Source organism: Psychroserpens luteolus, assembly GCF_021032705.1.
Taxonomy (GTDB): Bacteria; Bacteroidota; Bacteroidia; order Flavobacteriales; family Flavobacteriaceae; genus Psychroserpens; species Psychroserpens luteolus.
Genome location: NZ_JAHVXI010000001.1, coordinates 57672 through 115342 on the forward strand (window position 1 = coordinate 57672; position 57671 = coordinate 115342).

General features: G+C 32.9%; 53 protein-coding genes and 1 tRNA gene (2 of these 54 cut by a window edge). 17 read left to right on the forward strand and 37 right to left on the reverse strand.

Annotation, left to right across the window (positions count from 1 at the left end; all coding sequences use genetic code 11):
• Positions 1 to 1645, forward strand: the 3' portion of a protein-coding gene (locus KWG70_RS00230; protein ID WP_230933976.1) for a polyribonucleotide nucleotidyltransferase. Its footprint begins 617 nt before the window's first position; the window shows 1645 of its 2262 coding nt (coding positions 618-2262); its start codon lies off the left edge, out of view; the stop codon is at positions 1643 to 1645.
• Between the two features lie 70 nt (positions 1646 to 1715).
• Here KWG70_RS00230 and KWG70_RS00235 read toward each other — a convergent pair whose 3' ends face one another.
• Positions 1716 to 2507, reverse strand: a complete 792-nt coding sequence (locus KWG70_RS00235) for a hypothetical protein (RefSeq protein ID WP_230933977.1) — start codon at positions 2505 to 2507, stop codon at positions 1716 to 1718.
• Between the two features lie 141 nt (positions 2508 to 2648).
• Here KWG70_RS00235 and KWG70_RS00240 point away from each other — a divergent pair, with 141 nt between their 5' ends.
• Positions 2649 to 3647, forward strand: coding sequence for a hypothetical protein (locus KWG70_RS00240; RefSeq protein ID WP_230933978.1), 999 nt, complete (start codon positions 2649 to 2651; stop codon positions 3645 to 3647).
• 8 nt (positions 3648 to 3655) lie between these two features.
• Here the strand turns inward: KWG70_RS00240 and KWG70_RS00245 are convergent, their stop codons facing one another.
• Genes KWG70_RS00245 through KWG70_RS00255 form a run of 3 tightly spaced genes read right to left on the reverse strand, consistent with a single transcriptional unit; the run spans position 3656 to position 6513 of the window.
• Entirely contained in the window at positions 3656 to 4711 is a 1056-nt protein-coding gene (locus KWG70_RS00245) for a fatty acid desaturase family protein (RefSeq protein ID WP_230933979.1), read from the reverse strand.
• Positions 4701 to 5798: a fatty acid desaturase family protein gene (locus KWG70_RS00250; RefSeq protein WP_230933980.1), complete on the reverse strand. Its 1098-nt coding sequence runs from the start codon at positions 5796 to 5798 to the stop codon at positions 4701 to 4703. Before KWG70_RS00250 ends, KWG70_RS00245 begins: the two co-directional genes overlap by 11 nt.
• Before the next feature lie 10 nt (positions 5799 to 5808).
• Complete coding sequence (locus KWG70_RS00255) at positions 5809 to 6513, reverse strand: LA_2272 family surface repeat-containing protein (RefSeq protein WP_230933981.1); 705 nt, start codon at positions 6511 to 6513, stop codon at positions 5809 to 5811.
• A gap of 119 nt (positions 6514 to 6632) precedes the next feature.
• Here KWG70_RS00255 and KWG70_RS00260 point away from each other — a divergent pair, with 119 nt between their 5' ends.
• The 8 genes from KWG70_RS00260 (at position 6633) to rpe (ending at position 14023) form a co-directional block, all read left to right on the forward strand.
• Positions 6633 to 7601: a hypothetical protein gene (locus tag KWG70_RS00260; RefSeq protein WP_230933982.1), complete on the forward strand. Its 969-nt coding sequence runs from the start codon at positions 6633 to 6635 to the stop codon at positions 7599 to 7601.
• Between the two features lie 59 nt (positions 7602 to 7660).
• The gene (locus tag KWG70_RS00265) at positions 7661 to 8722 is read left to right on the forward strand and encodes a hypothetical protein (RefSeq protein WP_230933983.1); all 1062 of its coding nucleotides are present in this window, start codon (positions 7661 to 7663) and stop codon (positions 8720 to 8722) included.
• 31 nt (positions 8723 to 8753) lie between these two features.
• Positions 8754 to 9716, forward strand: coding sequence for a hypothetical protein (locus tag KWG70_RS00270; protein ID WP_230933984.1), 963 nt, complete (start codon positions 8754 to 8756; stop codon positions 9714 to 9716).
• Between the two features lie 50 nt (positions 9717 to 9766).
• Positions 9767 to 10333 (forward strand): RNA polymerase sigma factor, encoded by a 567-nt coding sequence (locus KWG70_RS00275; RefSeq protein ID WP_230933985.1) that lies wholly within the window; start codon positions 9767 to 9769, stop codon positions 10331 to 10333.
• The gene (locus tag KWG70_RS00280) at positions 10323 to 11552 is read left to right on the forward strand and encodes a porin family protein (protein ID WP_230933986.1); all 1230 of its coding nucleotides are present in this window, start codon (positions 10323 to 10325) and stop codon (positions 11550 to 11552) included. Before KWG70_RS00275 ends, KWG70_RS00280 begins: the two co-directional genes overlap by 11 nt.
• 177 nt (positions 11553 to 11729) lie before the next feature.
• Positions 11730 to 12593, forward strand: a complete 864-nt coding sequence (locus KWG70_RS00285; protein WP_091423042.1) for a sigma-70 family RNA polymerase sigma factor — start codon at positions 11730 to 11732, stop codon at positions 12591 to 12593.
• Between the two features lie 149 nt (positions 12594 to 12742).
• Positions 12743 to 13156, forward strand: a complete 414-nt coding sequence (locus tag KWG70_RS00290; RefSeq protein WP_230933987.1) for a BLUF domain-containing protein — start codon at positions 12743 to 12745, stop codon at positions 13154 to 13156.
• A 204-nt stretch (positions 13157 to 13360) separates the two neighbouring features.
• Positions 13361 to 14023 (forward strand): ribulose-phosphate 3-epimerase, encoded by a 663-nt coding sequence (gene rpe / locus KWG70_RS00295; protein WP_230933988.1) that lies wholly within the window; start codon positions 13361 to 13363, stop codon positions 14021 to 14023.
• Here the strand turns inward: rpe and KWG70_RS00300 are convergent.
• The 21 genes from KWG70_RS00300 to KWG70_RS00400 form a co-directional block, all read right to left on the reverse strand.
• The gene (locus KWG70_RS00300) at positions 14020 to 16359 is read right to left on the reverse strand and encodes a GumC family protein (RefSeq protein WP_230933989.1); all 2340 of its coding nucleotides are present in this window, start codon (positions 16357 to 16359) and stop codon (positions 14020 to 14022) included. The genes rpe and KWG70_RS00300 overlap by 4 nt on opposite strands.
• A 2-nt stretch (positions 16360 to 16361) precedes the next feature.
• Positions 16362 to 17123 (reverse strand): polysaccharide biosynthesis/export family protein, encoded by a 762-nt coding sequence (locus KWG70_RS00305; RefSeq protein WP_230933990.1) that lies wholly within the window; start codon positions 17121 to 17123, stop codon positions 16362 to 16364.
• 88 nt (positions 17124 to 17211) lie between these two features.
• Positions 17212 to 18324, reverse strand: a complete 1113-nt coding sequence (locus KWG70_RS00310) for an MraY family glycosyltransferase (RefSeq protein WP_230933991.1) — start codon at positions 18322 to 18324, stop codon at positions 17212 to 17214.
• A 105-nt stretch (positions 18325 to 18429) separates the two neighbouring features.
• On the reverse strand, positions 18430 to 19530 hold the full coding sequence (gene wecB, locus KWG70_RS00315; protein ID WP_230933992.1) for a non-hydrolyzing UDP-N-acetylglucosamine 2-epimerase: 1101 nt from the start codon (positions 19528 to 19530) through the stop codon (positions 18430 to 18432).
• 23 nt (positions 19531 to 19553) lie between these two features.
• On the reverse strand, positions 19554 to 20252 hold the full coding sequence (locus KWG70_RS00320) for a WecB/TagA/CpsF family glycosyltransferase (RefSeq protein WP_230933993.1): 699 nt from the start codon (positions 20250 to 20252) through the stop codon (positions 19554 to 19556).
• Entirely contained in the window at positions 20242 to 21462 is a 1221-nt protein-coding gene (locus KWG70_RS00325) for a delta-aminolevulinic acid dehydratase (RefSeq protein ID WP_230933994.1), read from the reverse strand. The genes KWG70_RS00320 and KWG70_RS00325 overlap by 11 nt, the downstream gene beginning before the upstream one ends.
• Positions 21437 to 23575 (reverse strand): bi-domain-containing oxidoreductase, encoded by a 2139-nt coding sequence (locus tag KWG70_RS00330; protein ID WP_230933995.1) that lies wholly within the window; start codon positions 23573 to 23575, stop codon positions 21437 to 21439. Before KWG70_RS00330 ends, KWG70_RS00325 begins: the two co-directional genes overlap by 26 nt.
• Complete coding sequence (locus KWG70_RS00335; RefSeq protein WP_230933996.1) at positions 23576 to 24034, reverse strand: acyltransferase; 459 nt, start codon at positions 24032 to 24034, stop codon at positions 23576 to 23578.
• On the reverse strand, positions 24031 to 25197 hold the full coding sequence (locus tag KWG70_RS00340; RefSeq protein WP_230933997.1) for a glycosyltransferase family 4 protein: 1167 nt from the start codon (positions 25195 to 25197) through the stop codon (positions 24031 to 24033). Before KWG70_RS00340 ends, KWG70_RS00335 begins: the two co-directional genes overlap by 4 nt.
• Entirely contained in the window at positions 25190 to 26284 is a 1095-nt protein-coding gene (locus KWG70_RS00345) for a glycosyltransferase family 4 protein (RefSeq protein WP_230933998.1), read from the reverse strand. Before KWG70_RS00345 ends, KWG70_RS00340 begins: the two co-directional genes overlap by 8 nt.
• Entirely contained in the window at positions 26278 to 27555 is a 1278-nt protein-coding gene (locus KWG70_RS00350) for an O-antigen ligase family protein (RefSeq protein ID WP_230933999.1), read from the reverse strand. Before KWG70_RS00350 ends, KWG70_RS00345 begins: the two co-directional genes overlap by 7 nt.
• A 90-nt stretch (positions 27556 to 27645) precedes the next feature.
• Entirely contained in the window at positions 27646 to 28416 is a 771-nt protein-coding gene (locus KWG70_RS00355; protein WP_230934000.1) for a class I SAM-dependent methyltransferase, read from the reverse strand.
• 141 nt (positions 28417 to 28557) lie between these two features.
• Positions 28558 to 29295 carry a class I SAM-dependent methyltransferase gene (locus KWG70_RS00360; RefSeq protein WP_230934001.1) on the reverse strand — a complete coding sequence of 246 codons (738 nt, stop codon included), beginning with the start codon at positions 29293 to 29295 and terminating at the stop codon, positions 28558 to 28560.
• 9 nt (positions 29296 to 29304) lie between these two features.
• Positions 29305 to 30396: a glycosyltransferase gene (locus tag KWG70_RS00365; RefSeq protein WP_230934002.1), complete on the reverse strand. Its 1092-nt coding sequence runs from the start codon at positions 30394 to 30396 to the stop codon at positions 29305 to 29307.
• A 58-nt stretch (positions 30397 to 30454) separates the two neighbouring features.
• Positions 30455 to 31411: a hypothetical protein gene (locus tag KWG70_RS00370; protein WP_230934003.1), complete on the reverse strand. Its 957-nt coding sequence runs from the start codon at positions 31409 to 31411 to the stop codon at positions 30455 to 30457.
• Between the two features lie 4 nt (positions 31412 to 31415).
• Complete coding sequence (locus KWG70_RS00375; RefSeq protein WP_230934004.1) at positions 31416 to 32159, reverse strand: hypothetical protein; 744 nt, start codon at positions 32157 to 32159, stop codon at positions 31416 to 31418.
• The gene (locus KWG70_RS00380; RefSeq protein ID WP_230934005.1) at positions 32156 to 32998 is read right to left on the reverse strand and encodes a nucleotidyltransferase domain-containing protein; all 843 of its coding nucleotides are present in this window, start codon (positions 32996 to 32998) and stop codon (positions 32156 to 32158) included. Before KWG70_RS00380 ends, KWG70_RS00375 begins: the two co-directional genes overlap by 4 nt.
• A complete protein-coding gene (locus tag KWG70_RS00385) occupies positions 32998 to 34422 on the reverse strand; it encodes a lipopolysaccharide biosynthesis protein (RefSeq protein WP_230934006.1) in 1425 nt (474 codons plus the stop codon). The genes KWG70_RS00380 and KWG70_RS00385 overlap by 1 nt, the downstream gene beginning before the upstream one ends.
• Positions 34419 to 35582: a glycosyltransferase family protein gene (locus KWG70_RS00390; RefSeq protein WP_230934007.1), complete on the reverse strand. Its 1164-nt coding sequence runs from the start codon at positions 35580 to 35582 to the stop codon at positions 34419 to 34421. Before KWG70_RS00390 ends, KWG70_RS00385 begins: the two co-directional genes overlap by 4 nt.
• Before the next feature lie 41 nt (positions 35583 to 35623).
• Entirely contained in the window at positions 35624 to 36490 is an 867-nt protein-coding gene (locus tag KWG70_RS00395) for a sulfotransferase family protein (protein ID WP_230934008.1), read from the reverse strand.
• 16 nt (positions 36491 to 36506) lie between these two features.
• Positions 36507 to 37592: a DegT/DnrJ/EryC1/StrS family aminotransferase gene (locus KWG70_RS00400; RefSeq protein ID WP_230934009.1), complete on the reverse strand. Its 1086-nt coding sequence runs from the start codon at positions 37590 to 37592 to the stop codon at positions 36507 to 36509.
• Between the two features lie 828 nt (positions 37593 to 38420).
• Here KWG70_RS00400 and KWG70_RS00405 point away from each other — a divergent pair.
• The 6 genes from KWG70_RS00405 to KWG70_RS00430 all read left to right on the forward strand — a co-directional run bounded on the left by KWG70_RS00405 (position 38421) and on the right by KWG70_RS00430 (position 47502).
• A complete protein-coding gene (locus tag KWG70_RS00405; RefSeq protein WP_230934010.1) occupies positions 38421 to 40550 on the forward strand; it encodes a T9SS type A sorting domain-containing protein in 2130 nt (709 codons plus the stop codon).
• Between the two features lie 215 nt (positions 40551 to 40765).
• Positions 40766 to 44320, forward strand: coding sequence for a T9SS type A sorting domain-containing protein (locus KWG70_RS00410; protein WP_230934011.1), 3555 nt, complete (start codon positions 40766 to 40768; stop codon positions 44318 to 44320).
• An 87-nt stretch (positions 44321 to 44407) separates the two neighbouring features.
• A complete protein-coding gene (locus tag KWG70_RS00415) occupies positions 44408 to 44569 on the forward strand; it encodes a hypothetical protein (protein ID WP_230934012.1) in 162 nt (53 codons plus the stop codon).
• 14 nt (positions 44570 to 44583) lie between these two features.
• The gene (locus tag KWG70_RS00420) at positions 44584 to 45717 is read left to right on the forward strand and encodes a phosphoenolpyruvate carboxykinase (ATP) (protein ID WP_230934013.1); all 1134 of its coding nucleotides are present in this window, start codon (positions 44584 to 44586) and stop codon (positions 45715 to 45717) included.
• Positions 45718 to 45768: 51 nt separating this feature from the next.
• Entirely contained in the window at positions 45769 to 46839 is a 1071-nt protein-coding gene (locus tag KWG70_RS00425) for a nucleotidyltransferase family protein (protein ID WP_230934014.1), read from the forward strand.
• 81 nt (positions 46840 to 46920) lie between these two features.
• Positions 46921 to 47502, forward strand: coding sequence for a hypothetical protein (locus tag KWG70_RS00430; protein ID WP_230934015.1), 582 nt, complete (start codon positions 46921 to 46923; stop codon positions 47500 to 47502).
• Here KWG70_RS00430 and KWG70_RS00435 read toward each other — a convergent pair whose 3' ends face one another.
• From KWG70_RS00435 to KWG70_RS00450, 4 genes are all read right to left on the reverse strand, one after another.
• Positions 47503 to 48204: a zinc-dependent peptidase gene (locus tag KWG70_RS00435; RefSeq protein WP_230934016.1), complete on the reverse strand. Its 702-nt coding sequence runs from the start codon at positions 48202 to 48204 to the stop codon at positions 47503 to 47505.
• A gap of 260 nt (positions 48205 to 48464) precedes the next feature.
• Positions 48465 to 48764 (reverse strand): hypothetical protein, encoded by a 300-nt coding sequence (locus tag KWG70_RS00440; RefSeq protein ID WP_230934017.1) that lies wholly within the window; start codon positions 48762 to 48764, stop codon positions 48465 to 48467.
• Between the two features lie 88 nt (positions 48765 to 48852).
• Positions 48853 to 49821, reverse strand: coding sequence for a sodium-dependent bicarbonate transport family permease (locus tag KWG70_RS00445; protein ID WP_230934018.1), 969 nt, complete (start codon positions 49819 to 49821; stop codon positions 48853 to 48855).
• Between the two features lie 24 nt (positions 49822 to 49845).
• Positions 49846 to 50082, reverse strand: coding sequence for a hypothetical protein (locus KWG70_RS00450; RefSeq protein WP_230934019.1), 237 nt, complete (start codon positions 50080 to 50082; stop codon positions 49846 to 49848).
• A gap of 84 nt (positions 50083 to 50166) precedes the next feature.
• Here KWG70_RS00450 and KWG70_RS00455 point away from each other — a divergent pair, with 84 nt between their 5' ends.
• Positions 50167 to 51090 (forward strand): LysR family transcriptional regulator, encoded by a 924-nt coding sequence (locus KWG70_RS00455; RefSeq protein WP_230934020.1) that lies wholly within the window; start codon positions 50167 to 50169, stop codon positions 51088 to 51090.
• A gap of 133 nt (positions 51091 to 51223) precedes the next feature.
• On the opposite strand, the gene KWG70_RS00460 is transcribed toward KWG70_RS00455, so the two are convergent.
• From KWG70_RS00460 to murG, 8 genes are all read right to left on the reverse strand, one after another.
• Positions 51224 to 51297, reverse strand: a tRNA-Arg gene (locus KWG70_RS00460).
• Positions 51288 to 51530 carry a GIY-YIG nuclease family protein gene (locus tag KWG70_RS00465; RefSeq protein ID WP_230934021.1) on the reverse strand — a complete coding sequence of 81 codons (243 nt, stop codon included), beginning with the start codon at positions 51528 to 51530 and terminating at the stop codon, positions 51288 to 51290. Before KWG70_RS00465 ends, KWG70_RS00460 begins: the two co-directional genes overlap by 10 nt.
• Positions 51531 to 51632: 102 nt before the next feature.
• Complete coding sequence (locus tag KWG70_RS00470; RefSeq protein WP_230934022.1) at positions 51633 to 52082, reverse strand: GatB/YqeY domain-containing protein; 450 nt, start codon at positions 52080 to 52082, stop codon at positions 51633 to 51635.
• A gap of 147 nt (positions 52083 to 52229) precedes the next feature.
• The gene (gene ftsZ / locus KWG70_RS00475; RefSeq protein WP_230934023.1) at positions 52230 to 54164 is read right to left on the reverse strand and encodes a cell division protein FtsZ; all 1935 of its coding nucleotides are present in this window, start codon (positions 54162 to 54164) and stop codon (positions 52230 to 52232) included.
• Between the two features lie 81 nt (positions 54165 to 54245).
• Positions 54246 to 55583 carry a cell division protein FtsA gene (gene ftsA / locus KWG70_RS00480; RefSeq protein ID WP_230934024.1) on the reverse strand — a complete coding sequence of 446 codons (1338 nt, stop codon included), beginning with the start codon at positions 55581 to 55583 and terminating at the stop codon, positions 54246 to 54248.
• 3 nt (positions 55584 to 55586) lie between these two features.
• Positions 55587 to 56306 (reverse strand): cell division protein FtsQ/DivIB, encoded by a 720-nt coding sequence (locus tag KWG70_RS00485; protein WP_230934025.1) that lies wholly within the window; start codon positions 56304 to 56306, stop codon positions 55587 to 55589.
• Complete coding sequence (gene murC, locus KWG70_RS00490; protein ID WP_230934026.1) at positions 56296 to 57648, reverse strand: UDP-N-acetylmuramate--L-alanine ligase; 1353 nt, start codon at positions 57646 to 57648, stop codon at positions 56296 to 56298. The genes KWG70_RS00485 and murC overlap by 11 nt, the downstream gene beginning before the upstream one ends.
• A protein-coding gene (gene murG, locus KWG70_RS00495; protein ID WP_230934027.1) for an undecaprenyldiphospho-muramoylpentapeptide beta-N-acetylglucosaminyltransferase crosses the window boundary here: on the reverse strand, positions 57649 to 57671 show its final stretch. The gene runs 1072 nt beyond the window's last position; 23 of the gene's 1095 nt are visible here — the last part of the coding sequence; its start codon lies off the right edge, out of view; its stop codon occupies positions 57649 to 57651.

A 57671-nucleotide genomic window follows, 5' to 3' on the forward strand; every position in this document is an offset into this window, starting at 1 on the left:
CAAATTTGCACACGAAGCAATTAAAGTACAATGTGCTGCTCAAGTAAAATTAGCTGAAGCTTTCGGTAAAAAAGAAACGCGTGAATACGATCCTGAACGTTCTGATGAAGACCTAGCGAAGAAAATTCACGATATGGTTTATGATAAAACCTATGCAATTGCTAAAGCTGGTTCAGCAAAGCATGAACGTGGGGCTGCTTTTAGTGAAATTAAAGAAGAAGTTTTCGAATCGTTTTCAGAAGAAGAGCAAGAAGATTTAGGGAAACTAATTCATAAGTATGTTGCAAAAGCACAAAAAGAAGCTATTAGAAACCTAACCTTGGATGAAGGTTTACGTTTAGATGGTCGTAAAACTGACGAGATCAGACCAATCTGGTGTGAAATTGACTATTTACCTTCAACGCATGGTTCTGCAATCTTTACACGAGGAGAGACTCAAGCATTAGCAACAGTAACCTTAGGAACCTCTAGAGAAGCCAATCAAATTGACATGCCATCTTACGAAGGTGAAGAGCGTTTCTATTTACACTATAACTTCCCTCCTTTTTCTACTGGAGAAGCTAGACCAATTAGAGGAACATCTCGTAGAGAAGTTGGTCATGGTAACTTAGCACAACGTGCATTAAAAGGAATGGTACCTGAAGAATGTCCTTACACAGTAAGAGTTGTATCTGAAGTTTTAGAATCTAATGGATCGTCATCTATGGCAACTGTTTGTTCTGGAACCATGGCATTAATGGATGCTGGTGTACAACTAAAAAAACCTGTTTCTGGAATTGCTATGGGATTAATTTCTGATGCTGACTCTGGAAAATACGCAGTATTATCTGATATTTTAGGTGATGAAGATCACTTAGGAGATATGGATTTCAAAGTAACTGGTACTGCCGATGGTATTACTGCTTGTCAAATGGATATTAAAGTAAAAGGTCTATCCTATGAGATTTTGGTGAACGCATTAAAACAAGCTCGTGATGGTCGTTTACATATCTTAGAAAAATTAACCGATACGATTGCTACTCCTAATGCAGAAGTTAAGGAGCATGCACCTACAATGGTAACTAGACGTATTCCAAATGAGTTTATTGGAGCCTTAATTGGTCCTGGCGGAAAAGTCATTCAAGAGTTACAAAAAGAAACCGAAACAACTATCGTTATCAATGAAGACCCTGTTACTGAAGAAGGTATTGTTGAAGTATTAGGTGTTGGTAGTAAAGGTATTGATGCTGTTATGGCAAAAATTGATTCTTTATTATTTAAACCTGAAGTTGGAAGTGTTTACGAAGTAAAAGTCATTAAGATGCTTGATTTTGGTGCTGTAGTAGAATACACTGAAGCTCCTGGAAATGAAGTATTACTTCATGTAAGTGAATTAGCTTGGGAACGTACAGAAAATGTATCTGATGTTGTAAACATGGGAGATGTATTTGATGTAAAGTACTTTGGTATAGATTCTAGAACTCGTAAAGAGAAAGTATCTCGCAAAGCGATTTTACCTAAACCTGAAGGGTATCAACCGAGACCACCAAGAGATAATAACAGAGGTGGACGCGATAACAATAGAGGAAGAGATAATCGCGGACGTGATAATAATCGTCGTGATGATCGCAAACCTAGAAATAATAATGATAAGAAAGACGACTAGTGGTTGTCTCTTGACTATAAAAAAAGCCTCTCAAGAAATTGAGAGGCTTTTTTTATGTTATTGTTTAGCATTAAAATAGCTGATAAGTCAATCCAAATTTTGACGTCCCAATATCTTCTTTACCAGACTCACTTAGCAGGCTAAACGTAAATCTTCTAACTCTAAAACTCATAGAAACACCTATAAATTCTGAATTTTCATCCTTTAAGTTTCCTGTTTTATTAAGGATGTCTCCTATATAAAACCCTAAACCTAATGCTCTGTCATTTTTCAATTTAAACACAGCTTCAGTACTAACATTATATGAAAAAATTGACTTTTTATTGAATATTAAAAGCGCGGGATCTTCATTATTATTTTTAGCCTTGTCCAAAGTATTTTGATACGGTCCAAACTCATAATTATATACAAGCTCTACACCAACAATACGCCAGTCCATCTTTTTCGTTGGAAGATTCAAATTGATTCCTGATTTCGTATTAAGACTATAGAATGCCTTAGAATCTTCATCAACCTCATTTGTAATTGGCCCACCAAACTTGTAATGCCCTAATGTAGCACTCAACCCATAATAAAAATTGAAATATTTCCGTGTTATACTTCTATGTCCTCTAACTGAAATCAGAACCTTTTTATCGGTTACATTATTTGTAACATCTTGACTCCCTCTAGCCAAATCTAGTGCAACATAAGTTCCTGATTTGTTTTCTCCTCTATACTCTGGTTTTGCTGTATAAGATTTTATGGCGCCATAGGTTCCGCTAGTATAAACACGCTTTCCGCAAGAACTCAACATAAAAAACCCAATTAATTGCAATACAACGTACCATTTCAATTTGATTAATTGCTCATTTTTTTCCATAATAATATCCTTTTAAGTTTATTCTCTTCATAAAACTACTTGTGATATTTGAGTAAACCGTAATAAAAAAGGCGGTTTTGAAATATATTTTTTGTATTTTTTGCAAATAAATAATAATATTTAGCTGTCAATTTTCATTTTATGCAAAATCAATTTATCGCTTATTTAAAAGAAAAAAGTACAAGTACAACCTCCTTTGTAGATGAGATTGCAACAGTTTTAGATATTGGGTATGATGCAGCTTACAGACGAGTAAATATGAAAACTCATTTGAGTCTTGATGAAAGCATAAAACTTGCTAAACACTATAACATATCGCTCAATAAGCTTTATGAAATAGGTAGCCAGAATACTATTCTTGCCGAAAAGTCACCAATCATCACCAATGAGCTACATCTGGAAGATTATTTCAGTAAATCAATAGAAAATTTAAAACCTTTAACACAGCTCAAAAGTGCCTCGATTTTATATTCTGCAAAAGACATTCCGCTGTTTTACACGCTTAAAGATTCGTACATCACACGCTATAAACTATATGTTTGGTTAAAACTCACTAATAAAGAGATGACTAAAAATAAAGTATCCTTTGATACATTTATAGATACAATTCCAACCTCTTTACTGGAAAAAGCATTTGAACTAGGACAAACTTATAACTACATAAACATTACAGAATTTTGGAACGACAATACCATCAATGGTACTTTACAGCAAATTGTTTACTTTTTCGAATCGCAACTACTATCTAAAGACCTAGCTTTGAAGATCTGTAATGATCTTGAAGACATTATTCATCATGTAGAGAAGCAAACCATTCAGCAAAGTATCATAAACTCTAAGAACAATGCATCCTATAATTTATACAAAAGCGATTTATTAACTATGAGTAACATTATCATGGTTAAAACAACTCATAAAAAAGCTTTTTTCGTGCCTTACACCGTTCTAGAATACTTAAAGATTGAGCATGATGCCACCTGTGATATTATGGACGATTTTTTTAGTAGGCAAATGACCAACTCTAAATTATTAGTACACTCAGGAGAGAAGGACCGCACCTTGTTTTTTAATAAAATGCTCCAAAAAATTAATAAATTAAGAAGTCAAATTAACATTGATAATCCTTCAGGATATGAGTAGAATTTAAATTAAACCCTACTCATTCGCTTTAATAGTCTTAAGTGAGATACAATTCCTCCAAAATACGACGTTTGATTTGGAGTAATTCCATTTTTGATCAATACAGGATATAATATTTTATTAAGTTTTGGATAATGTACATGATGTATATGAGGAAATAAGTGATGTGCAATATGGTTATTAAAACCTCCAAATATAAAATTGGCGACTTTGCTAAATGGATGCATATCATTAGAACTTTTTACTTGATTCATTAACCAGGATGTATTAATATAACCTTTCTCATCAGTGGTAGGATATACTGTAGATTCTACATGATGTGTCATAAAAAAGGTGAACAACAAAAAAAGCGACATGGTGAAATGCATTAGCAAAAACCCCGATAATACGATATACCAATGCTGTTGTGAAACATATAATGGCAAAACTAATACAACAGTTAAATAGGAAAGTTTTTGAATCCAAAACGATATATGATAGGCCACTTTTGTTTTGACTTGATGACTATCTTTTGAAAATAAGAGAACAATATCTTTGACAAAAATCCAAAATAAAGAATAAGTTGTATATGCGATTGGCGCATAAATATGCTGAAATCTATGAAACCAATAATAATCACTATTAGGAATTACCCTAATTAGCTTAGTGATTTTTAGATCAGAATCATAGCCTTCGACATTTGGGGCATAATGATGGGAATTGATATGTCTTTTCTTCCAGGCTTCGGCATGAGCTCCTACAATTGCAAATGTAATTATGTAAAAGAAGTTATTGATTTTCCGACTTTTAAAAACCGTATTATGAGATAAGTCATGTGAAAAATTAAAGGCTAATAATAGTGTAACAAATCCATATAAAATATAGGATACTACAAACATAAAAACATCATGAATTACAAATAAACCAGTATAAAAGACTATCGCAAGAAAACAGTAGAACACAAATTTTAGTAATAAAAACTTTTTCGTATAAGCTTTGTTTATTTGCAAATGCTTACTTATTTCAAACTTAATCAACTTGAGTAACAGACTATCTCTTTCTATTTTAATATGCTTATCCTTCATAAGTTCGTGGTGTAAAATGAGTTTTTGTTCCCATAATTTTCAGAAACCTAAAATGTGCAGCGAGGGATTCTCGATATGACATTTCCATATAGGTCATGTTATGCTTCTTTGCTACCTCTCTGAAAATTGGCAAAATATCTAAATAGTGTACATGACAAATATTAGGTAATAAGTGATGTAACGCATGAGCATTAAAACCACCCAAAGTCCAATTAAAAAAAGTACTACTTGGATTATAATCTACTGAAGTGCACATCTGTAACTTTGGCCAGCTCAGTGCTAAATTATTATTAGAATCTGTTTTAGGATGATGCACAAAATCTGACAAGTGAGAGACACCTAATACACCAACAAATAATAACGACACCATAAAATGATTAAGCACAAAAGCCAAAATTATCATCGACCAATCAAAGGGTAAAATATAAATAGGTAATACAATCATATAGCCTATATAGAGTAGTTTGTAAACAATAAGTTTAATAACCTCTGCTTTTGGTATTTCAATTTTAATAGTTCTGCTAGAGTAATTAATGAGCATTAAAGTTTCCCTGAATAAAAACCAATTTATCGAATAGAGTAAATACAAAAATGGTGCATAATACTGTTGGTACTTGTGATACCATTTTAAAGGTTGAGATGCTGTCATCCTAAACAACGGATTATTTAAAACGTCAATATCGCTTCCTTCTACATTGGTATATAAATGATGAGATTCGTTATGATTTTTACCCCAAACATAAGCGTTGTTTCCTTGGAGGTTAAAGCTTAGAGAAAACAAAATTCTATTCCAAAATTTGCTTTTTACGGCAACACCATGTGCCGCATCGTGAGAAATATTAAATGCGGTTAATAGTATAGATAATCCCATGAGTAAATAAAAGACTAGAAAGCTAGCAAGTGATGTACTCGTAATCATCAATACATAGAAAAGAATGTCTAATGTAAAATACAAAGCTATTTTGAATAGCATTTTTTTATTTCCGGTTCGTTCAGATTTATTAACTAAAAAATGAATGTCGATTTTCTGTCTTAATTCTTTATAGAAGGCAGAGCCCTCATCTGTTGCGAATTTGAGTTTTTTCATAACCTTATATTTATCCTTTAAACTGCCAATTAAAAAATGGAAACGAGCGCTTTTCATTTTTGTTCCACAAACCAATTTGTAGACCTTTAAAATTTTTAGCTTCATTAAAGATTCCTATTTGAATTCCAATTCCTTTCATTTGAATTTCATTAAATCCTCCTATTTGAATTCCATTAAAATCTGAGACAATATTTCCAAAACCAGCTAGTAATCCATTCGACTTATACACTTCGTTACCAAAAGCTGAAATTGCAATTCCATTATGTCGTTCGATAAAATTAGACATAGTTGCCAATGATATTCCATTCATATTGTATAAGTATTGTATAAATAAACCACTAGATATACCATGAACTTTAGTTACACCAAATGTGCCCGAAGACAAATTAATGCCATAGATAATTTCAGTTGGCACTTTTTCTTGCTTATTTACAAATTCCGCTCTACTATTCGACACAGGAGAACGTCCCATAAGTGGAGAAAAAACACCTACTATTGACGCTTCTAATCTCACTCCATAAGTTCTTGCCAACGTGGTATCCCTTTTGAATACATGTTTTGGAAATGCAGCTAATGACAACCCTAAAATATCACTGTTCGCACTATGAGTAGTCCAAACGGGAAACCTAAGCTTTCTCTTAACCTCTAGAGAGTCTTGAGCATTCAACTTTAATACTGATACAAAAACAAATAACAATACAATAACATTTTTCATGAGATTAATAGTTTTAAATTCAGTTCAAAATTATTGCTATAATCACATTTTTAATTGTTATAAAAACAAGTAATTCAATTATTTTTTGCGATAATCACAAATAATAATATCTTTAAATCATGTTTCAGTCTAAGTTTTTAAAAGAAATACAATCACAATTACCACAAAATACTTCGCTAATTGATGCTATAGCAACGGCTTTAGATATTAGCTATGATGCCGCTCATAGACGCACCAGTTTGAAGAGTAAATTGTCGATAGACGAATGCATTATATTAGCGCGATTCTATCATATTGCATTAGATGGTTTATTTGAAACCACTGATAAAAGTTATATTTCGGTAGAAAAGACAAAGCACATCCATAATGAACATGAGCTGGAGGCTTATTTCAAGAATTCACACGAATCACTATTGCCTTTATTACAACAAACCGATAGTCGTATCTTATATTCGGCCAAGGACATTCCTTTATTTTATACTATTGGTGATGATATTTTAAGTCGGTTTAAAACCTATGTGTGGTTAAAATTACTAGACAATTCCTTTAATACAAAAACCTTTGAACAGTTTTCACCAAGCGTTGGACTTATCAAATCTGCTAAAGCTTTGAGAAGCTTATATCAAGATCTTAATACAACAGAAATTTGGGATATTACTACTATAAATAGTACCTTAAAACAAATTCATTTTTATAATCAGGCAGGACAAATAAGTAATACTGTTGCGTTAGAACTATGTGATGCTTTAAAGCGATTAATTAAAACAATTTCAGAACGAGTAGACGCTCATTCTACGCAATACAAACTCTATTATAACGAGTTACTCCTCATGAATAATAATGTATTGGTCTCTACTCCAAATCAACAGTCTTTGTATGTGCCATTTTCAATTCTCTCATATTATTTAACTAGCGATGCAATAACCTGCAAACAAGCCGAGAAATACCTCAATCAACAGCTTCAACATTCAAAATTGCTCAACACTTCAGGAGAAAAAGAACAGCGTACATTTTTCAATAGGATGTATGCCAAGGTAGATGCTCTAAAACAATTGATTAGCGCCACTCAAGTCTTAGATTTTGAATAAAGTTAAACTATTCACGCAACCTTTTTAAGATTTAAGAGACTATAGAGAAACTAGTCTTTATGAATCTTACCAAATTTTTACTTTTCATCTTATGTATTTCTATAACATCTTGTGCCTATGATGCAGACGATAACCTAGTAGGACTTGATCCAAATTTTAACACTGTGGATATTATTTCTTCAGATTCAGATTTGTTTGATCACCTTAAGGATATCACCAATGATGAAGATCGACCAGATGAAAGTATTGTATGTATAGACTTTATCTACCCTTTAACACTTTTCGTTTTTGATGACACTAATCAATATGTCTCTTCATCTCTCATAATAAATGACCAAGAGTTTAGTAGCTTTTTAGAAACCTTAGACGAAACCTATTCTATAAGCATGAGCTTTCCCATCACAAGTATGTTAGTATCAGGTGAGGAATTCATAATACAAAACAAAGAAGAACTCAAAGAAGCCATTGATAGTTGCCTAAGTGAAGAGTTAGTCTTCGAATGTGGAGAGCTCATAAGACATTGCGTTTGGAAAATTGGATACAGTTTCGAAGATGACAACAGTTATCTTGGCGGCATTTTTCAAGAAGCAGATGGATTTACCACATTAAATGTAGGCGACATGTTGTTAAATGGTTCATGGTCACCTTTTACAATAGAAAATGAATTACATATCAATATCAATCTAAACGATACAACAGCTGTAGGTGCCTATTTTAATTTTGATTGGAAAGTGGAATATATTGACGAAAACTCATTAAAATTAACACATCTAGAACGTGAATTGATTTTAAATCAGCGTTGCGATCCCGATTTTGCCGACTGCGGAAATTTCAACTTTGAAGCTTGTGAAACAGAATTGGATAGTGGTATTGCCGAATTTATTCTAGATGATTACACCTTCTGCATATTCGACACACTTGAGTTTGATAATAGCAACGATACTTATGAGGTCTCTTTTCACGACACCGAAGAAGATGCCTTAACAAACCTAAATCCGATTCTTTCCGAAGATCTATATATAAGTTCAGAACCTAATCAAACCATCTATGTTAGAATCAATGCTATTGAAAATGACATACAATATTATGTTGTAATTACACTTGTCGCAATTAGCTGCTAAACCAATGAAAATAACCTCAAAACCAAATATTATGAAAACATCACCAATCTTTATCGTTACCTTTTTTGCCCTAATTTGTTTTGCATGTTCAACAGGTGACAATATCATTGAACAAAACATGAATGGAAATGAACCTTCAGTAGTTAGTTATATTTATAAAACTTATAATGTATCAAATACACCAAATACGGTTAAAGATTCTACAAACTATATGATTAGCGATAATAAAATCATAAGTTCGTCTGGCTTAAACCTAGAAACCTTATCGCAACACGCTTCAAATTACGGCTATGTTAATGGAAAAATTGACGAAATTCAATCTTTTAATAATGGGATGCTCTCGAGGATTCAATCTTTCACTTATGATGCAAATGATGATCTTGTAGAATATCAATCTGAATATATCGATCCAAATGATTCATCTTCAAGTTTTGAACGTCATCTATTTACACATACAGCAGACACCATTTACTCGAGCTGGACTCGCAGTGATGATGGTATAAATTTCGATATTAGTGTATCCGATTTCAAAATAGTTTTAGATGTCAATACGAATAGAACTTATTTAGAAACGTATAGTTATTTAAATGATGACACTCAATTTGAAGTCAATACTTACGATGCCAATTCAAATATTCTCAATGAATCTAAATATATTGTGCTTGATAATGGAAATGAATTCCTTTCGTTTGAGAATAATTATACCACAACTACATCTGAAAATCTTTTTAACAGTATTAACGAGGCGACATTTACAAGAAAGAATCTAATGCTATTATATCATCTACAATCTACAGCTGTGAACTCCATTAACGCAAAAAGCATTTCTAAAAACACGCTAAATACTTTTGAAAGTACTTGGGGAAATTCTTTTGCAAACTTTGAAATTATAAACATGACAGATGATAACAACAATACAACATCTAGTGATTTTAAAACCATTATATCTGGTGATGCAATTGCACGATTTTCTCAAGAATTCATATTTGAGTAATCCTTTTAAAAACTCTATATTAACTTAAATCATAAAGCCCAACACTATAGTTGAATTTAGAACAATTAATAAAAGCTTGTAAAAAGCATAACTTAAAGGCACAAAGTCAATTATACCAAATGTATAAGGATGACCTGTTCACACTATGTCTAAAATACTGTAAAAACAAAGAAGAGGCTCAAGACAATTTACAAGATGCCTTTCTAACGATTTTTAGCACTATAAAATCTTATAAAAATTCTGGATCATTTGAAGGGTGGATGAAACGTATCACTATACATAAAGCCATAGATAAATATAAAAAGGACAGTCATTTAAATATTGTTATAAACAATGACATCTTAGAGGATAATACGTTAATAGACACCGATACTATAGATAGAATCCCACTAGATCAAATATTAAAGCATATCCAAGAATTGCCGCCTAGATATCGAATGGTTTTTAACCTTTATGAACTTGATAATTATTCACATAAGGATATTTCTAAACTTTTAAACATAAGTGTAAATACCTCGAAATCAAATTTACACCGAGCCAAAAACATACTACAAACTAAGATACAACAACAATCAACTAATGTGTCTCCTAAAAACCTAACATCTAATGGAAACTAAAAAAGATATTGGAGCTGCACTAAAAAGCAGATTAGAACCCTTCAAGGATAGTCCAGATGACTTGGTATGGAATACTATTGAAGCTAAACTGAAAAAGAAAAAGAAAAGAAGAGTACTATTTTTATGGTTTTCAGGACTTGGTGTTGCCTTATTATTTCTAATGTTAGGGATAGTAGATCCGTTTCATTATTTTGATAAAAATAAGACCATAGAAATTGAAACTGTAGACCAACACCAAAAAAATACTTCGAATACGACTAAAGATCGTAGTTCAACGATATATAATACAGAGTCACTTTCAAATGAAAACACACATCAATTAGATCATCCATCTGTTGTTGAAAATGAAGAAGTTGACAAGACGAATCAAAACACAGTTAGTACTAGTCCAAACCAACGAAAAATTCAGAGACCTCAACATCATCTTCCTAACAAGCAAGATAACACCTTATCTCATTTAAATTCGCAGCAAGATGACAACAGTATCGATACGTCAAAGAAATCTATCGGTAACAACATACTTCCTTCCGAAAACAACAAAACTGCGTTATTAACTTCTGATTCAAAACGTCAAATTTCAGAAGAAAGAAAACGACGTCGTGATAGTGTGATTGCTGCAAACAAAAAAGTTAGAGACTCTATTAAAATGCAACGTCAATCTAGGCGTTTAGTTTCCGAAGAAAACACAAAAGATAAGGATAGTAGTAACCTTGATGACCAATCTAAATGGAGCATAACACCGCAAGTTACATTGTCATATTATGGCGCACTAAACACTAAAACCACTGATAATTTTTCTGTTAATTATGGTGTGTTAGCAAGTTATAGAATGACTCCAAAGACTTACTTAAGAATAGGTGTAAGACAACTAAAACTTAATCAAACTATAGATAGTGACGGAACAGAAAGAAACGTAGAGTATTTAGAATTTCCTATAGAAATCAAATACAGGCCTCAAAACAATAGAATCAGTCCTTATATTACTGGTGGTTTGAGTTATTTTAAATTACAAGAGGATTCTAATAATTCGTCTAATAATTTTGAATATAAGGCCACAATGGGTCTAAATCTTGGTTTAGGCTTAGAAACTAAGCTTTTTAACCAAATCTATTTTAATTTGGAGTCAAATTTTAATTATCAACTAAAACCTTTCACTCAAAAAAACAATATTGAACCCTTTATTTTCTCAATACATACAGGGATTGAATATCGTTTTTAAACCCTATGACGTTAAAAAACAACACATTACCGTTTTGTCGATAATTACAGTCTTACTATTTGGCTAAAATTCACTATATTTTGGATTATTTTCAATTTTATTGTAACATTTTTAGTACTTGTTACGTATAACTATATAGTATTATACATTTACCCAAATTTTAAAGGAGATAATTAAATGAGACAACTAAAAATTACGAAGCAGGTTACTAATAGAGAAACAGCTTCGTTAGATAAATATTTACAAGAAATTGGAAAGGTTGATTTAATTACAGCAGATGAAGAAGTTGAATTAGCTCAACGTATCAAAGCAGGTGACCAATTAGCTTTGGAAAAGTTAACTAAAGCCAATCTTCGTTTCGTAGTTTCTGTAGCGAAGCAATATCAAAATCAAGGCTTAACTTTACCTGATTTAATTAACGAAGGTAATTTAGGTTTAATTAAAGCTGCACAACGTTTTGATGAGACACGTGGATTTAAATTCATATCTTACGCTGTTTGGTGGATTCGTCAATCGATTCTTCAAGCGTTAGCTGAGCAATCGCGTATTGTACGTTTACCATTAAATAAGATTGGATCTATTAATAAAATTAATAAGACGTTTGCCTTTTTAGAGCAAAGTCATGAGCGTCCGCCAAGTGCTGAAGAAATTGCAAAAGAGTTAGACATGACTATTAACGATGTTAAGGAGTCTATGAAAAACTCTGGACGTCACGTATCAATGGATGCGCCTTTAGTAGAAGGAGAAGATTCTAACTTATACGATGTATTGCGTAGTGGTGAATCTCCTAATCCAGATAAAGATTTATTACATGAATCTTTACGTACTGAAATTGAACGTGCACTAGAAACATTGACTCCTCGTGAAGCAGATGTGATTCGTTTATACTTTGGTCTTGGAAATCAACACCCAATGACATTAGAAGAAATAGGAGAAACATTTGATTTAACACGTGAGCGTGTAAGACAAATTAAAGAAAAAGCGATTCGTAGATTAAAACACACGTCTCGTAGTAAAATATTAAAGACTTATTTAGGCTAGTAATTATTAGATAGTAATTACGACTAAATTACAGCAACAAACAGTTACACATAACTGTTCGTTTTTTGATTGATGAAAGAACCCACGGCTGATTACCGTGGGTTCACTTTTTTTATTACCTTTAGAATTACTCACCAACTTCCCTACTTATGATTAAGTCAATATGCTATATCAGCAATAAGAATGATAATTTACCTGATAGTGTTTTAAATAAGTTACTACATTCAATAATTAAAGACAATAATCAAATTCAAGTATCTGGCATTTTGATGCTACAAAACAATTATTTTTTTCAAATCATGGAAGGTGATCCAAATACGATTGATGCTCTTTTTTTTAAGATTAGAAAAGACCAGAGGCATCACGGACTTATCAAACTTTTAGAAATATCTTTAGTAGATCGATTGTTTAGTGACTATCAAAGTGGGTCTTTTAGTGTTATAAGGGATTTTTTAAATTTAAAAAAACTCAAAATTTATTTTGACTGGATTAAAGAAGCAAACATATTAGAAGCAAATAAATTAATCGAGTTAACTAATAATTTCTTAAAACACAATAAATAGAAGTAATCACATCCAGCCAAACAACCTAAACACTCCAAATAAAACTCCTGTTGCAACAATAAGAACAATCAATGAAGGTATAAGGAGTTTAAACAATTCGGTAAAAAATAGTTTTATCTTTTCATCCATAAAACTAATATCGTAAATAATAAAGTCATTACAAAATAAGACTGTATCTTTGCCCAAACCAAGTATACTCTTAACATGTCTAAAACTCTTATAGCTCCCTCAATGCTCGCTGCCGATTTTGGTAATCTTCAACGCGATGTAGAAATGGTAAACAACAGTGAAGCAGATTGGTTCCATATTGACGTCATGGATGGTCATTTTGTACCAAACATCTCCTACGGAATGCCAGTAATTCAAGCCATTAAAAAGCATGCCACTAAACCTCTTGATGTGCATTTAATGATAGAAAAACCTGAGCGCTATATCGAAGAGTTTGCAAAAGTTGGAGCAGATATAATTACAGTTCATCATGAATCTACAGTTCATTTACATCGTACACTAAGACAAATAAAAGATGCTGGATGCAAAGCAGGTATTGTACTAAATCTAACAACACCTGTATCGGTTCTTGAAGATATTTTGCCAGAATGTTATATGGTATTATTGATGTCTATCAACCCAGGGTTTGGCGGACAAAAATTTGAAGAAATGACTTATAACCGCGTAAAGAAATTACGTAAAATGGTAAATGATCAAGGTTTAGATACGCGAATTGAAATTGATGGAGGTGTTACAGATAAAAATGCTAAAGCGCTCGTTGAAGCTGGTGCAGATGTTTTGGTCGCAGGAAGTTATATTTTTAAAAGTGATAACCAAACTGAAACAATAAAACATTTGAAAGCAGTCGCTAACAATTAGTTCTTACTGCCATAACCATAATTATAGCCATAGTTATAGCCATAGGATTTATTGTTACCAACACCATTGATGACATAAGCCATATTTTTAAGTTTTCCTGATTCAAATAAATCTTTAGAAAAACTCAATAATTTTTTATCGGTAAAGTTAGCCCTTGCAATGTACACAGTCACATCAGATAATTGTGAAATGAGCATAGTATCTGTTACTAATATAGTTGGTGCAGTATCAACTACAATATAATCATAACGCTCTTTAGCTTCTTCTATAAGTGTTTCAAACCTACCATTAGTTAGCAAACTAGAAGGATTTGGAGGAATGCTCCCAGATAATAGAATATCATGATTAGGGTGCTTGTCAAAACCTTTTACTAAATGGTCTTTCCAATCAAATGATTGATCATGTAAATAATTGGATAAACCCACAGCATTTTTATCAGAATCGATTTGAGTATGAATTTGTGGGTTTCTCAAATCAGCTCCAATAAGTAGTACTTTTTTATTAAGACTTGACAATGCCAAAGATAAATTGATACTTATATAGGTTTTACCTTCACCTTTAATCGTCGAGGTACAATAAATTACTTTTCCTTGATCCTCGTTATCATTTTTCATTAAAGGCATAAGATAATTCACATTAGAACTTAATATCCTAAACGACTCGGCCAAAGCAGAACGATCATTCGGATTTCTAAAAATAAGCCCGTCGTTCTTTTTTATATCTGGTATTTCTCCAATAATTGGTATTTTATTATTTTGCTTAGAAATATCCTCTTTACCATGAAGTTTAGTGTCCAGCATAAAAAACAAATACATCAACCCAAATGGCACAAGTAGTCCACCTAAAATGGCTCCTGCATAAACGATATTTGATTTTGGTGATATTGGACTCGAACTAGAAAGAGCATTGTCAACCACTTTAATAGAGGGCTCAGTGATTGCCAAATTAATAGCGGCTTCCTCTCTTTTTTGAAGTAAAAGCAAATATAGGCTTTCTTTAATAGCCTGTTGACGTTCAATTGCTCTTAACAGCTTCTCTTTTTCAGGTATTTGCGACACTTGTCCAACAAACTTTCTGTTTCGACCTCTTAACTGAGTTTGAGATACTTTTAGCTGTTGATTATACGAATTTAGTGATCTTGTAATATTAGCTCTAAGATCATTAATTTTAGACTGTACAAATCGAACTGTAGGGTTATTTGCTCCTCCACTACTCGCTAATTTGTCCCTGTCTAGTATTGCAAGATTATACTCATTAATAAGAGAATTAATACTTCCGCTTTCTAATCCAATATTAGCTGGAAGAAGTCCACTACCTGTATCCGATTTTAAGGCTTCCTGCAATAAATTGGCCAATGCCAATTGGTTTTCAATTTGAAACACTTCCTCATCAGATTTTGAGCGTTGTTGTAATCCAAGCTCGGCATCTGCAGCTAAATCAACAAGATTGTTACGTTGCTTAAAATTTTTACGAACCAGCTCTATAGAATCTAGTTCAACAGCAAGAAAATCGAATCGTCCTTCTATAAACTCTAAAGTTCGTTCGGAGACCTGTTGACGATCTTTCACACCATCTCTATTAAATACGCTCATGAGTGTATCTAAAATACGCTCAGAACGTTCTTTACTTTCACCCTTGATTGTCATCTTTAACAAATCACTTTGCTCTCCTATGGCTTCAACATTGATTCGGTTCTTTAAACCCAAAGCCGTGTTTCTTAATGATCCATACTTGATAATAAAACGTTTGCCTATATTTTGATCCAATACTTTTTTGTCATCAATCACTAGGTGAAAAGGGAGATTATGATCGGCTTCTAAACTATTATGATTTGGAATGGAGAAGGTCTTTTCAGTTTTCACGTTGAGAATTTCAAATCCGTCTTGTTTCACATCTATAGTGTAAGTTAAAGGACTCGTAATGCTGTCAACATCAATAATTTGATCATAATAAAAAGGCAGGTCACCAATAAGTCTAGTTTGGATGGTCCCTTCTTCAAAAAAACGTGTATTTAATTTGAGCTTTCTAGCTACTCTTTCTACAATCATAAAAGACGTTAGAATCTCAGTTTCATTTTCAAGATTAATATTCGTACGCTTAAAAATAAAGGCTGAAGTAGGAAGTTCTAACCCTTCAGACTCGTCTAAAATTTTCATTTTAGCCGTTGTTTGATATATTCTTGGTGCATATCTTAAGTACACATAAGCTCCAATAAATGCTATTGCTAAAGAAACAGCAAACCAAGGCCAATATCTCAAGTATTTACTTAACTCTTGTTTAAGATCTACATTATCATCTTCTGAAAATGTGTATGGGTTATTTGTAGAAGGTTCCATAATTATCGTGTCAATAAAATAATTGAACTTAACACTAAAGATGCAATAGTAAGTATAGTACCTACATTATTAACAAAACCAGCGTTTTTAACCCTTGGGTTATTTGGATTAACAATAATCACATCATTAGGTTTTATAAAATAATACTCACTATCCATAAATGCAGTAGAAGTTAAATCTATATGCGTAATTTTCCTAACACCATCAACATCTCTCGTCATTATAATATCATCTCTCTTTCCATTAATTGTTAAGTCTCCTGCATACCCTAATGCTTGAAGTAATGTTATATTTTGTTCAGTAAAATTGTAAGTTCCTGGAGCGTTGACTTCTCCTAGAACAGTAATCTTAGCGTTTACTAATCGCACTTCTAGCGTAGGATTGTTTAAATGACCTCCATCAATCAATAACTTCTTGATTTTTTCTTCAATTTCTAAGGCAGTAAGATTAGACACAGTTATTTGTCCTAAGATAGGAAAATTAATAGTTCCTTCATTTGTGACTAAATAGCCTTGAAGTTTAATTAATTCCAACGAATTTACTTGTACATCACTATTTCCTCCTCTATTATAAGGGATAGCAGCTTCAGGAACTAAACTCTCAACAGTTATCTTTAAAATATCATTAGGCTGGATTGTAGCTGTTTGATACGTTATTTCTGAGCTGTTATTCTCTGTAGCATCTTGTAAGTACAAAATTTCTTTTTTTGAAGCACATGATGTTATCACAAAAAGTAACACTAATCCTAAAAACTTAATTTTCATATATCTGTAAGTTAATCAAGAAGCAAATATAACCTATTTAAGGCAATCTCAAAGTCTTGTCTAACCAAGATTGACGCCACTTATTACATTAAATTTCAATTTTATCTCGCTGCTTAGCGAAATTCCTTTTTAAAACAAAAGGTAGATAATATAGTATAGATCCATAAATTAGTAGAAGTCCTATTTGTGTATTAAGATTTAGATGAAGCATATTAAAAGCTATAACAATGATAACCAAATTGATTGCAACAATGAACACTGTTGTTTGTATATGCGTAAATCCTGCCTGAATAAAACGATGGTGAATATGGTTTTTATCTGCTTCAAACGGACTTTTCTTCAACACAAAAATTCTGATAAAGAATATTCTAAATGTATCCATTAATGGAAAAAATAACATAGCTAACGCTAAGGCTGGTGACGCTTTAAAATAGTCTGAATTTATATTTGTTTGCGATTGAGATATAAAGCTAATGGTAAAGAAGGCTAAAAGAAAACCCACAATCATTGAACCTGTATCTCCCATGAAGATCTTATTCTTTTTTGAAAAATTAAGTCGTAAAAAAGCGAGTAAAGCACCTATTAATGCGACTGAAATTGTTGCTAGACTTAAAGCTCCAGAATCATAGAAAAGTAAACTAAATACTATACTAATCAAAAGCGCAATGCTTCCAGCTAAACCATCTATACCATCAATCAAATTGTAAGCATTAATAATCAAAACATAAACGAACAACGTAAAAAATATAGACACCCAATATGGTAATACATCGACGTCAAGAATTTTAGAAAATCCTATAATTCTCGTATCGGTAAAAACTATTAAAAGTAGGGCAGCTACTAATTGCCCAAGAAATTTTGATCGTGCCGACAGTACAGTTAGGTCGTCTTTTAACCCAAGAAAGAACAAAATTGTAAGTCCGCCCATAACTAACAGCAACACCTTAGTATTTAACATAGCTCCAACTATAGTCATTACCACAACCAAGCTTAAAAAAATACCAATACCTCCCAAAGTTGGTGTATTATTAGAGTGCAAACTCCTACTATCTGGCTCGTCCATGAGTTGCTTTTTTTTCGCAACATAAAGAATCGTGGGAAAGGTTTGTTGAGCTATTATAAAAGCCAACAAAAACGCCGCGAGCAACCATATAATAGGACTATTCTCAGGATTAAAATTTTCAAGTAGTGTTTCTATCATAATAGATTTGATGTAATTTTATGTATCCATTAATAGTTAGTACAAGATACAAATTAAAAAAGTAAACTTTTAATAGAAAAAGATTTAGGCAGCAGGTATCGAATATTATTTATGACTTATTTTGTTTTTTAAGATCTCTATAATTCTATGAGCTGTTTGACCATCCCATAAAGGAATATCACTTCCAGACTTCCAGTTTCCGGCAAACAAAGTATCTAAATAGGGCTTTAATTTTTTGGGATCGGTTCCAACCAATTCATTAGTACCTAAAGTTATAGTCTCTGGTCTTTCGGTATTATCACGAAGTGTTAAACATGGAACTCTAAGGATAGAAGCTTCTTCGGTAATGCCTCCAGAATCGGTAATTACTGCTTTAGCACGTTCTACCAAATAATTAAACTCTAAGTAGCTTAAAGGTTCAACCATATGGAGTCTTTGGTGATTGACATGTAATCGTTCTAAAATTTTTGCTGTTCTAGGGTGTACAGGAAAAACTAACGGTAAATCTTGAGTGTGAGCAATAATCTCATCAATCATATCTTTTAGCTGAGACTCTTCATCAACATTTGCTGGTCTGTGAAGTGTCATCACCATATAATTACCCTCTTTGAGATTAAGATTTTTCCAAACTGATGGCTGTTTAAAGTTAGGACGTTGTTTTAACAACGTATCTATCATTGTATTTCCAACGAAAAATATTTGATCGTCTCCTACACCACTAGTCTTTAAATTATTATTCGCAGTATCAGATGTCGTAAAAAAGTAATTTGTAATACTATCTGTTACTAATCGATTAATTTCTTCTGGCATTGTCCAATCATCAGATCGAATACCGCCTTCAACATGTGCCACTTTAGTATGCAACTTTTGAGCAACCAAAGCACAAGCCATTGTAGAAGTTACATCACCCACAACCAAAACCAAGTCGGCTGGATTAGCCATTAACTCTCTCTCGAAATGAATCATAATATTTGCTGTTTGCTCAGCCTGAGTCCCTCCACTGCATTCTAAGTTCACATGTGGTTCGGGTATTTCAAGCTGTTCAAAAAAGCTCCCTGACATATTTTTATCATAATGCTGTCCGGTATGAACCAATCGATAGTCCATATCGAAATTATCTTGTTTAGCTTTTTGAATCGCATGAATAATTGGTGCTATTTTCATAAAATTAGGTCTAGCTCCAGCAATTATTGTGACTTTATACATATTGAGTTTTGTTATAATATCGTTTAGTAGCGATTTAAGTGCAAATTAACAAAAAAACGCACTAAGTGTATTTGACGCTTTATTCTTGAAGGCTGGCTTAGCAATCTGTAGGTCCACTCCATATTATTCTTTACCCACCACTCTGGTGCACGTTTAACATATCCTGTGTAGACATCAAAACTACCACCTAAACCTTGGTAAACAGCTTGATGTGATTGTTGGATACGCTCCATCAAGTTTTCTTGTTTGGGTGAGCCCATTGCCACAAAAACAACATCAGGGCTGTGCTTTTTAATATCGGCAATTAAAGCTTGTTCTTCTGCTTCAGTTTTAATATATCCATTTCTAAAATTACAGATATTAATCCCTTCAAATTCAGATTTCAACTTATTAACTGTAGCTTCGATGATCTCTTGCTTTCCACCTACCAAATAAAATGATTTGGTCTTGTAATACTGTTGAACAACATCTAACCAAAGTTCACACCCTGGGATTTTTACCACATTTTTAAATCCTTTTTTCTGAAGTGCCCAAACGGCTCCAATTCCATCAGGATAGCCTAAGTTTCTATTAATAAGAGCACGACTATCTTCTGTTGCATGAAGAATTTTTTCAGCATTTACGGCAACCATTATTTTATGATTATCAAATGCATATTGCATCAACTCTTTTCTAGATTTTGGAGCATAGGTCATCACTCCGTTCAAGGACTTAGCTTCCACGATTTTCAGATTTAGTTTCTAATAAGAAATGTGCCATAGCATTAAACATAAATGCATTACTCCACCTCATATAAGATATTTTGGAGCTTATGCCTTTTTTTAACTGGTAATAAAAATAGCCTTTTTTATGCTGCATATGATCTATTGTCCAATTTAAAACCTTTGACAATAGCGCTTCATTCTCTTTAAATGCCTTTAATTTAGATAACGTCACTATAACTTGCGCCGGACAATGAATATCGATTGGATATGTTTTATCATTATAATATTTTGGCATACCATTATCTTCAAAGAAATGATGTAAATAATAAGCTAAGCCTTTGTCTATATAATTTTGAAAACTATAGTCTTTGGTATGTTGCTGATAGGTTTCTATTGCATCCAAATTAAACCCTGTATGAAAACTATCTTTCCAAGATTGAATTGGCAGCAACCCATAAATCCATGAGCCATCTTCTTCTTGCAAGTCACAAGCAGCAGTAATGGCAAGTTTAGCCATATTTGCATGCTCCTCATTTTTTGTATACTTGTATGAATAACTCAATATTTTAGCACCTAAAAGTGACGCATTAATCACTGTATTATTTCCATCCTTTATACTGTATGAGAAAATCACACCTTGCCCATGAGGTGTTCTTGATAAATCATTAAGCACAAAATCTGCAGCAGATAAGGTTTCTTTTAAAACAGATTTATTCTTTGTGATTTCATAGCTTTCTAATAAAGCTTCAACACAAAAACAAGTCGCTACTACTGTTGGTGTATGCTTCGGAAACAGGAACAATCGCCTAGCTTGCCAATCAAAATTATAACCCCAAGCCGAACCTGAATATCCTTTACTTCTCAAGTTAAGTAATAGATCTGAAATCTCATTAATGCGTTTTAAGATCTCGTCTTTATCACCAAAATCTTCACAACCATTTTCAGCCAGTTTATACAATCGACAATACCCTAATAAAAATAATGCGACACCTTTAGCATTGTGTTCTTTAGGCACCATAAGTAGTCCTCTAAAATTAATCGGACTTCTTTTAAACCCTTGTATCCAAGCTAATCTAGCTAAGTCCCAGTGTTTGAAAGGTAATGCTTGAAATACTTTAGAATTTAATCCATCATAAGGATCCCAACCTTTGAAGTTTTCGGCTTCACAATAGGCTTTGAGTTTTAAAAAGCTTGATGCGACGTTATATCTCAACTTGTTGTCCTCCACGTTTTACAGATTCTAAAACTTTAAAAGATGCTTTGGTCACAGCAACAATATCTTCAAATGGAATTGGTGCTTTACCTTGAGTGAGTAATCCATCAACAAAGGCATTTACCATTTCTTTTTGACCCTTATTTTGATTGAAAAGTTTGCGCTTTTTAGGTTTACCTTTTCCGTAGATTTTCAGCTCTTTAAAATCATTTAGCGTTGCAGATAATCCAGCTGAAAATACCTCAACATATTCCTTGGTCATCGATTTTGAACCATTAGCGTAGTATGCCACAACTCCAGAGGATCCATTTTCAAACTGAATCAAAATATTCAATGTATCATTTAATTGTTTAACATCAGGCAGTGCTGTAGCCGATATTTTTACTGGGAGACTTCCATTGAGAAAGGTTAGATAATCAATAAAATGACATACTTCTCCTAAAACACGACCACCACCAATTTCTATATCTTGAATCCAGTTATCACTTGGTATAGCTCCAGCATTAATTCTATACAGCATAGTCATTGGGTGATCTCCAAGTGCTTTTTTAAGTTGAGTTGTTAAGGGAGAAAATCGTCTATTAAAACCAACCATTACAGCTGTTTTTGCTTTAGACTGTGCTTCGATAATAGCTTCTAATTCGGATTCTAAAAGACACAATGGCTTTTCTACAAATACATGCTTATTCTTTTCTAAGCTTTTTAAAACATAAGCGCCATGTGAGTCATGACGTGTCGCTACAAACACAGTATTGGTTTTATCATTGAGCACATCTTCTTCTTCTGTAGCACAAAACTGAAATTTAAACTTTTCAGCAACACGTTTAGATGTGGTTCCTGTATTTGTTAGCACACCAACACGACCTATGGCATTGCTTTCAGGAATATTAGGCAGTAAATTTCCTTGAGCATAGCTTCCTGCTCCAATGAAAGAGATGTTTATTTTTCCAAGTTTATCTGTTTCTGAGGTAGAAATTTTGGTTTTAGACGCTGCCTTATCTGTATTGTATTTTAGTGCAATTCCAGTGAAAGGTTCGGTTTTTGAAACCACTAGATCAAAGGCATCTTTTGCATTTTCAAAATCAAACTCATGTGTTGTAAGGTAATTGATTTTAATCTTATTATTTGCAATTAGGTCCTGAAAGGCTTGCATATTGCGCTTCTCTGTCCAACGTACATATGGCAATGGATAATCGATTCCTTTTTCTTCATAATTTAGATCATAACGACCAGGACCATAAGAACAAGCCATTTTTAGCTCTAATTCTTTACGGTACCAAAATGGATCGCGATCAAAACCAGTTGGTACAGCACCTAAAACAACCACTTTCCCTTTTTTACGAGCAATAGATCCAGCAAAATTTATGGGGTCTAGACTTGATGTTGCTGCTGCAATAATAACAGCATCTGCACCATAACCATTGGTCGCACTTTGTATTTGTTCTTCTATTCCTGCAGCGTTCCTTGTTAACCCTAAATCTACAACTGAATTATCTATGGATTGCTTTACTGCAGCTTCAGAAACATCAACTCCAATAACTTTAACACCAGAGGCTTTTAATATCAATGCTGCCAATTGGCCTAATAATCCTAATCCAATCACAACACAAGATTCACCTAGACGTAAATCGGCTTGACGAACACCTTGCATAGAAATAGCACCCAAAGTATTGTAAGCAGCATCTTTTAAATTAGTCGAAGCATCTAACTTAACACAAAGATTAACTGGTACAGAAACAATTTCGGCATGATTTGCATAACCAGCTCCAGCACAAGCTACTTTATCACCAATTTCGAATTCAGTAACGCCTTCACCAACTTCAATAATTTCACCAGCACAACTATAGCCTAAAGGAGAATAGGCATCTAATTTTTTCATTACGGCCCTGTAAGTTTGTATTGGACCTTGTTTTTTTAAAGTGTCTATAACCTGTTTTACTTGTTGTGGACGCTCTTTAGCTTTACCAATCAAGCTTTTCCTAGCAGCCACAACTGTAGACCCTTCAGTACCAGCACTAATTATAGAATAGTGGTTTTTAACGATAACCATTCCTTTACCCAGTTGAGGATAAGGTACGTCTTGAATTATCATATCGCCAGAACCTAGCTTTTGTGTAAGTTGTTGCATTTAATCTACTTTTTTATGCACCTTTGGTAAAGGTCTGTATGGTTTTTCTATTTGTTTTATTATTTTGACTGGGTTACCAGCTGCTACTGCCCCTTCAGGAATATCTTTATTGACTACAGATCCTGCACCAATTACAGCATGACTACCAATAGTTACATTTCTCATGACAACAGTATTTACACCAATAAACACATGATCTCCTATAGTTACATAGCCTGTTCCATTATCTTCGGGATCTAGAACGTGTGCTGCTCCGTCATGCGACAATATATAACATCCATGCGTAATAAGACAATGATCTCCAATTGTTATTTTACCACGTCTTACATCAATTTTCGCACCAAGACTAATCATAGTATTCTTTCCTATTTTAGCACCTGAAGCTCTCAAAAAAGACATTTGAATAAATCGGAGTACATTTCCACAATAATGCACCATTTTTCTAATAATTACTTTCATGATGCCAGTGTATTTGATAAAATCGTTTTGAAATGATCGGAAATAGTTTCTATAGAAAAATTTGAAACAACATATGCTCTATTATTTAAGCCTATTTCATATCGCTTTTGATCATCAACCAATAAGTGTTTTAAAGCATTTTTAAGTTGATCTAGCTCACCTGGTTCAAAGGAAAAACCATGAGTTTCGTTTTCAAAAACTTCGCGATGTGCTCCAACAGGTGTATAAACAACAGGTTTTCCTATAGACATTGCTTCAAGTAAAGATCTTGAGAAGCCCTCAGAATATGAGGCCGTTAAAAATATGTCGGTTGTTTGCAAATGTTTCATTTTATCTTCTCCACTAATTATTCCCAAGTTCGCATAATTATCTTTATATACTGAATTCAAAATAGTCTCTTCGGCTTCAAAAGGGTCTTCATAAGTGATTTTTTCTCCCGTAAATTGATTATAAAATACGCCTCTTTCCCCTTTTCTAATATTTCCTGCAAAATAAAACTTTACATATGGAAACGCTTCACAAAGGTCAGGAATTATTTTTAAAATATCAGTATATCCTTTAGCCTTAGTCATATGTCCCATAACGAGAATTTTTCCTCTTTCAACCTTATAATTGTTTGTATTAGAATATTGATTTACATCCATAGCTTGATAAAGTACAGCAACATTACTTTGCGATATATAAGGCTCAAATTGGTCTTTTAAATAACTAGCTTGAACAATTGCACAGTCTACTTTTCTTAAACTAAATCCTACCAATTTTTTCACAATACCCTTAAACTCCTGAAAATTGAGTTTGAAGTGACTCCCTCTCAAATGAATAATCACTTTTGCTCCAAAAAGTTTACTGAGCAAAATAGTCCATACATCTCTTCCAATCCATCCTATTTGTGTTGGCGTTATAGGATAATAAACACACTTGGGTCTGGTAGTTATCAATAACTTTAGCAGCTTTGAAAAGAAAATGAAAAAATTGGTTACCATTGAAAAACCAAATTTCCCTTTTTTCGTATTATCTGTTCTAAAATTTGTTTTTAGGAATGTTATGTGAAAGGCTTTATTTAAGGTTTCAGACTCCAAAAATTGCTGCATACTTAGTTCAGGTCCTGAATAAGGTGGTGGCGTTGGACCTATAAATAGTATTTTAGATTTTTTATCATTCATGTAAAAGGCTCGACTTTATTTGTTCTACCCAATTTTGAACAGATAGATAGATTCCTTTTTCCTTTGCACTAGTAGAAAAACGATGCAACAAGGTCTTATTTTTAAGCAAATTTGATAATATCTCAATATTCTCATCGACATCATCTTTCAAAATATATCCATTTTCGTCATGTTGCAAATAGCTAATTTCTGGTCCGTGTTTATCTGCTTCTAATGTCACATAAGGCCTTCCATAAGAAAACGCATGATTGATTGACAAGCCTGAGAGTCCAGGTATAAAAACTAACGAAGCACGAGCCATAACTGGAGCTATTTTAGCTTCATCAACTAGGGTTTCATGCCAGATAATATTTGAATCTACTTGAATAGCCGACTTAACAATGGTGTTTTCTGGTCCGTCGCCAATGATTTCTAATTTTAGCTTTGGGAATCTTTGTTTAAGGCGTTTATAATAGTTTATGGCATCTCCAATACGTTTAGATGGAATTAACCGTCCTATAAAGAGTAATGCTAGCTGATTTTCTGGAGGAAGGGAGTATGTATAATGCTTATCGATTTCGATGTTATCAACCGTATTATTTGCCCAAAATGCTTTATTTGGAGCTATTAATTTGTGCTTAATTGCCTGTTTGCAAGCATCTTCAGTATAAAAAATAACACGATCTAATTTTTTATTGTAGAATTTAGTCAACGACCTATCTAAAAATGAATGCAATATGCTTTTAGACTTAAGTTGTGCATGGTTATAAGAAAAAAGACGAACAGATGTGTTTTGTTTTCTAAGTTTTAATGCAAAAGAAAAAAGGGGAAGATTCTTTTTTTCGGCAGGGATTAATATCCAATCAAACTCTTTGAATATTAATTTCAGATGTTCTTTTACTAGTTTAGAGTTTCCAAAGTCTTTTTTAGTAACATTAAGTTTTTCAAGATTAAAACTCCAATCTCCTTCTAATTCTTGATCACCCATATTAGCTCTACCTGTACCTGATAAAATAGCTAACTCAATATCACTTTCATTAGCCAAATGGTTTAAAAACCGTGCTTTGTAATGATTAAAATTTGGTGCTAACCATAATACCTTTAACATAATCTTCTTTTATTGGTTTGAGATATTACTGCCATTAAAAAGTACATCATAGCTCCTGATGCTAACAAAGGTAATGAGCTTATACTGTACATAATTATTACTACAATAGCACCTAGCATTAAATATTTGAGTTCGGATATTTTAATTTTTACAGCATTTTTAATTAAGTACAACAGAAAAGATATGTAGCATAAAATACCTAAGATTCCGGTTGAAAAAAACAACCTTACATAGTCATTATGCATACCACCTCCCATCATTATTTTTGATTTTTCATGTTGTGCAAATCCCGACCCCAACCATTGCGACAACACATTGAAATTCTCCCAATACGCATAATAACGTTTCCAGATCCAAACACGACCGTTTAAAGCTGCTGTATCTTTGGCATCACCTTCATATACTTGAATATCTTTGGCAAATAGTGTACTAAATATTTCAGTATAAAAATAAAAACCTACACCAATCATAATTCCTAAAAAAATAATGAGTTGAAAAGCTGAAACTTTCTTACGAATAAAATAGACAAACATAAATATAAGCACTAATGATACTGCCCAAGATGCCTGATGTCTTAAATTATATATTCCAATTAAACATATAAGTAGTACGATTAAAAACCCTATGTTGGTAAAAACAAAGTGTTTTTTCTTTTTATTGATACGCTTTATATAAAAATAACAATAACAAATAAATCCACAGATCAAATGACTCATATACCCAAATAAATCGGCATAAAAACCACTTAACCTTAAGCCTCCTCCTCTTGATTCTGTATTATAAACTTCTCTAATTGGATCAAATAAAATTTCATAATACAATGTTGCAATTGGAAATACCGAAGCAATAAGGAATGTGATTAAAAATCCTTCTAAATCGACTAAGTTGTTTATGAATTTTCTAAAGTAAAAGAATAGCAAAAATGGTAAAATGGTACGAATTGTATCCCCAAATTGTGATACAGATTGCTCCATACCTAGAACAAATAAAAGATTTATAATTAAAAGAAATATGAAGATATAGAATGTAAAAATGAGTTTAGGCGCACTTGTCTTTTTTCGTATTACAGACATAAACGCAAAAGCAAACACCAACAAACCTAATACTTGTAAAGGTGAGAAACCGGCAGCTTTTTTCATTTCCCAAGTCGCAGCAAAAAACGGAAAGACCAAAATAGCCAATAGCATCCACTTTAAGTTAATAGACCGTGTAGTGAACCACTTTTTATAGACTTTCTTGTCCCAATTAATATGACTTGCTGTTAACTGCACATGTTACTTTTAAAATTTAGCCTCTTATAAACTTATAGATTTTATAAATGACCCTATAAAATTAGTATTCAACAATTACATTTAATCTTTTTATTTTCGGGAATAGACTACTAAAAACTCTTGAGATAGCTTATGTAACAGTTTTGAAGGATGTTCATTGAAATATTTCAAAATTGTATAGTCTAGACTCCTAAATATAGCATCTAATGGCTGAAGCAACAACTTCAATCCAAAATATTTGATTGACGGGTTAGCATTTTCAGTATTTCTCTCTAGCACTTCTCTGATAGCCTTCTCACTCAGTAATTTTCGTTTATAACTTCTTACTTCTTTGTTTTTTAATTTATTTCTAAAACGGTTGAAAGACTTATAAACTGATTCGCTCCAAATTCTATACGGACTCTTTTTGTTAGGAAATGACATTATTAAAGTGCCGCCAGGCTTTAAAACTTTTATTAGTGCGTCAACAACTTTTTCGGGGTTTTCGGTATACTCGATCGAGCCCGAACAAATAACCAAGTCGTACAATTCTTCTTTGGGTTTAAAGCTGTCTAAATCACTTTGAATTACAGTAATTTTACGCGAATCATTTTCGCTTAAAATTTTATCAAGATTCGATTGCACTAAGTCTAAAGCGTGATACTCATCACATCTTTCGTACACTTCTGGATAAAGAATTGCTGGTCCGCAACCTACGTCTAATACCTTTTGTACATTTTTAAGTTGTTCAGCTTCATTCCTTATTAAATTATTTCGATATCGCCTTAAGTAATTTCCTTTGGTTTTCTTTATATAATTATCCTCAAAATAGCTATCGCGTTTGGCAATAAAATCTTTTTCTATCTCTCTTGTATTAGTCATGCTTTATTTTTTGTCGTGGGCTTTTCCACCGCTGCAAATGTATAATAAATATAAAAGAACCTTAACTGATTGTTACTTGTTTTATCTTAAAAACAGTAATCATAATAGAACTGGTATTAAGTTTATTTTATTTGAACACTATTAGACAGATTTTCTGAGAACAAAAACAAAACCAAATGGATATTCCCCAAAATATTTCATAAAGAAGGACTTGACAAATTTCACCTTTACAAGAAAATAATACAGTAAGGAAGGGATGCTAATTATTGTCTTTAAAACAAAATGTAAAGGCTTAATTTTTCTAATTGGTTTGATAAAATTGCCTAGCAACTTACTAAAACCATAAGTAGAGACACCAACAATATCACCAACATAATCAAGTTTAACAATTTCAAATCCGTTCTCTTCAAACATTCGTTTTAATCCGAAATAAGTATATCGATAAAAATCATAAGGCTTTTCGTGTTCCCACATAAAAAACGGAACAGTTCCAATCACAAATCCATTCGAACTAAGGACTCTATTGATTTCTTGGAGCGCTTCATGCGGTTTATACACATGCTCTAACACCTCAGAAATAACAACACACGAAAATGATTCATCATTAACATTAACATGCTGATTATCGTCTATAAATATATCTGGTCGCACACTGTGATGCGCATTGGTTACTTGGTAATCTGCAGCTACATAATGTTCAAAATAGTGTTTGAGCATCTCTTTATACGGACCATCTCCTGATCCATAATCTAAAACAGAATTGCGCTTATCTATTAGATTAAAATATTTAATAAACAACTCAGATTTCATTACCCTCGATACTGGATGACTGAAAATTGAGTAAAAATATTTTCCGTTTCTATGGCTTAATCCTAACATATATTCTCTTTAACTCCTAACTATACTTGTGTATTCATTATAATAATCCTGTTCCATTCGTTTAACACTAAAATAGCTTAATTGATCCATATGATGATCTTTCCATGCAAATTCATTTTCAAAGTAATAATTAAGTCGCTTAATCATTGCTTTAGTATCTAAACAAACATCTTCAGGTTCAAATCTGCTTACAATTTCGGTTATTCCACCGCCATCATTAAATACAAGTACTGGTTTCTTTTGACTATAACATTCTATTGCTACTAGACCAAAGGGTTCATTTAAAGATGGAAATACACTCACATCAAAGATAGATTGATACGTCGTTACTTCGCTTTGATACCCTTCAAACACAACATGGTCTTGCAGTTTTAATTCTGAAACTTGTTTCTCTAGATTCTTTCGCTCTATACCATCACCAACAATAACCAATAATGATTTAGGATTAACCCTTACATATTGAGCAAATACAGCTATCAACCTATCAACTTTTTTAAAGCCAGCTAATCTTGATGACGTTCCAATAATATAGTTAGCGTCGTATTTTTCTTTTAACTTACGTTTTAAATTATCATTTACCTTATGGTTCAAAGCACTGCCATTATATACTAACTTAAGCCTTTTTCCGGAATAAAACTTGGTCTCAACATATTGCTTAGTAAACTTTGAATTACAGCAAATAATGGCCTTAGTGCTCTTAAAAAATAGTTTTCTAAAAAAGAAGCTCAACCTATCAGAAGCTTTTATTCGTCTGCCCAATCCAAAATTACCATGCTCAGTATATATAATTTTTTTTCTAGACCATACTGCAGCCAAAGCAACACTCAAATGAAAGCCGTGAAGATGCAACACATCAAACCTTTTAAGGTGTTTAGCAATTTGTAAAATTTTGAATGGATTGAGATCAAAACCAGAATTTAAATCAAAATCTATCAATTGGGTGTTTAGACTTTCAAATTCTGTTTTAAATTCACCTTTTAATTTGCCTACGCCTATCCCTGTTTCTAAAATTTGGCGTTTATTTTGCTCATTTACCAAATTGTAAACCAAGCGTTCTATACCACCAAATCCTAGACTTCCTATGTAGTGAATTACTTTCAATTTCTTATCTTATAATGTGTAAAAATAGAGATATTAATTGTTTTAAATTGATCTGTCATTAATAGATTGACAAGCTAGTGGTTAATGGTATAAAATGAGGATATTTTTGTCTATTGGTTTGCACCATTTTTTTGCTAAACTGAAATCGCTCTTCGTGAATAGAGTCCTTAGATGGAATCTCAAATGGGAGACCATATGTGAAGTTATTAAGCCTGTTTTGAAGGTTGATATACTTTCTACCTAAAAAACTAAACTGATTAGGTAGTACAAAACCACTATGGTCAATTGAAAATGATTCACTTTTTTGAATACTAAAATTACCAGGTAAACTGAAGGATTGAGCTGGTAAATAAAATCGAGATGTTTGCAACTCTTTGTCTAGAAACACTCTCAATTCATCATTAAAACTTAAAATTAATAATGTGATTTCTTCTTTACTAGGCGTATTCGTATACCATTGATTTCTATATTGAATCACTCTTTGTACTAATTCGTAAAGCTTTCCGTTATTGACTTCTAACAGTTCTAAATCAAACTCTATAGCTTTCGCTAACAATAAAAACGCCCGAAGCTTCACAATTTTCAAGGTGACTTGGGCATCTATAGTAATTAACATTTTAACAAGGTACTCTAATGCAATTTGCTGTTTTAAATCAGTATTTGTTTTTGGTTCATCAATAATTAATTTTTCTCCTCCAAGGTGTTTTAAATTAGAAATAAGATTATACGACATACTTTTAAGAAGGTCTTTCTCTTGAATACCAAAAATACCATGAGTTAGAATGCTTTTTTCGTCTGGTGCTAATTGTAGTCTAAAGTTTTCATGACATTGAGAACCATTTTTAAACACACAAATAATATCTAAATCTGATATTCCTGGATGTTTTACTGAGCCCATTTGATAGACACTCAAAATTGCCTCATGAGACATTAACAGGTGAACCAATTTCTCTTTGAGCGCCTCGTATTGTGACACTGAAATCATAATCGGGTGATCTATATATTTTAATGCCATCATATTATTTATAACCTAATTTATCCATAGTTGGTCCGCAAATAGCATAAAAAAGCTCGCGCTGTTGGTCATTTAAATCTTCAAAAGTTATGGTCTTACTAATTTGTCGTTTCCCTTTATATTTGGCATATAGATATCGATATAACCAACCTCTGGTTTTGTTTACCTTCTTAGATTTAAACTCATCGTATTGTTTTTTACTAATAGTTAAACCTAATGGTGTTAGAACATGTTTAGACAAATAATCATAGTCTTTAATTATGTTTTCAAAAAGCAAAAGTTGAGCATCAGACTGCAATAAATCTTCGGTGGTTTGCACCCAATTAACACATACTTGTTCTAGTTTACTCATTGCTGTCCAAGCTTCAATGTCTTTTTGGTTTTTAGGAATTTTATGTATCCCTCTGTCATCTCTTCTAATCATTAAAGATGGCACAACCTTTTTAGGGTTTCTTACGAGATGAAATATAGCAGGATTTTCAAATACGTCTTTTAAACTCTCAACACTATCAGATAAATACCCATTGACATCTATAAAAATATCTTTAGTGATTTGCGCATCTATTTTCTTTTTTGCATTGTTAAGTATGACATTAGAATAGACCTTTCCTACGTACCATGAAACCAACCAATATTCTCTATTGCCGATATACTCATGAGTCGAGAAAGCATTAATATCTAATGCTAATAAAGATCCTAAAAATTTCGTTCCCGACCTTCCCATTCCTGTTACGAAAGCGTATCTCATTGTATATCTGTATTAATTTTTTTAATCAACATATTTAGATTTGAATAGAATTCGCGATTCAACATGTTTTGTGTAGCCAAATTTATTTTTGGAGCACCAAATTTCTTAATTATTTTTCGCAATAGTGGATGTGGTATTTTGAGCAAAACTAATTGAAGCTTAGAAAAGTTATTATTCCAATCCTTTCTTAGTTGTGATGCAATGACAATAGGTTCCCATTCTTGATCTGTAAAATGGTGTTTAACGGCGTCGAAACTTTCTCTCTTAAAAATTCCTTTGTTGTTAATAGCCGAATAGTATAGGCAAGGCATAAGCATAATCTGACTTAAGATACTTTTTAATTCGTAGGTATTGCTTGGTTTCCAATTGTTTTGATGTCGCTTTTCAAATTGGTTCAACATAGCTCTTAAACTACTTTTATAATCTATTTCTTCCGAAAATTTTAAATTATACTCAAGGTTTTCTTTACTAGGGTAAATTAATTTTGAATGTTCTAAAGTTGAAACGGGCAAATAGTTTTCAGGATAACTTTTTAAATCACTTTCTTTAATCTGAAACCATCCATGATGTTGTAATGGGTCAAATTTCAAGATCAATTTCATAGATTCAATTTTAAACTTCTGAAGTTGCTTTGAATTGACGAATTCGTCTCTAACTATTAGTAGACCATCAAAATCACTATATGGTATAACTTCGTTTGTAGCAACACTTCCATGAACAACAACCGAATGAAAAATTTTAGCATATTTCCGATCAATCAAAAGCGCTATATCCCTAACCAGGTCAAGTGTACCATCATACTTATTAATCGTTATATTATATTGATGTTTTAAGGTCATTACTTGCTTTTATCTTTTAAAACTTTCAAAATTCCAACAATCGTATTTTTATGAAATATATACAATATTGTTAATGCTACAAGAATCATAAGCAATAGAAGCGTCCATGCATTCACATTGAGATAATCCAAATAAAATAACACATAAATGGTACTCAAACTAAACAATGATACCATTGGTCCTTGTAAACTATTAAACAATTGACGTATTGAAAATGGAATATAGTAATTAAGCACTAGTAAAAATAAGATGTATGATAACGCTTTTGCTATCACAAGGAAATAAGCCACCCACAATACACCATATTGAACTCCGAGAATTATAGCCAATACCGTTAAAATAGTTCTTCCTATGGAAACGTAAAGTGTTACTTCTGGTTTTCCAATACTTGAAAAAATGACACCTCCAAACTGACTTATAGATTGTATTGCTCCAGCAAAACATAAAATCCTAACAATTGGAATAGCACCATCCCATTTTTGTCCAAATACGAGATGAATAATTAAATCGGCATTAAACGCAAGGATTGTCATAGCAGGTATTGACACCAATGCAACTAAATTGACCGATTTAAAATACCCATTAATAATTTTTATTTTATCATTTTTAAATGATGAAAATGACGGAAACAGCACCTCACTAAAAATATAAGAAATACGCTTTACAGGTGTGTACATAATATTATAGGCAAATGCATAATACCCTAAAATCACACTTGTAAAAAACTTACCCAAGATTAAATAATCAATATTTCTCTCAAAGTACATTGACATTTGAGAAGCTTTAAATTTTAAAGAATACCATATCATATGCTTTATTTCCTTGATATTAAAATAAAATTTAGGGAACCATCTTTTGTACACTAGTATTAACATCATCCTAACAACGGAAGACACTAAAGGTTGAATCACAAGTGCGTAAACTCCAAGACCGTAGTAAGCTCCAATAATTGCCGAAATCGAACCAACAAGAATACCAGAAAGGTTAATCTTACTAATTGTTTTAAACTCTAGATCTCTTTCTAAAAGCTTGTATTGAATACTATAAAATGGGTTGATTAATATATTTAGCGCAGCAACATATACGATAGCACTTAACTTTGGTTCATCGTAAAAATTAGCAGCAAACTTGGCCGTTGATATAATAATAATGAATGAAAAAATAGACAATCCGTAATTCAACCAATAAATCGACGACAATTGCTTATTGGTGGTACTTTGTTCATGAATAATAGACGAGCCAAATCCCATATTGGTAAATAAAGTAATAAACCCAATATAGGTCATGGTTAAAGCGACCAAACCAAAATCTTCAGGCAACAGTAAACGCGCTAATACAATATTGACCACAATGGCCAAGAATTGCGATAATACATTGACAATTGTGAGATAAAACCCTCCTTTTATGATTCTATTTTTGCTCAATTAAAAAGTATCTTATTTAGTTTATCTAAAATAACCTTTGAGGCATCTGTAAATGTCTGCTTTGAAACAAAACGAGCCGCATTTTTTGCGCGTTCTTGATAGACGGGATACGTATCTAAAATCTCTTTGATCTTAACAACTAAATCATTGGAATCATCTGGTTTAACAAAAGACACTAAATTACTTGGAAAACGTTCTCTTAGACAGGGCAAATCAGAAAAAATCACAGGGTTCTCGCTTTGTAGATAAGCACCTCCTTTACCTGGACTTAATGTATATCTATTATATAAATTATCTTCATAGGTCGACACTAATACATCAGCAGCATATACAAAATTCAAATACTCAGGATAGGTTTGGAAAGGGTAAAGAATGAGATTGTTATAAGTGGCATCACTGTATTCTTCTTGAAGTCCTTTTGTGGCACCTACAACGATAAATTTAACGTCTGTAAAAGCACTTGAAGCTTCAGCAAAGTTTTTAATTCTTTTTGATTTTTCACCCGCTTTTCCTGCATAAACGATATACTTATAATCAGTATTCCATTTTAAGTGTTTTCTTTTTGCTATCTTATCGATAGCAGTGTGATCATGATAATCTGACTGAAAACGAATTGGACATTTAATCACCTTTTCATCCGAAATTTTAAATGTATTAATTAAAAACTCCTGTACATAAGTTGTCATAACCACAATTGCATCCATTCGTTTCATGATAAACTTATGATAGTTGTTATTACTAAGAAATGGTGTTTCAAAAACCAATTTGCATCGTATCAAACCAACAAACCTGAACAAAATATAGGGAATAATTGATGTATAGCACTTACTATACACAACTACATTCTTAGCTCTGAAAGAAGATAAATGCCGTAACACATAGATAAAATTGAAAACAAATCTATTAATTAAGAGTACCAGCGCAGAAGACTTATTATTGACTTCTCTTATTTTAGTGTTTAACTCGGTTAATTTAAAGTTTTCTGGAACGTCATATAGATCAAAAATACGATCTTTTTCTACAGTATATTCGCTGCGTTTCACCTTAGGAGTGATCAACTCCACATCAATTCCATTATTAGAAAATGCAGCGCAGCTATACATCATATGAACAGCGTCTGCTCTGTTTTTTCGCATATCTCTAGGTGAGATGTAGTACAACTTTTTAATTTTGAGTTGAGATAGATTCATATAAAAAGCACCTATAGGTAACCAAATTTACGCATTAAATCTCCAGAAACAGATATAATTTCGTCGATCTCAAATGCAGATAATTGTTCTAAGTATTTTTGAGTGTTACTTTTGTCAATTTGTTCATTGGTTTTCTTTTTCCAATCCAAAAGTTCAGAAGGTTCCATTTTATTTTTATAATAGTCTAACATTTGATCTTCAAACTGTAAATCAAGAATTTTGGTGCATTTTTGTAATTCCAATTCAGGCTTATTTAATAGATCTTCATATCTAATGAGTGCATAATTTGAAGTATGAATTGATTCTAAGAAACTTAGTATCTTTTTATTTTTATGTAACCAATCTAAACTCATTTCCTTAATGGTCTCTGGGAATTTTGGTTTGTATTTTGAGTTCGTTGTAAGAGCATTTACATTTAGGTAACTGCAAACCACATCTCTACAATCTCTTACTATAATTAAGTATTTAGCGTCTGGATAAATAGAATCAAGTACATCTAAATGTTCTATATAATAGTTGTTTTTGTCTCCTAACACAGAAGGAGTTTTCCCATTCTGAAGTCCATACTGTAAAATGACTAATGACGTTAATTCCTTATAAGACTTTGGCAATCTTGAGCGTATTAAACCCTCTAATTCCTTATAATCTAACTCCCACGTTTCAATTTTTTTAGACGTTTTTAAATCTGAAATAAATGCTTTTAAATCATCTTTAGATTGCGAATTTTCAATACTCCAATCACCATAAACTTTATGCCACCATTGAATAAATCCGCATTCGGGAGGAACAATAATTGATGAATGGCTGCTCATCATCATTCTAAACATCGAGGTTCCAGATCTTGGACTACCAATAATAAATACGTTTTGATGGGTCATACTAAATCAGTATTATCTAAGATTTTCCTAGTGCAGTAGATATCAATTCTGAAATCTTTTTAATGTTATCATTTTCTAAACCATAGTACAATGGTAAACATAAAATTCGTGGAGCGATATCATCGGAAACTTTTAAATCATTGTTATTATTCACATATGATAATGACGACAAGCTTGGATAGAAATAGCGTCTTGGTATAATATCATTAACTTTTAATAGTTCTTCTGTCTTCAACAATTCAGTTTCCGAATTAAAAATAATAGGGTAATAACTGTAATTCCATTCTGTATGCGCTCTAATTTTAAGTCTTCTCAGCAATTTGAAATCTAACAAACTATCATATAGTTCGCAAACACGTTTCCTGTCTTGAATAATAGCATCTATATAAGGCAAGACACTTAATCCCATCGCTGCTTGTAACTCACTAATTTTAGCATTTATACCTATTCCATGAAAGCGAAGTGGTCCGTCGTGACCAAACTTATGTCTATATAGCATTTCATTGTACGTGTTCTCATCTTGACAAAACAAAGCACCACCTTCACCAGTATGAAACAACTTGGTGGCATGAAAACTACACACGCTTACATCTCCATAATTAAATATCGGTTTGTTTTTATAGGTTACTCCAAAGCAGTGCGCTGCATCATAGATGACTTTCAGTTTATATTTTCTTGCAATAGCATCAATTGCTTCAATATCACAAGGATTACCATAGACGTGAGTTACTAATATTGCAGTAGTTTTGTTCGTAATAGCCTTTTCTATTTTCGTTTCATCAATTGTAAGATATTCTGGATGTATATCAACAAAAACTGGTGTGCATTTTTCCCAAACTATACTAGATGTCGTTGCTACATAAGAAAACGGCGTAGTAATCACCTCTCCTTGTTCGGCAAAGGCATTTAATGCTATTTGAATTGGAAGCGTGCCATTAGTCATCAATATAAGGTGATTAGCATTAAGATGTTTGGTCAATTTAGCTGTTAACTCCTTAGTGAGATCACCATTGTTTGTCAACCATTTATTTTCCCATATTTTGTCAATATAAGCCTTGTATTCTTCTATTGGAGGGAAAAAAGTTTTAGTAACAGTAATCATATAATTATCTAAAATCGGAGTTATTCCATGTAAGCTTGCAAATATATTCTAAATTATAGGATAATATAGATTATTAAATGATTTGCGATATAAATTTAGTCAAAAAGTTAGTTCTTAAAATAAGCCTGAGTTTTCGTATTTGTAGGAAAATTAACTAAAAAGTGTTATTTTAGGCACTGAAAAGAACATGCTTAGTCAGTAAAGTGACAAAATTTTGAACTATAATCCCTCGATAGTTTATTGTTTATGAAATACTTAGATCTGTTGAGATTTAAATCTAAGTACCCGTTAAGTATTATTTTCACAACTATTAACTACCCCTATTCATCAAAATATTATCTCTACCTAATTACAATGGTGATGTCCATTAGAATTATCTAATGTGCGCATACCTTAATTAATTAATAAAAAGTATAGAGATGAAACCAGACACTTAAATATTACGTAAGTATAGTTTTAAGACCTCATTAATTTTGTTGACTACCTTATAAATGCTCGTGTCTTAACTACAATAGTTTTGATTTTAATTTTGGAAAGACACTTTTCAAGACCAGTTTATCATTGGTATTGATCCCCTCTTAAATTTCCGATACTCATATTACAAAATCTGTTAGATCGTGATTATATCATGGTCTTAACACTAAATGCGGTATATCATTACTTCGACGTAGTTTATATGTACACCAGCACTATAGCATAGTTATGCACTGTCTTCATTAATGAGGAAAAGGACAAGCGTTGTGACTTAGTTGTTACAATGTCTTTGTCTAAGGTTTTCAAAAAAAAGATGGATGTAGAATTATGAAAATTAAAGATTTACTTTTAATAATGTTAGTATTACTAGCATGCAATGCTTTTAGTCAAACAACAATATACCTTGAAGACTTCACAGGTCAAAACACTAAAGGTGCAACAGGCTCAAACTCTGGGATTCCCACCATTGACTTAAGTGGTGTCGACTGGAGCGTTGATGTTAGCGACGCTAACCTAACAGCCACAACAGATTGGTTTCGCGTTAGGACTATTGCTGGAAACGAACGATTAGAATCTAGAGATTTGGATGGCGAAAGTATTTGGTTCTCTCCTAGTATTGATATATCAGATTTCACTGATGTTGAATTCACAATAGATGCTTCTGAAAATAATCCAAATACTCTAGAAAACAATGATATTGTGACGACGCAATATCGTATTGATAATGGTTTATGGATTAATGCCAGTACTAATGATGTACTTATTAATGACTACGGAAATGTGATTATCAGCCAATCTGGATTAAATGGAAGCTCATTAGAAATTAGGGTGATTTTTATTAATAATGCTGGAAATGAAAGACAACGAATTGATAACATATTAGTTACAGGTACTGTTTTACCTGGAGTTACTTATGTCTATGACAATGGATGGACTCCTACAGATCCAGATGGTGTTGCTACAACTGCTAATGATATTATTATAGCAAATGGTGACACCAATTTCATAAATGACATCAATTGCAATTCGTTGACAATTAATCCAGGTGCAGGACTAACAATTAATAGTGGCGTTGTTTTAACTGCTATAGGCGATATTGTTTTAGAATCGTCTTCAACAAGCTACTCAAGCTTAATTCTTGACGGAAGTATCGTTGGTTCTGTTAGGTATGAACGTCATATAAATAATGCAGCAGCTAGTGGAACCACCACTGGCAATAATGATCTTATAAGTCCGCCACTCACAGGGCAAACGTTTGGAAACTTTAGAGCAGTTAATTCTAATATTCTTTCTGGCAGCATTTCAGGAAATATCGCCTTTTTATTTGGCCCATTTGATACAGCTACTAATAGTTTTATTAACTATACTAGTGCAAATGATAGTAATACATTAGATGCTGGCATTGGTTTTAGAACTGGCTCAACAGATAATGGAGACTATATTTTTACAGGAGACATTGAAACTGGTGCAGTACAAATTAATTTAACTTCTGGAACCTCAAACTGGAACCTCATTGGAAACCCCTATCCAAGCTATTTAAATGTTGACGCTCTTCTTACCAATATTATAAACTCAGAAACTGTAGATGTTAACGCTGTGGGTATTTATGGCTATGATGGTTCTGCACAAGATGGCTGGACAATTTACAACCTAGCCAACACTACTATAGATACTAAAATTGCTCCTGGTCAAGGTTTTTTTGTCGAAGCAGAATCTGCTGGTAGTTTTACTATAGATCCAAATATGAGAACTACTGGAACTGATGATGATTTTATTTTAGGACGCAACTCAGGGCCTTTACAATATTTGAAACTTAACCTTAGTTCAGCTTCAAGCAGTTTTTCAACTAGTTTTTATCTTAATGATAATGCTAGTTTGGGATTAGATCCTGGATATGACGCTTCAGTTTGGAATACAACACCACCAAATTTTTCATTATACTCGCATTTAGTAGAAGAGAATACTGGTAGAGCAATGGCTATTCAAACTATAGGTAGTAATGATATAGCAAATACTTTAATTCCTTTAGGTGTTAATGCAAGTAATGGTTCATTACTAAATTTTAGTATCGCTGAATCATCACTTCCAGATACAGTAGATGTCTTTTTGATTGACAATCAGACTAACACAACAACACTCTTAACAAATGAGGATTATAATATTTTACTTAACGAAGCTCTAAATGGAACCGGTCGTTTCTTTTTACAGTTTTCAGATAGTACTTTAAGTACAAACGAACCCGAATTAGTCGATATACTTATATATGCTAACCTTAATGAAAAAACACTATTCATTGATGGGGTTTTAAATGAAAAAACAACATTAACCGTCTATGATCTTCAAGGGAGATTAATCTTTAAATCTATACTGGATATAAATAGAACCTCACAAAAAATAGATATTAGTAAATTAAGCAGTGGTATCTACATTGTCAAGCTTAATAGCCAAAAACAGAATAGGTCTAAAAAAATCATTATCAAATAATTTAATAGAAATCCCTATCTCATCTTTTTTTAAACGCATTCAATTGAATGCGTTTTTTTATAATATGTACCTTAATGAACTAATTCTTAAAACCGTAAAAAGATAAAATTAGTTTTTATCACTCATATCTTTTATTATCTTTGATAATTCCCTCAATTTGCTTTAAATCGTATATTAGTTTAAGTGATTTAAGAAAAAAATAATTTATTACAGTTATGAAAAAAATTTACTTAGCAACGTTGACATTACTTTTTTTTACTGTTGGTTTCTCACAAAGCCCGATTACAACAGTTGATAGAGATAACATTGTTGGACCAACTGCAACTGGAAATGCAGCTTCGGTTTCATCGGTAGGATTAACTCGAGGTTCTGGCGTAAATCTTAGTGCGTCAAGTCCAACAGATTTTACATCAAGAGATTGGGATGGAACAGATCAAGCCTCAGCCGAAGCAGCTAATGAATATATTGAATGGTCGGTATCAGCAACAACAAATTTTGAAGTCACTGTAAATGAATTTGATATCCGATTAAGACGACATGGAAACGGCCCTAGCCAATGGCAAATATATTATAGTTTAGACAACTTTGCTACAGCAGGAACAGCTGTATCAGTTCCACAAACTATGCCTGCTACGAGCAGTTTTGAGTTTAATTTTTCCGGTTTATCAATAACTTCACCTACATCTGGTACCATTACGTTTAGACTATATGCTTGGGATGCAAATAGTATTGGTGGTTGGTTACGAGTAACTGGTCAACCAGCTTGGGCTGGATCATTAGGAATTGCTGATCCAGGCATACGTATTATTGGTAGTACTTCAACAAGCGCTTCCAACAGCATCGAATCTGACATCGTTGCTACGGCTTTTGACCCAACAGACAATATTAATTATAGTGCATTTAATGCTACTTCTGGATTAACGACCACAAACGCTATACAGCTTGGAGAATTCTCAATTAGAGATGGTGGAGCTACTGCTCCAGATAGCGATAGTGATGGCACTAACGTTACAGATATTCAATTTGCAGTTTCAAATAATCAATATTTAGCTGCACTTGCCATTTTTGATGGTACTACAAATATTGCCGAAACATCTACTGTCGATCCTTTAGTTTCTTTTAGTGGTTTAACAGCTTTAATTGCTAATGACGATGCTACAAAAAACTTTACAGTTTATGCTACATTTAATTCTGTAGTAACTGATAACGAACAGATACAAGTTACTGTAGACTTGGCAACTGCGGCTGCAACAGGAAGTTCACTTTTTGCACTCGCAAATGCTGGAGGAGCAGCTACACCTATTGTAGGTGATGACAATAGAATTGAAGTGACGGCGTCAAAAATTGTCTTTGACCAGCAAGTAACAGACAGCAATCAGTTTGAAGTTATGTTTCCTTATCCAACAGTTTTAGTTCAAGATAATAATGACAATCTTGATCTGGACTACAGTGATGTTTTAACAGTGATTACTTCTGCAGGAACTTTAGTTGGTTCTCCAATTGATTATTCTTTTGTAAATGGGGAAGCTGTTTTAAATACCATAGAATATTCTGATCAAAATACAGCTATAAACCTTTTTACATTTAGTAATGGCTTTTTTACATTTAGTGACCCGTTTGACGTTAATGGACCATTAATAAATCTTGCCATACAAGACTTTGATGGTTCTTCACCAGAGTGGACTTTTACTAATGACACTCCTTTCTTTGATAATGGATGGGGAACAGATGGTTACTATGGCCTAATAGATGCTGCAGATATCGCCCCTTTAGATTTCGAATTTTTATCAGGAAATATATTAGGTGAGAATGACCTCAATGATGAAGGAAATGGTGCTGTAGGCTTTGCTACTATTACTTTTGACACTATAGATGTTTCGGTATATGATAATGTGCAAATTACTTTTGATTGGGATATTGAAGGCTATGTACAAAACAATAGTGACGTATATTACAGACTATATTTAGATGGAATACCACAACCAATAGTATATTTAGTAGATGGTAATGGACCAATAGATTCAGACGAAGGTTCGGTTCTTATAAATGTCCCTGACACAACAAACACTATAGGATTGGAATTAAGTATTAGAAATAATCTTTTAACTGGGTTCTCAGGTTTTGATAATTTTAGAGTGGCTAGTATTTTTGAAGGTTTAATATACTACGATGCAGATGGATGGATTAATAATGAAGCACCAAGCCCAACTACTGGAGCATTAGACGCATTAGTTATTGATGGAAGCTACACGGTAGATTCAAATGTTGAGATTAATAATTTCATAGTTAATCCTGGAGCACAGGTTCAAGTTCCTATTGCACAATCAATGACTGTTAATAATGAATTGGTTAATAATGGTTCTTTTGAATTAAATTCGGTTTCAACAACCTATTCTAGTTTAATTGCGAGTAGTGTTGAAGGTGAAATCGTCTACAACCGACATGTCAATCAATTTGCACCTTCAGGATCAACAACTGGTTTTAATGATTTAATTGCGGCACCTGTTACTAATTCAGACCAAACATTTCTTAATTTAAGAACTGCTAACCCTGACATCCCTTCAGGAACCATAGGAGGAGTACCTTCTTTCCTATTTGGTCCTTTTGACAATAATGCTAATGCTTATATCAATTACACCAATGCAGATGACGCCTCTATTATTACTGCAGGTATTGGATATAGAACAGCCTCTACGGCTCCAACTGGCTCTACATTTAGATTTGAAGGTAATGTAGAAACAACGACTAACATTGTTCCTATTACTGTAGGTACTAATAGCGATTTTAACCTTATTGGTAACCCTTATCCTTCTTATATAAAGTTAGCAGATTTTTTAACTGCTAATAACACAGAATTTAATCCACTAAACTCTGGAGTTTATGGCTATGATGGCGATATCTCTGATGGTTTCACTATATGGAATCAAGCCTACTCTGATGCTAACCCTACCGCATTAATAGCGCCAGGACAAGGATTTTTCGTGTCTTCTAAAGCAGGTGGTGGATCCATTACTTTTAATGCACCAATGCGTTCTATAGGTACTAATGATGATTTTATTCCTGGAAGAATAGTTAATCCAAATTTAGCTCACTTAAGACTTCAGCTGTCAAATGAAAGTTCTTTGTTCAATACAGATTTTTACTTTAACGATAATGCGTCTCTAAGTATGGACTCTGGTTATGATGCTGTGATGTTTAATGGCAATACTCCTGATTTTGCAATATATTCGCATTTAGTAGATGACAACGTTGGAAATAATTTAGCTGTCCAAGCTGTACATTATAATGCACTAAATAATGTAGTCATTCCTTTAGGCGTTAATGCCAATGAAGGTGAGCAGTTAACAATTAGTATTTTAGATACAGATATACCAAGTAATTTTGATATTTATCTAGAAGACACTGTAACTAATACCTTTACATTATTAAATACATCTAATTATGTATTTACTCCAAATGTAACGTTATCTGGAACTGGTCGTTTCTTCTTGAGAATTTCTGCGGATGCTTTATCTACGTCTGAAGAAAACTTTAGTTCTATTCAAATATATACTACTAAAACACCTAAAACATTGTTTATTAAAGGTGAGTTGAATGACGAAACAAAAGCTGAAATATATGATATTCAAGGCCGTATAATCTTATCAACAAAACTTGATAGTAGAAGTGATAATAATCAAATTGATATTTCTAATGTCACTTCTGGAGTTTATATTGTTCAGTTGAGTAATAGTACTCAGCAGAAATCTCAAAAAGTGATTATCAATTAACGTTACAGTAAACTCAAGGTATTAAAAACTAATAAATCAGGTAAATAGTAATATTTTATTTACTTTTGCTTTGTATTATATGATATAATGAAAAGAAATAGTCCTCAAAATCAAATTACTCGTAAGGAAGCCCTACAAAGAATGGGTAAGTACGCTGCGCTTACTGCAATAGGTACGTTTCTTATATTAAACCCAAAGAAAGCACAAGCATCTTCTCCACCAGATCCAGGAGGAAATCCTTTTGATTAATTTCTATTTTTATTTTGAAAGCGGATTTATCTCCGAAGTACGTACATAAGATTAATGAAACCATACTATTGTGGTTTCACAACTCTAATAAATATGTTGTCGTCTCAGAAACCTTATACACTCTAATTGACTTGTATTTAAGGGTTGACAATAAAACCTCCTTTATAGATACCTTAGAGCAATCATTACAAATCGAACTTGCTGAATGTGAAAAGATTTATAATGATATATCTAACTTTTTAGACGAAGCAAATGTAACTTCTATAGTGAACTCATTTTTTCAAGAGTCTCTTGAAGTACCTCAAGAAAGCATCAACAAAACCTATAGAGTCAATAATAAAACTATTAGTGTAAATTTTGAATCACATGTCATTGAGAGTTTAATTCACCCTCAATTATCTCAATATAAAATACAGCAACTACCAAAACCAGATATTACATTTGATATTTTTAAAACAAATGATGACTTACACCTATTTAAAAATGCCAAGCACATAGGTAGTTATAAAACTAAAGCTTTTCATTTTCTCCAAGGAAAGTTTGCATTAGAACTCACTAATGTAATCCACAACCTGAATATAGAACAATGGATTGCTACATTTCATGCTTCAACTATTACGAATAACAAAGAATCTATTATGATTGTAGGTGATTCTGGCAATGGAAAAAGTACACTATCTGCGCTATTGATGGCTAGCGGATTAGATTTATTAGCCGATGACTTTACGCCTCTGTATAAGGATATGAACTGCTATAGATATCCCGCAGCTATTTCAATTAAAAAAGGAGCTTTCGACGTTTTAGAGACTCAATTTGAAAACTTTCAAGACTTAAAAGTCCACACCTCTGGCCCTAAAAAAGTCAACTTAAAATATTTACCATCGTCTTTAGGTTTTAAAAACTCGAAACATAATTTTCCGTGTCAAACTATTGTATATGTTAAATATGACAAAGCAATTAAGTCATCGTTAGAAGAGATTTCCATCGATAAAATATTAGAAACCTTAATTCCTGATTCATGGATTTCACCAAATGAAATCCACGCACGTCATTTTTTAGATTGGCTTAATCATCTCAAATGCTATCGATTAAATTATAGCGATAATGATTTTGCAATCTCAAGTTTTAAATCACTATTTGATTCTTAAACGCTTTTTTAGGAATTTCTTTGTTTATTTTTGAATGTTTAAATATAACATTTGTCCAAAACAAATTATACATACAAAGACACTTTACAGCTAATAGCTGATATCTTGAGTTTTGAATATCCCAATGAAAATTTAAAACTATCACTAACAAGTGCTACAATAAATTGGGAACAATTTGTAACAGTAGCTAGTGACCATCTAGTTTTGCCAACCATATATTGTAGATTAAAACAAAAGAAACTCTTAGAATGTATTCCTAGAGATTTAGAGGCATATCTTGAAGATATCACCACGATTAATAAAAATCGTAACCTAGGTTTAATAGAACAGTCAAAAATAATCGCTGACATTTTCAATGCTAATAATATTAGATATGCTTTCACTAAAGGGACCGCTTTTTTGATTGCTGATTTTTACCAAGATAATGCCGAACGTATGATTGGAGATATTGATATTTTGGTAGACGAAAATCATATATTTAAAGCATTAGACCTACTTCTCGATTATGGATATACCAAAATACCATCAAGTATTAGATCTACTTTTTTCGATCACAAGCATTTGGATAGACTCATTATTGATAACGGCTTAGGCGCTGTGGAGCTGCATAAATATTTGCTCAACAAACCACATCATAATGTATTGTCAAGCCATATGCTTTTAAACAGAGTATGGTACCATAAGGAATTCCCTATTTTTCATGCCGAAGATCTTTTCAGTCATAATATTCTAAACTTTCAAATTAATGATAGAGGTCACTATTATTCAAAATTGAATATGCGCTCAACTTATGACAGCCTCGTTTTGATACTATTGTTTCCAGAATTAATAATATCTAACACTAGTAAATATTTCACGTCATACTTTTCACTAAACTCAATATTCTTTGAGGAATTTAAGAATGTTGAGTTAAGTCAATCTAGGATTAATAAGTTCATATCACGTTTAAAGTCACCCGGTCTTGATTCATTTCACAGAAAACGACTGACACTATCTGTACTGTTAAGACAAATCCCTTCAAGACTAAGTACTTTTGTGACAAATAAAAAGTATAGAAAAGCCCTTTTCAATGATAGAAAACGCATATTAAAAGATTTAAACTCAAAATTTTTAAAGCCTTAATTTAAAATACAATAACTTTGAGGTTTATTTGCAATATTATAGTTCAAAGTATATCTTTGAATTAACCCATACAATTGAAACATGAAAAAGATCATCCTATTCTTAATATTAGTATCGCTATTTAGTTATGATAGTCAGTCGCAAGTAAGCAAAAGAGATCTAAGAAATATTGAAGCTTGGACTGTTAGTGTTGGAGTAAATGCAGTTGGTAGCTTAGGAACAAGAAATCCTTTTGAAAAATTAGGTGATTTTGAATTTAACCGTCCATTAGCACTTTCGGTGCAGCATAGGTGGTCAAGATATTTATCTGTAGAGCAAGACTTTACTATGAATAGGTTTAAGATTACATCTAGAATTGACAATGGCTCACTTCCAGAAGAATTCAATTACTTTTCTACCAATACCTATGTTAAGTACTTTTTTTCAGATGAATTATTCCCTGAAACTCTATGGCTAGACCTTTTTGTAGGTGGTGGTTTAGGTGTTTTTTCTATAGATGAACTTAATACTTCTGCCAACTTGATACTTGGTGGAGCTTATTGGTTCAATAGTAATATTGGCGTAAGACTACAAGGCGTTGGTAAATTTGCTTTTAACGCTAAGGACAATCGTTTTGATAATAATCACTTTCAATATGTGTTACAAGTCATGTTTAGACTATAATTAGTATTGAGCAAAATTAAAATTTAACATTTCCCTAGTTTTATCGTATATCCTAGGGAATTGTCTTTTAAATTCCTCAGGTGTTTCTATAAATGTCTCAACAATGACTGCCACAAATTCAAACTGATTTGTAAACGCATAATCTCTAAAATACTTAGAAGCAATCAATTGCTTTCTTAAATTTTCTTCAGCTGAAAGCATATCAGTAAGCTCAGAAAAAGCCACTTTAAATATCAAAGAGCTCACATCATTGTTTTTTAAACTGTTTATATGTATTGCATGTGTAAATTCATGAATGCCCAAATTAATATTATCATTTTCGTCATCATAACCATACAAAAAATCTTCCCAAGAAATCACTAGAGCTTTTAATTTAGGATTAAGCTCTCCCTTGTGATAAGCCTCATTTGAATTTGAATAAAAAGTCCCTGGGTAGATGATGATTTTATCAATTAAATCTATTTGATAGTCTCTAAAACCAAAGGTGAGCATGGTGGATGTAGCTGCCACCAAAACCTTCATTTCGGTGGTCACAACTAAGTCTTCTCGACCAAGAAAATACTTTGAATTGATAAATGTTGCAACACGATGTTCAAATCGCTCTTTTTCGGTGTCATCTAATTTTTGATAAAAACTAAACTGACGTCTTAATATGCTTCGCTGTTCTTTGTCCAATCTCTTCTTAAAAAGATAAAAATGCACAAAAAAAGGACGTTTATACTTACTGGCATATCGCTGTTCAAAAAACATATAAAAACGCGAGAAAACCACCGCAAACATACCAACAAAAAAAATAACAAGAAGCACAATACGAGTAGTAGGTGAAATCGCTAATATGTAATTAAAAAGGGCTAATATCATTAGCTAAATATACTGAAAAAATAAAACCCAAGCATTCGAGTTATGCTTGGGTTTTGACAAATTGAAATCCAATAACTAATTCAACGACTTCACTTATAGTCTTAATTCTCTATTTCAATGTGTATAATACTTTTCATTTTCAATTTTTTGCCTTCAAGTCTGGCTTGAGAAAAGAATTGTTTAGCTATATCCTGCTCATTTATTAGTTCTTCTATTCTTCCACTATCAAACTCGCAAGCATCGGCTTCATTCCCTTCTTTTATTGATAAACGGTGTAATTTATGAAAGTTAATTTTCACATTCAATACAGCATTAATAATATGTGATGCTTCTGATGCTGTGTAGCATCCACTTATCAAATCAATTTTTTGTGCTTTTTTTACTTTTTCTAAAGTTTCCATAATTATGGGTGTTTTATATTGGTACAAATTTCAAATTTATTTTTCATATATTTTTATTTATATATTTAATATTAATCATAAGCATTTCCTATGTCAAATTAATAATGCAGAGATACAGTGGCATGCCTAGTGTAATATTAAATGGAAATGTTATAGCAAGCGCCATTGGTATATATAAACTCGGATTAGCTTTTGGTGCAGCAATTTTCATAGCAGCTGGCACAGCAATGTAAGAGGCACTAGCAGCTAGAATAGCAAATAACAGCCTGTTACCTTGACTAGTAGTTAGCACACCACTAATAACCGCTACAATCGATCCGTTTACAACAGGAATAATGATTGAAAACAAAACAGCAAACCATCCCTTCTTCATCAAATCTGATAATTTTCGACCACTAACAATCCCCATATCCAATAAAAATACAGCTAAGAAACCCTTGAAGATATCAGTAGTAAATGGTTTGATTCCTTCGGCTTGTGCTTCACTTGCCATCAACCCTATAATCAAACTCCCAATGATAAGCAAAACACTCCCATTAGTTAGTGCATGGTGCAAAACTTTTTTCATTGGTGCGTCTTGCTTTTCTTTATTTTTCTTTTTGAAATAGGTCATTAACAACAGACCAAGCATTATAGATGGCGCTTCCATTAATGCCATTACAGCAACCATATGACCACTAAAAGGAATTCCTTCCATTTCTAAGAAAGAAATTGTGGTTACAAAAGTAACAGCACTCACCGATCCATAGGCCGCAGCAATAGCTCCAGCATTTTCAACGCTAAACTTCTTTCGCAAAATAAAATATGTATATACTGGAACTAATAAGGCGAGAAAAATCCCAAATAAGAGTGCCCATAAAATCTCCATGCTAAATTCGCTATGCGCTAACTCTTGACCACCTTTAAAACCAATAGATAGCAACAAGTAAAATGATATGAATTTTGATGAGTTTTCTGGTATATTGAGATCGCTTTTCAATTGAACCGCGATTACACCAAGAAAAAAAAATAATAAGGCAGGATTCGTAAGATTATCTATAAGTAAATGTAGATCCATTATAGTTTATATTTAATATCAGAGCTATTGTTTTTGAGATAGCACATGCACAAAGTACAGCATTGCCATAATAGCTCCAGACACTAATAGTTCAGATAGAAACAAGCTATTGTACTTTAAAGATGCTCTTATAATTACAACATAAGTGGCTACCATAGCCATAGGTTTGATAAATTTCAAAAGTTTTTTAACCACTAACACTAAACTTCCAGCAACCTTTGTTTCTTTTTTTCTTTGCTTGCTTAAAATTAAATCACTCATTAGATAGATGTTTTTTTGCAAAGATTACACAGAAAATCTATATATTTTTATTTATATTTATTATACGAAACATAAACATTAGTTATGCATTACACATTACATCAATTAGAAATATTTCATAAAGTGGCGCAATTAAAGAGTGTCACCAAAGCTTCTGAAGAACTTTATCTAACCCAACCAGCAGTATCTATCCAGCTAAAAAAGTTTCAAGATCAATTTGAAATTCCTCTCTTTGAAGTTGTCGGAAGAAAAATCTACATCACCGATTTCGGTGATGAGATTGCACTTGCTGCCGAAAACATTTTAAACGAAGTGAATGCCATAAACTACAAGGCATTATCATTTCAAGGTGAGCTCTCGGGAAAATTAAAAATCGCTATTGTTTCTACTGCAAAATATGCAATGCCTTATTTTTTAACCGACTTCATGAATCAACATAAGGGTGTAGACCTTAGCATGGATGTAACCAATAAATCTGAAGTCGTAAAATCACTAGAAAATAATTTGGTTGATTTTGCTATGGTATCAACCATTCCAAAATACTTAAAAATAGACCGTATCCAACTCATGGAAAACAAGCTTTACCTCGTTGGAGGTAAACAGTTTAAACATACAGGAAAATATCTAACTAAATCCATGTTTGAAAAACTCCCTCTTATTTACAGAGAACAGGGTTCGGCCACTAGAAATCAAATGGAATATTTTATTGCTTCTCATAAAATATCAACGTATAAGAAAATGGAGTTGAAATCAAATGAAGCTTTAAAGCAGGCTGTTATTGCTGGTCTAGGCTTTTCAATTATGCCACTTATAGGTATTAAAAATGAATTGAATAATGGCGATTTACAAGTCATTCCAATCAAAGGACTTCCTATGATTACCGATTGGAATTTGATCTGGCTTAAATCGAAAAACTTATCTGCAATAGCTAGGCATTTCGTAAATCATATTAACGACAGTAAATCTCAAATCATGAAAAATCACTTTGATTGGTTTGAGAAGTACTAAGATGAATTCAACGTATTAGAACAATTAAACAGTTATTACAGTAGAATTAGTTTTGAACTTTAGGGAACTCCATTTTATCATCAGGATTGACGTACTTCGTACGCCTTTCTAAACTCCGTTTTTGATGTATTAGTGACCTCGAGAGGATTCGAACCTCCAACCCTCAGAGCCGAAATCTGATATTCTATCCAGTTGAACTACGAGGCCAATACTTTCTTTAAATAATCTCTTCCTTGTCCTGATTTTAAAAATTTCTCTCTTAACCTAGCTTCTCTTCTCGTATTAAATACTTCTTGGTAAACTAAAACCCATGGTAAATATCCTTTAGTAGATTTTGTTTTACCAAAATTATGCTCTTTAATACGATTATCCAACCTCATCGTCATGCCTTTATATAAACGACCATCAACTTCACTCCTTATAACATAAACATAATACATTCAAACTACTTTGCAATCTGATATTCCCTGCCTGCCGCAGGCAGGTATCCAGTTGAACTACGAGGCCTTAATTTCCTATAGAACATAGGAATACCATTGCTTTTAAGACATTAGCTTCGCTTTTACAATGGTGGAAATCGTCTTCCCATCTGCTTGTCCGGCTAATTCTTTATTGACAATCCCCATAACCTTGCCCATATCCTTCATACCTTCGGCACCAATTTGATCAATAGTCATAACTACAACCTTCTCGATTTCTTCTTCACTTAATGCTTCGGGTAAAAACTGGCTTATCACTTCTGCCTGGTCAATCTCAGGTAACGCCAAGTCTTTTCGGTCTTGTTCTAAATAAATTGCAGCACTATCTTTACGTTGTTTTACTAACTTAGATAAGATTTTTATCTCTTGTTCTTCAGTTAAATCTCCGCCTTCTCCTGAAGTTTGAGCTAATAATATTTCAGATTTCACAGCTCGTAATGCTGCTAATGCTGTTTGGTCTTTTTCTTTCATTGCTGCTTTCATAGCAGTCATAACATCATTTTGTAAACTCATAATACGTGATTTAATTTGAACTGCGAAGATATGAAAAAAGTTAGTGCTTTTTAGGAATACAAACTGACATTGCGCAATAAAAAACCCGAAAAATTATCTCAACTTTTCGGGTTTAACAAAGTGTGGAACACTAAACTAAATTTGCTATTAATCTACGTTGTCGTGTAAAAATGAATTGTTACTTCTTAATTGAACATCGTCGTTCTCGTCAGTAGAAACTGATGTTCTTGAAGCGTTGGTTTCTGATGAATGCTGAGCATCCTCTAAATTCACACCTTGTCTTTTATATGCAGGTTCTTTTTCAATTTCATCTATTTTAGCCGTATTGAACTTGTAATTGAAATCCTTCATCTTGCGACGTCTTTCATCTGCTCTCTCTTTCAATAGTTCTGAAATAGGACTATTCATTGGATCAATTTCGTCAGGTACTTGTTCTTCACTTACTTCAGATTCAATAACCTTCTTTTCAAATACAATCTCTTCTTCAATCTCTGGTTGAACTTTAACTTTTGCTTCATTATCGTTCATTGCAGACTCATAGGTCATAAAATCATCCAAGGCATAACGCTTTTCTCCTTCTTCATTAGCTTCAGTTACAGGCACGATTTCAACATGCTCTTTAACTTCCAAATCTTTAACCTCATCTTCTAAAGCAAAAACAGTTTTTTCATCTTCAACTTCAGCTTCATCTTCGGGAGTTCCAAAAGATAACGGCAGGTCAAACGTTAATGTGATCTGCTCTTCTTCGACATCTTCAACGATTTCCTCTTTTATTTCTTGAACAGGCGTAATTACAAAATCATCTGTTTCAACTTTATGATCAAGGACTTCATCATAAACTACATTTATATCTCTTATAATATCTGTTGTGGCTATTAGATCGGTTTCAAAATCATCAGTAACATCATCTAAGTCTTCTTCATCTTCCATTAAGGTATGAATAACAACTTCTGGAGCTGCATCTTCTTCTTTCTCCAAAATGATATCCGGAGTTATAATTGCAGGATCGCTTTCTTTAACATGCACGTCATCGTTTCTATCGTCTTCTAAAGCATGAACAACTTTCTTTTGTTCTGTATTAGATATCTCATGTTGTTGATCAATATCAAAACCAGTAGCAATAATGGTTACAGAGATGGATTCTTGTAATGATTCGTCTTCACCAACACCCATAATAATGTTTGCGCCATGCCCAGCTTCATTTTGAATATGATCATTGATTTCACCTATTTCATCAATAGTAATTTCTTGAGAACCAGAAACGATAAGCAACAATACGTTTTTAGCTCCTGTAATTTTATTATCATTCAATAATGGTGAGTCAAGTGCTTTCATGATAGCTTCTTGCGCTCTAGCTTTTCCTGACGCTGTTGAAGATCCCATAATGGCTGTTCCACTATTACTCAATACGGTTTTAGCATCACGTAAATCGATGTTTTGCGTATAGTGATGAGTAATCACTTCTGCAATACCTCTAGAGGCTGTTGATAATACTTCATCTGCCTTTGAGAAACCAGCTTTAAAGCCTAAATTACCATAAACCTCTCTTAATTTATTGTTATTGATAACTACCAATGAATCGACATGCCCTCGAAGGGTCTCGACACCTTTAAGTGCTTGTTCATTTCTAGTTTTTCCTTCAAACTGAAAAGGCATCGTCACAATACCTACAGTTAAAATATCTAATTCTTTAGCAAGTTTAGCAATAATTGGTGCAGCACCTGTACCAGTACCTCCACCCATTCCTGCAGTAATAAATACCATTTTAGTATTGGTATCTAACATACGACGCAGGTCTTCTAAACTTTCAACTGCAGCCTGCTCTCCCACTTCTGGATTTGCACCTGCACCTAAACCTTCGGTTAAATTAACTCCTAATTGGATTTTGTTCGGGACACCACTGTTTTGCAGTGCTTGGGCATCAGTATTACAGATCACGAAATCAACACCCTTAATCCCTTGTAAAAACATGTGATTAATTGCGTTGCTTCCTCCTCCACCAACTCCAATCACCTTAATGACGTTTGATTGGTTCTTTGGTAAATCAAATGCAATATTGCCTAACTCTTTGTTGTTGCTCATAAAATTACTTTTACTCTATTTATACTTTACTTCCCCCAAATATCTTCAACAGTCCTACCCAATTGAAGATGTATGATCTATTTATTCTGCGTTATCTAAAAAATCTTTAACACGCTCTGTTAACTTATCTAAAAACGATTTACGTTCTTTTTTTGGTTGTTGAATAACGTCCTCCTCTTCGTGAGTCATGTTATCTTCTGAATGCTCTTCTACCACATGCTCCATTTGCTCTACTTCTTTTTCAACACGTCTGCGTTCTTGGCGTTTTAAACCATCCATTACCAATCCAACTGCTGTAGCAAACAACGGACTAGCAATATCATCATCACTATCGCCTGCCAAATGTTCATTTGGATACCCAATTCTCGTATCCATTCCAGTGATATACTCCACCAATTGCTTTAAATGCTTTAACTGACTACCTCCTCCTGTTAGCACAATCCCAGCAATCAATTTTTTCTTTTGCTCTTCATGGCCATAATTCTTAATCTCTACATACACCTGCTCAATAATTTCTACAACTCGAGCATGAATAATCTTTGAAAGATTTTTCAATGTAATCTCTTTAGGTTCACGACCACGTAATCCTGGAATAGAGACAATCTCATTATCTTTATTTTCTCCAGGCCATGCCGAACCAAATTTTATTTTCAATAATTCGGCTTGCTTCTCTATAATTGAGCAACCTTCCTTTATATCTTCTGTCACAACATTGCCTCCAAACGGAATCACAGCGGTATGTCTAATAATACCATCTTTAAACACCGCTAAATCTGTTGTACCACCTCCAATGTCAATTAATGCCACACCAGCTTCTTTTTCTTCTTGACTCAATACCGCATTTGCCGATGCTAGAGGTTCTAGGGTGATGCCTTCCAGCTCTAAACCAGAACTCTTAACGCAACGTCCAATATTTCTAATGGATGATACTTGACCAACCACAACATGAAAATTAGCCTCTAATCGTCCACCATACATTCCTATAGGTTCTTTAATTTCAGCTTGTCCGTCAATTTTATATTCTTGAGGTAACACATGAATAATCTCTTCTCCCGGAAGCATGACTAACTTGTGAACCTGATTGATTAAACGATCGATATCCTCTTCATCAATAACCACTTCAGAATTTGCTCTAGTGATATAATCACTATGTTGCAGACTTCTAATATGCTGACCTGCAATACCAACAGTAACATCTTCAATTTTTAATCCGGCCTCGGCCTCGGCCTCTTGCACTGCTTGCTGTATAGATTGTATTGTTTGCGTAATATTATTAACTACACCTCTATGTACTCCCAAACTTTTGGATTTGCCTATCCCTAAAATTTCGGCTTTGCCATATTCGTTCTTACGACCAATCATTGCCACAATTTTTGTGGTTCCGATATCGAGTCCTACTGAAATTTTATTATTCTCCATCACTTACTTTTTGGTGCAAATTACTTGCTTATCAAATTTTAAATTCACTAGTTTATAATTGTCTAGTGTTTTATCTTTCATTGCTTTTACATAAAAAGCTTTAAGATTATTTATCTTTTTATCTAATAACTTCAGATGTCCTAAATGGATTCTAAAATCATGGGATCTAAATTTTAAATCAATGGTTTTATCTTGATTTTGATGTATTTGAACAACGTGCTTTGTTAAAAACTCATCACTTTGAATTTTTCGAGCTATAACATGCACATTTTCCAAGTCATTTTTCTCAATATAACCAGTAACTAGAGGCACACGTGCAGTATAATTTGTTGATAAAGGCATAAAAGAGCCCGTCTCATCAATGTAATAAGATGCATTTGTGCTTACTCTTGCAATAGGTTTTTTTTGTTCAATTTCAGCCGTGATTAAACCATCAACACTCATAAACACTTGTGCTTGCTTAATCATTGGATTAGAGTTTAGGGCAGATTCTAATTCGTTCAAATCTATAATATCTTTCGGCTTATTCGTAACAGTCTCTTGATTTTGTATTAACAATTTACTAACAGTTTCCTGTGTCACAAAAAGGTTATCATCGCCAACAAACTTTATTTGAGGCGCTGCCACTTTTCTTGCTGAATTTCTAACAGAAGAAAAGGCATACAAAAAGCCTACTAAAACTAGCAGCAATACAACTCTTATGAAATTATAATTAACTCGCAAGATTCAAAGCATTTTTTATATGTTTCACTTCCTCTCCAATATCTCCTGCTCCAATGGTTAAAATCACAGGAGCATTAGATTGATTTATCGTCTGAATTAGTTCTGATTTTTGAACTAATTTTTTATTCTGATTTTCAATTTTATCAAGCAACCATTGAGATGTCACACCTTCAATTGGTAGTTCTCTAGCCGGATAAATATCTAACAATACGATTTCATCAAACTTAGCTAAGCTCACTGCAAATTCATCAGCAAAATCTTGAGTTCTACTAAACAAATGTGGTTGAAAAATAGCCAGAACTTTTTTATCTGGATACATTTCCCTTACTGCCTGATGCACAGCATTAATTTCTTCGGGATGATGAGCATAATCATCAATAAACACCAATTCATCGGTTTTAATCTGATAGGTAAATCGGCGTTTTACACCCTTATAAGATGCTAAAGCTTTGGCGAGCTGCGGATGAGGGAGTCCATATTCTACAGACATCGCCAAGGCTATTAATGCATTCGACAGGTTATGTCTACCAGGTAGGCTAAATTTGAAATTTTCGAGTAGCGCATTAGGTGTTTTCACATCAAACACATAGCTACCGTTTACTATTTTTATGTTTTTTACTGAATAATCTGAGTTATCATCAATACCATAGGTAATGCCTTGTATTGGAAGTCCGCTTTTAACAAACAGCTTACCATTAGGTTTTATTTTTGCTGAAAAATCCTCAAAGGATTTTATGAGTTCAGAAGCATCTCCATAAATATCCAAATGATCAGCATCCATAGAAGTGATACATGCAAAATCTGGAGATAAGGTTAAAAATGAACGGTCGAATTCATCGGCTTCAACCACAGTTACTTCTGTACCATTTAGAATAAGATTAGAGTTATAGTTCTCACTAATTCCTCCTAAAAACGCTGTAACTTCAACATTACAAGCATTGAGCAAATGACCGAGAATACTAGTAGTCGTTGTTTTTCCATGAGTCCCGGCAACAGCCAAACAAAAGGTTTGTTTCGTAATTTCACCTAATACAGCCGAGCGCTTCAAAACTTCGAATCCGTTTGACCTAAAATAGGTTAGTTCTTTATGCGATTTAGGAATTGCAGGTGTATATACAATAAGTGATGTTTCAGGATTAAGGAATTCGTTTTTGATATGCTTAACATCATCTTCAAAATGAACAGAAACACCCAAATTTACTAAAGCATCTGTGATATCCGTTTTAGTTTTATCGTAGCCACCAACCGTCAACCCTTTAGCGACAAAATAGCGTGCCAAGGCAGACATACCTATGCCTCCTATTCCAATAAAATACACATTATTTGTACGCTCTAAATTCATTTATCGTTTTAATAATTTTTCAA

Excerpts from the sequence above, each read along its gene's own strand:
- KWG70_RS00235 (WP_230933977.1), bottom strand. The coding sequence starts at position 2,507 with ATGGAAAAAAATGAGCAATTAATCAAATTGAAATGGTACGTTGTATTG.
- KWG70_RS00240 (WP_230933978.1), top strand. The coding sequence starts at position 2,649 with ATGCAAAATCAATTTATCGCTTATTTAAAAGAAAAAAGTACAAGTACA.
- KWG70_RS00245 (WP_230933979.1), bottom strand. The coding sequence starts at position 4,711 with ATGAAGGATAAGCATATTAAAATAGAAAGAGATAGTCTGTTACTCAAG.
- KWG70_RS00250 (WP_230933980.1), bottom strand. The coding sequence starts at position 5,798 with ATGAAAAAACTCAAATTCGCAACAGATGAGGGCTCTGCCTTCTATAAA.
- KWG70_RS00255 (WP_230933981.1), bottom strand. The coding sequence starts at position 6,513 with ATGAAAAATGTTATTGTATTGTTATTTGTTTTTGTATCAGTATTAAAG.
- KWG70_RS00260 (WP_230933982.1), top strand. The coding sequence starts at position 6,633 with ATGTTTCAGTCTAAGTTTTTAAAAGAAATACAATCACAATTACCACAA.
- KWG70_RS00265 (WP_230933983.1), top strand. The coding sequence starts at position 7,661 with ATGAATCTTACCAAATTTTTACTTTTCATCTTATGTATTTCTATAACA.
- KWG70_RS00270 (WP_230933984.1), top strand. The coding sequence starts at position 8,754 with ATGAAAACATCACCAATCTTTATCGTTACCTTTTTTGCCCTAATTTGT.
- KWG70_RS00280 (WP_230933986.1), top strand. The coding sequence starts at position 10,323 with ATGGAAACTAAAAAAGATATTGGAGCTGCACTAAAAAGCAGATTAGAA.
- KWG70_RS00285 (WP_091423042.1), top strand. The coding sequence starts at position 11,730 with ATGAGACAACTAAAAATTACGAAGCAGGTTACTAATAGAGAAACAGCT.
- KWG70_RS00290 (WP_230933987.1), top strand. The coding sequence starts at position 12,743 with ATGATTAAGTCAATATGCTATATCAGCAATAAGAATGATAATTTACCT.
- rpe (WP_230933988.1), top strand. The coding sequence starts at position 13,361 with ATGTCTAAAACTCTTATAGCTCCCTCAATGCTCGCTGCCGATTTTGGT.
- KWG70_RS00300 (WP_230933989.1), bottom strand. The coding sequence starts at position 16,359 with ATGGAACCTTCTACAAATAACCCATACACATTTTCAGAAGATGATAAT.
- KWG70_RS00305 (WP_230933990.1), bottom strand. The coding sequence starts at position 17,123 with ATGAAAATTAAGTTTTTAGGATTAGTGTTACTTTTTGTGATAACATCA.
- KWG70_RS00310 (WP_230933991.1), bottom strand. The coding sequence starts at position 18,324 with ATGATAGAAACACTACTTGAAAATTTTAATCCTGAGAATAGTCCTATT.
- wecB (WP_230933992.1), bottom strand. The coding sequence starts at position 19,530 with ATGTATAAAGTCACAATAATTGCTGGAGCTAGACCTAATTTTATGAAA.
- KWG70_RS00330 (WP_230933995.1), bottom strand. The coding sequence starts at position 23,575 with ATGCAACAACTTACACAAAAGCTAGGTTCTGGCGATATGATAATTCAA.
- KWG70_RS00335 (WP_230933996.1), bottom strand. The coding sequence starts at position 24,034 with ATGAAAGTAATTATTAGAAAAATGGTGCATTATTGTGGAAATGTACTC.
- KWG70_RS00340 (WP_230933997.1), bottom strand. The coding sequence starts at position 25,197 with ATGAATGATAAAAAATCTAAAATACTATTTATAGGTCCAACGCCACCA.
- KWG70_RS00345 (WP_230933998.1), bottom strand. The coding sequence starts at position 26,284 with ATGTTAAAGGTATTATGGTTAGCACCAAATTTTAATCATTACAAAGCA.
- KWG70_RS00355 (WP_230934000.1), bottom strand. The coding sequence starts at position 28,416 with ATGACTAATACAAGAGAGATAGAAAAAGATTTTATTGCCAAACGCGAT.
- KWG70_RS00360 (WP_230934001.1), bottom strand. The coding sequence starts at position 29,295 with ATGTTAGGATTAAGCCATAGAAACGGAAAATATTTTTACTCAATTTTC.
- KWG70_RS00370 (WP_230934003.1), bottom strand. The coding sequence starts at position 31,411 with ATGGCATTAAAATATATAGATCACCCGATTATGATTTCAGTGTCACAA.
- KWG70_RS00375 (WP_230934004.1), bottom strand. The coding sequence starts at position 32,159 with ATGAGATACGCTTTCGTAACAGGAATGGGAAGGTCGGGAACGAAATTT.
- KWG70_RS00380 (WP_230934005.1), bottom strand. The coding sequence starts at position 32,998 with ATGACCTTAAAACATCAATATAATATAACGATTAATAAGTATGATGGT.
- KWG70_RS00395 (WP_230934008.1), bottom strand. The coding sequence starts at position 36,490 with ATGACCCATCAAAACGTATTTATTATTGGTAGTCCAAGATCTGGAACC.
- KWG70_RS00400 (WP_230934009.1), bottom strand. The coding sequence starts at position 37,592 with ATGATTACTGTTACTAAAACTTTTTTCCCTCCAATAGAAGAATACAAG.
- KWG70_RS00405 (WP_230934010.1), top strand. The coding sequence starts at position 38,421 with ATGTTAGTATTACTAGCATGCAATGCTTTTAGTCAAACAACAATATAC.
- KWG70_RS00410 (WP_230934011.1), top strand. The coding sequence starts at position 40,766 with ATGAAAAAAATTTACTTAGCAACGTTGACATTACTTTTTTTTACTGTT.
- KWG70_RS00415 (WP_230934012.1), top strand. The coding sequence starts at position 44,408 with ATGAAAAGAAATAGTCCTCAAAATCAAATTACTCGTAAGGAAGCCCTA.
- KWG70_RS00430 (WP_230934015.1), top strand. The coding sequence starts at position 46,921 with ATGAAAAAGATCATCCTATTCTTAATATTAGTATCGCTATTTAGTTAT.
- KWG70_RS00440 (WP_230934017.1), bottom strand. The coding sequence starts at position 48,764 with ATGGAAACTTTAGAAAAAGTAAAAAAAGCACAAAAAATTGATTTGATA.
- KWG70_RS00445 (WP_230934018.1), bottom strand. The coding sequence starts at position 49,821 with ATGGATCTACATTTACTTATAGATAATCTTACGAATCCTGCCTTATTA.
- KWG70_RS00450 (WP_230934019.1), bottom strand. The coding sequence starts at position 50,082 with ATGAGTGATTTAATTTTAAGCAAGCAAAGAAAAAAAGAAACAAAGGTT.
- KWG70_RS00455 (WP_230934020.1), top strand. The coding sequence starts at position 50,167 with ATGCATTACACATTACATCAATTAGAAATATTTCATAAAGTGGCGCAA.
- KWG70_RS00465 (WP_230934021.1), bottom strand. The coding sequence starts at position 51,530 with ATGTATTATGTTTATGTTATAAGGAGTGAAGTTGATGGTCGTTTATAT.
- KWG70_RS00470 (WP_230934022.1), bottom strand. The coding sequence starts at position 52,082 with ATGAGTTTACAAAATGATGTTATGACTGCTATGAAAGCAGCAATGAAA.
- ftsZ (WP_230934023.1), bottom strand. The coding sequence starts at position 54,164 with ATGAGCAACAACAAAGAGTTAGGCAATATTGCATTTGATTTACCAAAG.
- ftsA (WP_230934024.1), bottom strand. The coding sequence starts at position 55,583 with ATGGAGAATAATAAAATTTCAGTAGGACTCGATATCGGAACCACAAAA.
- murC (WP_230934026.1), bottom strand. The coding sequence starts at position 57,648 with ATGAATTTAGAGCGTACAAATAATGTGTATTTTATTGGAATAGGAGGC.